The organism is Alteripontixanthobacter maritimus (genome assembly GCF_003340475.1).
Lineage (GTDB): Bacteria > Pseudomonadota > Alphaproteobacteria > Sphingomonadales > Sphingomonadaceae > Alteripontixanthobacter > Alteripontixanthobacter maritimus.
The window spans coordinates 2602017-2658196 of sequence record NZ_QBKA01000002.1 but is presented as its reverse complement, the minus strand read 5'-3'; the positions used below and the strand labels follow the sequence as shown (position 1 = coordinate 2658196).

Here is a 56180-nt window from a genome sequence, read left to right as displayed (position 1 = left end):
GGGTGGAAGAGCGGCTCGACGGATCGCCGCCATCATCGTAATCGATGAAGGCTGGAAGGCGCTGGACGACGATGTGTTCGTGCGCCGGATCAAGGATTGGGAGAAGACCATCCGTAAGCGCAACGGGATCGTGGGTTTTGCCACGCAAAGCGCGCAAGATGCGCTGGAAAGCCGCATCGCCAGCGCCATCATAGAACAGGCTGCAACGCAGATATTCATGATCAACCCAAAGGCGCGTGCCGAGGATTATATCAACGGCTTCGGCCTTTCGCGTCACGAATACGATCTGGTGCGAACGCTACCCGACAATTACATTGTTTTTCATCCGGCACGGCAATGATAGCGTGGTTGCCCGGCTCGATCTGACCGGCGAGAAAGATCTGCTCACCATCCTCTCGGGGCGCGAAAGCTCCGTTCGTCTGTTCGATGAACTTGCAAAAGAACATGGAACCGATCCAGCGAAGTGGATGGGCCCGCTGCTTGGAAAGGCGGCCTGAGGTTTGGCCTGTCCAGCGATCCTTACCGGCGACGATTTTCTTGTTCGCGTGCTGGACATATCGACTGTCAGGCTCAGTTGATCGGCAGCTATGGCTGGCAGCGCTCGGCCAACCCGGATCGCTCACATCGATTGTCATGACCGGACTTCTCACACTGTTTGTAGCACTGTTCGGTATCAGATTGCTGTTCGGACAGCTCCCGGTGCGCGCGACGTAGTGTCTGACGTTATCAAGATCGGTATGTGCTTACGCTCGCTTTTTCCTGGCCGGCGTTTCGGACAGTCATTCATGATGTGGTGCTGGACGGTCCGGCCGAGATTGCACGGGCTGCCGGGTCACCGGTGATGCCAGGCGAAGGAGTTTCGTTCGCGCGGCAACTTCAGGATGCTGACAATGCTATCGTGCGCCTGACCGAAGCCGGCACAGGACGGAATGTGGGCGCATTAGTCGATGATGCTGCAACCGGGCGGAACATTCAAAGGCAGCGCGCTGGAAGACGAAAATTCGTTCGGATGGTCGCGGCTTGTCTATCTTGCAGGAATCTTCGGATCATTAGCACTTTTGAGAATAACAGCAGGAGTGCTCCTGGCCCTTGCTCCCCTTGCGGCAGGACTCCTGCTGTTCGAAAGCCACGCGCGGCATCTTTTCCGGTTGGCTTCGGCGGGCTTGTGCTCACATTACTTGCCTCGGTCGGTGTAACCATCGCCCTTGCTGCCAACTTGCAATCATTGGGCCTTGGCTAGCGATGCATTGCGTTTGCGAACCCTTGGTTATGCAACGCCGTCCGCTCCGATCGAGCTTTTCGCTCTGAGCTGGCCTTTGCGATCGTGCAGTTCGCCATGATTTGGCTACTGGCGAAGGTCGCTTTTACGCGCGGATGGATCACCTTGCCGGCGTTTCCCAATATTCGCGAGCGGCTTAGTCCGGCACCTGTCAATATTGCGCCGGAGCAACCGCAAGCACTTGCGGTAAGCCGCGTTCAACGTATCGCAGACAGTATGGAAACGCAGATCAGACGTGAGGAGCATTTGCGGACCGAGCGTACAGCCTTTCGTACACTTGGCAGTCGCAGCGGATGGCGGTAGTGATACCGCTTCCTCCAATGGCCGGTCGCCAGTGTTCCCCAGAGCGCCTTGGCAGTTCATGGCGCCGAACATCACGTCGTAGCTCTGCGTCCGCTCAGCGGCGGGATGGTAAACCATGAACGCTCATCACAAAATTGATGGTGAGGAGGTGGTGATTGCAGATAGCTGGGCTACCAGTGTTACCGCTGATCTCGAGCGGTCATGCCGCATCGCATGGATCGTGGCAGGAATATCGGCAATCGCCGCGCTGCTGCTGGCACTTGCGATTGTGATCATGTTGCCTTTGAAAACGGTCGAGCCCTACACTTTGCTGGTCGACCGGCAGACAGGATATGTCGAGGAGCTTGCCCCGCTCGAACGTCAGGTTGTCTCCCCCGACGCAGCGCTGACCCGATCGTTTCTCGTGCAATATGTCATCGCGCGCGAGAGCTATGACACGGGCAGCATCCAGCGTGATTATCGCAAAGTCGCTCTTTGGTCCGAAGGCGATGCAAGGCAGCGCTATATCCGTCAGATGCAGCCGAACAATCCGGCGAGCCCGCTGTCCTACCTGCCGCGCAATGCGGCGCTGAATGTCGATATCAAAAGCGTGTCTTCACTGTCTGCCGACAGTTCGCTTGTCCGGTTCACAACGACCCGAACCGATCCCGGGGGGCAACCGCAAGACCCGCAACATTGGGCCGCTATCATTAACTATCGCTTTTCCGGAGCGGAGATGACCGCCGATGACCGCCTGCTCAACCCCTTGGGATTTCAGGTAACGCGCTATCGCAAGGATGCTGAAACGCTTCCCGACCCGCTCGTAATATCCGATCCGCTAGTGACACCAATATCGCGGCGTCCGCAACAAGAGCGGAGGCAGGACCAGTGAAACAATTGCTTCCCCTCTTGTTACTCGCGTCCTGCGCACCTCCGGTAGCTTCAGGCCAACTGGCACTGGCCGATACTATCAGATACCAACAGCGGCCCTCAGAGCTGAATGCACAGCAATGGGGTTATAGCGTCAAAGGTGACCGCGAAGTTCGTCCCGCAGCGATCGGCGATGACGGTTTTAAAACTCAGATCCAATATGCGCCGGGTCAAGCCTTACCCGCCGTTTTCGCTATTGGACCGGCAGGCGAAGAAGAAGTCGTCAATGGCTATATGCGCGGTGACTTTTTCGTCATCGACCGTGTCTACAACGAGCTGGTGTTTCGGATAGATCGCAAACGTGCCGTCGCTCGGCGTAGCGCTACTGCGAACGATACCCAATGACTGAGGCACTTCATACGGCCCAAACAGATGACGATGTGCGGCCCGTGATCGCTACTGGTAATGCGAACAATATCGGGCTTTGGATATTCTTGAGTACGCTACTTCTTGGAGGCGCTTTTCTATTTTCGGCCCTGGATGCCCGTCGCGGTGATGTGACCGCGCCAAGCACAATGGCAACCACCTCCGACACCAACTCCCGTATTTCTTCGCCGCCACCTTTGGCACTGCCTTATGACCAGCGCGATTACCTTGATAGTCGAGGAAACCTCCCTCGCGTCATAGGCAGGATCCCGATCGCCGTTCGGCCGGAACCGCCTGAACGCCTGCCAATCCCGTCGCCCGTTCAGCAAACCAGTGTGTCGCCTCAACAGGCGCAAGCTGACCCTCCGGTGTTTCAAGACTCATACAGACCGCTGCCTCTGGATACGGCCGAACGCGGTCAGCCTGTCGCAGGTCCGCCGCCTGTAAGTGACGAGGAAGGCGATCAAAACCGCGTTCGTGCCCGGCGGCTCGCAAACCCGTCAGTGACTGTTCCCCAGGGCACGGTAATCCCGGCCGTTCTAGAAACTGCAATCGATTCCACCCGCCCGGGCGGCGTCCGTGCGTTGGTTCAGCGCGACATTCATGCATTCGACGGCTCCAGAGTGCTTATTCAACGGGGAAGCAGACTGTATGGTGAATATGAAGCCGGCATCGATGCGGGGCAAAACCGCGCATTGATACGCTGGACACGGCTAATACGCCCTGACGGCGTAACAATCGCGCTCGACTCCCCCGCCTCAGACCCGCTTGGCCGCGCCGGCGTCAAGGGTAAGGTCGACAGCAAATTCTTCCAGCGGTTCGGCGGCGCATTGTTGCAGTCCGTGCTCGACATTGGTGTTGGAGTAGCAACACGCGAAGCGACCGACGGTGTTATCGTGGCGCTTCCCGGCAGCACACAAAACGTGACACCGCGCGTTACCACGCAAGAGATTCAGCGAACCCTGAAAATCCGGCATGGCACCAGCGTATCGGTGTTTGTCGCGCGCGATCTCGATTTCTCGACCGTTGAACTGTGATGGTGGAGGCCGGTTACTATCTCGACAGCTTCCTCGCGCCCCTAACGCCCTGGCTGGCACGGGCAGATATAACCGACATCTGGATTAACCGGCCCGGCGAAGTGTGGGTTGAAGCCATCGGTGGCGGAATCGAACGACATGACGAACCGCAGCTTACCGAGCAGCTACTGGGACGTCTTGCAAAGCAAATTGCAGCCTTTGGATCGCAAGGCCTGAGCCGTGCCAATCCCTTGCTGGCTGCATCGTTACCGGACGGGTCGCGGGTTCAGGTGGTAGGACCGCCAGCAACGCGCGCCGGGCATATCATCGCGATCCGGCGTCATGTAGCCTCCGAACTGTCGCTATCCGACTGGGAAGACGACCAGGCGTTCTCCAGCTTGGCATCAGGCGGGACAACCATCGACAATGAACGCAGCTGGCATACCGTCGGTAGTCGCAATGCCGCAGCAGTTCTGCGCGATGCCGTTCGGGAGCGGCGAAACATCATCGTTTCAGGCGGCACCTCGACCGGCAAGACCACCTTCTTAAACGCTCTTCTTGCAGAAATTCCGGCTGAAGAGCGGCTTATTACGATTGAGGATACAGAAGAACTTCGTATCAAACATGAGAATGCAGTCGGCTTGATCGCGGCACGCGGGGATTTGAGCGAAGCCGATGTAACCGCCGAAGACCTGCTGATCGCAGCGCTGCGTATGCGACCCGATCGGATTATTCTGGGCGAGTTACGGGGCCGCGAAGCATTCACATTCCTGCGCGCTGTAAACACCGGCCATCCCGGATCGATGACCACGATACACGCCGATACGCCGCAACGCGCTATCGAGCAGCTTGCGCTGCTGGTTTTGCAGACAGGCTCCAAATTATCACGTGATGATGTTCGCCACTATGTCCGAGAAAGCGTCGATTTGTTCGTTCAACTTGAGCGCCGGGACGGCAAACGCCGGGTTGCACAAATGTTGATGGCGCGATGAGAAGCGAACGATGACCTTACCGCTACGATCCCTGTTCGAACCCGCCGGTCAATCCTCGATTGGCGCGTCTGTAGATTGGCTGACCGGGACGCTGCTAGGCAGCCTCGCCATCGGTCTTTGTATCATTGCAGTCGCAGTCGTTGGTTTGACCATGCTGACCGGAAGACTGTCCTTGCGCGACGGCGCGCGGGTCGTTCTGGGCTGTTTCATTCTGCTTGGCGCGCCGATCATCGCAAACGGGTTCATGAAGGCCGGTACTGATATCGGTACCGCCCCCTCCCTACCAATGGACACTATGGTTGCTGCACCCATTAGGGATCTGCCTCCGGCCGACTACGATCCCTATGCCGGCGCGTCTCTGCGCGACGACCGTTAAAAGGTCGCCGTCGGTTTTAACCAACCCCGGACCGAATACCGGCCACGATCGAGGCAGCTCCGAACAGGATGAAACATCCCACGATGACTGTAGCACCGAACCGCCAGTTCATCCGGCCCGTCAGCATCATAAAGCCAACAGCAGCCACCGCCATTACGGCGACAACTGTGGCGACGGTCCCAAGCAACGTTCCCTGCAGCCATTCGACCGCATTCACCAATACGCCAGAGCCTTCCGGATCCATAATCGCCTTCCCCAATACCGATATTGCTGTGTATCGGCGGTTATGATGGAGAGCAATATCGTTTGAGTTACATAGATAAATGCACTCAAGCCCGACTTCGCAAAAAATCGGATTGAAACTTAGAATTAAAGCTTTGAGGTTGTGATAGGAGCTCTCAGTTGCAGAAACATTTCCGCTACGTAAGCGTAGAGCAATCACGGAGCTGCGCTGCAGATTATGAGCCTTCGCAGATTTCCTACCTTACCCTATTTGATATAGACAAGTAACATCTATTCCAGCGATGAATTAATAATAACCTATCTTGTCAACTCGAAGATAGGAGTACCCATGATAGAAGGTTCGCATTTCCATCCGATGCCCAACACGCGCCGATGTCATCAAAAACGGAAGCTCGAAAACTTGGTACGAATACTTGCCAAGAAATTCGTGCCGGTTAATAGATCGAACCGCCAACACCTGGTTGGCAGTTCGATCATAGACATCTACAGTTACAATTCGAGAATTATCAGCTGAATTATGAACGTCTACTAACATACGCCAGGTTGCCACTCGTGATCCGGTCGGTATTGAATCCGTGTAAGGTCCGTATGTGAGGTAGGACGAACTGGTATTGATGTTGGCTGCCCATCCATCGCCATCAGCATAACCAACCAGATGAGGTAGGGCCTCGGCCTCCCACGCTGCGGTAAACTGCTTTTGCACCGCAACGGCGGTGCGATTGTTCGCCTTATCGTAATTGTACCGAGAGTTTGCCCCCTGACCGTCGCTAACCGCTATCAGGCGCCCTAATGCATCATATTCATACGATATTACGCTTTGCGCCGACAGGCTGGTTGGCAGAACCAGCGAACCAGCTATCAAGATGGACCGTAGCTTCATAAGATAGCTGACCTCTTCCGCAGAGCCGATAGCATAGACAAGACATCCTACTTGGCAATCCAGTTTTAATCCTGGTCATGCGTTGTGATAAATTTCCGGACGCATTCGGGTTTCAGCGTTGATTATAAGAAATGCTCGGTAATCTTCAGGTGGTTTGTCAATCTGCAAACTTTTGGAAACGAAGCATGGAAGACGAAGAGTTTCAGCGGATGCTGAGGCTGGTAGGAGGCAGCGAAAGATGAACCCGTCGGGATGAAGCGCCGACATCAAATGTCATTTTCCAGTCGGCTTAGCATCTGTAATTGAAGCGCTTCGCATACCGTCAATTTTTGGGCCGTTAGCGGTCGGTCCGCTTTGGAAAGATGCACGCGAGAAATCTGCCCTCCCACTGACATGATCAATGACGGGTGAGCACACAAGAATACTGACTATGCGGACAACCAAAATTCCCTACGTTCTTTGAACCCCGGGAGACTGCTGCAGGTAATGGCGCGCTCAATTCCTATAAGCTGCACAACAGCGTCGCAGCGCTCTTCATCGATCCTCATCCGACCTTTTCGAAGGGCAAGATAAACGGCCTCGATGTACCCGTCACCGACAAGCTCGGACTGAGCCGCTGGATGCACCAGCAGGTCCAGCGACCAAGCGGGGGCTTGGCCGTTCATCAGGCTTTGGGCTCGGGCCCGACCCTTCCGCTCATCGATAATAGGCAGAAATCCCTGCGACACAGCCACTCCAATCGTGGCCGCTTCGCCGTCGTCTAGCGAACCCGGTGAGCTGATCATCATCTCGAAAAGACGAACCGCAGCATCATCCATCTCCACGACCTTGACGACATTCTCCGATATCAGGCGCTGGATGAACCCGTTCTCGCCGTTGGCGTAACTGGTTTCATGGTTGAGCTCTTCGACCACCGTTTCAGTCAGAATAATGTCGTTTGGGATGGCCCGAAGCACCTGTTCACCAAACGTACAAGCGTTCAGGTTGATCAGCACGCTCGTATCGGGGACTATTGGAGTTAGCTTATCAGAGAGGGAGCTTAAACAGGTCATCCGTTTCGCTCTCCTCAAGTTCCATTTGATCGAGCAGAGCGCGCAACTCAAGTCGCTTGATTTTAAGAAGCTCGGCCAATTGTCCTTCTGACATCAGATCGCGTTTCCAGGCGGTGTAAACCATGAAGCTCATGCGATGAGAAACGGGCCGGTCTGCATCACCTTTCGCGGGGTCGGACTTACTCGCGGCATCGCCCAACACTTCACGCACCTGTGCAAAAGTAATGCCACCATGGGCCTTCAGCTTGTCCCATGCACCCCGCTTAACAAGTCCGAGCTCTTCCAGCCTCCTCACACAGGCTTCGCGTGAAATGCGGAAGTGGTGCGCCTGTACGATGATTGGCCTGCGGGTAATCTCAGAGCCAGCTGTGAGCTGACGCCACGCCGCTTCAAAGCTCTTGCGCGGTGAGAGAAAGGCGCGCCCAAACGCGTGAGCATATCGCTCTTCGCGTGACTGAAACTTTTCATTTTCCTCCAGCACCTCTGGAGCCTGACGTGTGCCAACGAAATGCCCCAGCTCGTGAGCTGCGGATTGAATACGTCGCTCCAGAGGGAAATTTGCATTCAATAGAATGCACGCTCCCAAAGTCTGGTCGTAGGTGAAGAGCGCGTCCACCTTCGATCCCTTCGACAGGCGTCGCTGGTGGAGTCGGATGCCGAGATCCAACTCCATAAGGGTGAAGATATCGGCGATTGGGCCAGAGCCCAATCCGAGCCAGTCGCGCAGCTCCTGCGCGTGCTGTTCTGCCAATTCGACGACATCGCCAGTGTTGATGCCCCTTTCGGGCGGGTAATTCTTAGGCCGCTCAATGCCAAGAATGTTCTCTAGCTCAACTTCAGCTCGAACGAGATCATTCAGCAGTTGCACTGCCTCACTGGTATGCTCATCCTCGGTTTCACGAAGTCGGCGGAAGCGTGGCACAAGGTCAGTATGGACTGCCTCGCGGCGCAGCAGGGCATTCACTGATACCCCATAATGGTTCGCAAGCGCCTGAAGCTCTTGAATGCGAACCCGCCTATCCCCCTTTTCAATCGAAACGAGGGTGGGGCGAGACATGCCAATTACCTTGGCGGCTTCGTCCTGACGGATTTTTGCGCTTTCGCGGGCAAGGCGAAGGCGGCGACCAATCTCCTGTGCGGTCAGCTCGTTTAGATCAGCCATGGCAACCTCCCCTCGTCCATAGTTGCAGAAAACTCTTTTCGCCGTGGCCCTGCTCGAATGCGGCCCATTCTTTCGAATGTTGCACGAGCATGTCCCGAAGCTGCCTAGTCACGTCATCTACTGACGATCCGACGGCTTCAGCGATTTGGAATGCGTGAGGCTTCAGGGCGGTATCTGGCACACAGGCCAAATCGGCCAGTTGTTGCAGGTGCCGCGCGCCCATGTAGCCGTAATCGTAAAGGGTGTTGGTGGCCCTGAAGCTGTTTTGCTTCGGCAGGGCATCACTAAATCGTGCGGCCCGCAAATCGGCAATGGCATACTTCTCGGTCGGCTCTTCAACGCCGGCGGCGTGCAAGCTCATCCTGCGCAAGAGGCACGCCGCACAAATGCCGCATTGGCGTACTTTCCCTCCCACGCGCACATTGGCCCGTTGCTGCCAGCACGAACGGGTATCAATGACTTGTTGGGGCTTTATGCTAGGCTTCGCCAGAAATGCCGCGATGGTCTGGCCTTTGGTATGCCAGAGGCGCGGTTGTTCATAGGTCAGGTCGATGCCAAGCAACGCCCTTACGAAACGCTCCATCTTTCTGAAGAAAGTCGGGTGGTTCCTGTAGTCTGGATAGATGTTCAGCAGGGGGAGCAACACTGGCCCCAATGCGCCCTGACCACTTTCAGGCACAATGATCCGGCTGACATTTGACAGCTGCGAGGCGATTGCAGTCACCGCCGCAAATTTGAAACCGCGCGAACGGGCGCTGGTCTCTGGATTCGGCTTCACCTTCACATCAAAGGGCAGGCGATCGAACGGCCGTTCATCTTTGCGCAGGCGTTGCTTGAATTTCGACACACGCACGCTCACGGCAGTGTCATCCTCGTTGTAGAGACCCGAGACACTTAGCGAGTCCAAGCCTTCGCTGTACGCAATGGCGAACGCCTTTTGCTGGTTTGGAAATAGCGGGCCTTGTCGCGGCTTGCTTGTGGCTGCGCCCTCATGGCGCACGAAGCTGAAACGCCACTGGTCACCAGTCAGATGGCGCAGGGTATCGCAAAGACTTTTTTGAACTGTCGCATCTTGCCAGGTCGCAAGCTCAATCACGGGCACAGTCACATGAAAGTGCCGTGCCCAATGTGCATTGCCGCGTCCCCAGCGACGATCTGCAAATTCGACTGCCGCGCAGACAATCAGCAGGTCGTGGTGGATGTTGCTCCAGCCCTCATGGCAGTAGCTGTCAAAGATGTCCTTATCGCACTTAATCTCTGAGCCGATGGTCGCATAAACGCGCCCCTTCGCGCCTCGACGCGGAGCCGCTAGTCCCGCCTCAAGTATGGTTAGGTCGCGCTCAGAAATCTTAGAAAATTCAATCATCACAATGACAGTATTGGGTCATCGAGACCGGTTCTTTTTTTGGCGTCCTGCTTGAACGCGTTCTTGTCGCAGCTCTTCACGGCATCCTGGATGCGCGCACAGTCGAGGCTCTTCGAGACTTCGCCCAATCCTTCATTGAGACGGTCGAGCTGGTCTTTGTGCATCGGGCCTTCCCGGTGCGCCTCTAGCCCAGCTTCCTTAATACGGGTGAGCGTCTTGCCGATATTGGTTTCGACACACGAGTCCAAGGCCTTGTCGATTGCATCGCGAGAGTTGTCGCCATCGTGCAGCCTCATGGCGACTTCACGTTGGAGGTCATCCGAAAATTCCGACTTGTCGTACTTTTCGAAGATGCCCTTGATTGATCCCTTCGGATCAAGATCGAGCTGCCCGTCCTCGCCATAGCTTTGCAAGTCGCGGATCAGCCCGTCGTTTCCTGACAGAATGCCGTTGACGATGGCATGGCTGCCAAGAGCGCAACGAGTGTCATGATCTTCAGCCTCATTCTGCACAGCTTCCGCAAACCGCCTTGAGCGGCTGTCGAGCTTTAAGTTTTTGAATGGGCCATCGGTCATGACTTGCTCCTATGGCAGTTTATCATGTCAAAAATCTGACATTGTCAATTCTTTTACGTATTATCCTGACATTTTGTGATCGATATGGTTAGGTATAGAGCTTGGGTTGCCAGGGCGAGATGACCGTCGATGGAGTCAGGTGAGGCTGAACACTAACGTTACGCCAGTCATTGGGGCAGCTCTAGGGCTGCTTGTGTCTGATTCCCGGTCGAGAAAATGCGGACCTGGCATAGGTGATCTCCAAAAACTGTTCTACTTATGTTCAGGTCGGTGTAAGGTCAGATCGGAAAGTCGGCGCGATCTTGGAAATGCAAGCCTTGCGGCCTATTTGGACCGGGCAATATTGAGGGTGGTAAAACTGAATGGCAACGATCTGGTCTGATAGAAGAGTAGGTGAGCTGAACGAGGAACCGACAAAGCTGTCGCCTGAAGCGGTGAGGTCGCGTTTTCAACAGGATTATGACCGGTTGTTGTTCTCGACACCCGTACGTCGGCTGTCGGACAAGACCCAAGTTTGGCCGATGGATGACAATGACGGCGTGCGCACCCGGCTCACACATTCACACGAAGTTGCCAACTTGGCGCGCTCAATTGGCTCCCGCATCCACAATGCTAATGCAACGCTTTTCTTGGAAGCAGACCTATATCACGTGATCCAGCCGATGCTTACCGCGATAGGCCTGGCGCACGACCTTGGGAACCCGCCATTCGGACATCAGGGTGAGGCCGCCATCGGTCGATGGTTTGATCAGCGAAAGGAGTGGATTTTCACGAACCATGCCGAGGGTGGGCGCGGATTGCCGACCGCTATTCCCGATGATCTACACGCCGAGTTCTTAAAGTTCGATGGCAACCCGCAAACACTTAGGCTTATAACTAAGCTACAGACGAACATCGCGCATCTAGGGCTCGACCTTACCTCGGCAACGTTGAGCGCGGCAATCAAGTATCCGGTCGGCGCTGCAAATCGCGACAAAAAGAACCCGATCGCCAAGAAATATGGGTACTTTGAAGCAGAACGCACGCTCGTCGAACGTCTGCGGATGGAGACAGGACTTGCTGAGCGACAACGCCATCCGCTTACCTGGATAATGGAAGCCTGCGATGACATCGCCTATTCCGTCCTCGACGTCGATGACGCGATGAAGAAGGGCGTCATATCACCGGATGACGTGCTTGCGAGCCTCCGTGCCGATAAGAATACATGTGAGCATGCGGCGGTAACGAAGGTGCAGGCAAAGTTTGAAGAAGTCGAAAGTGCAGGCAGGCGTCCAGAACTCGCCCGTGATATCAAGATCGGATACCTACGCGCCTTTTTGATTGAAGCACTTATTGACCATGCCAGTGGCACCTTCGTCACCGCCGGGGAAGCGATTAAGGCTTTCTCGCACCAAACACCTCTGATGGACGACAGCGACTTGTGTGAGAAACTCAAGTCGCTCGCCCGGCAACATGCTTTTGGTAATCCAGGAGTTCTACGAATGGAGGCGAGCGGGGCGGAGGCGATCGACGGTCTGATGACTGCGTTCTGGGATGCAATCCACGACCGCCCGGCAGAAGACTTCGACGACATCCTGGCCCGCAGGTCCGGTGCGAAAAACAAGTATGTCTTCGCACTTATCAGCCAGAACTATCTTGAGGACGCTTCGCGCGCAGCGAACGCCAGCGGTATTGCTGCATCAATCCGCTATCGCGAACTGCGCCTTTTGACTGATATGCTCTCGGGTATGACCGACACGTTCACGATCAAGCTCTGGCAAGAGCTGAAAGGCATGCATTGAGGTGACAACGGCGGAAACACTGCCAAAGGTCAAGCGACGAGTCGACGACTATCTTTGGCGGGAGGACGGGCTTCCGATCCGTCGCCTGCGCGAAGTCTTTGCGACCCAATTCGAGCCGCTTGGTCCGGTGGCCATAATCGGCGGCTTGGTGCGAGATATTGCACGAAAGGGAAAGGTCGGCTTCCAGTCTGATATCGATCTAGTAATTGACGCTGAACCAGCAAGCGTTGCCGCGCTGGCTGCAAAGCTTGACGCGACGCCAAACCGCTTCGGGGGTTTCTCCTCGATCCATCCGCTCTGGAAGATAGATTTCTGGTCGCTGCCCAACACTTGGGCTGCGGCAGTAGGGCTGGCGCAAGTAAACACTCTGGCAGATCTAGTGAATACCACCTTCTTTGACTGCGACGCGATTTGTTACGAGCTGCAAAAGCGCAGGGTCCACGCAAAACCCGATTATCTCGAACGGTTGGCCGAGCGTATCATCGACATCAACTTGCTACCCAACCCCTCAATTGACGGCAACCTTTTGCGTGCTGCCCGGCGCATCCTACTCTGGAACTTCAGACCTGGCCCTGAGTTGTGCGAATTCATCGAACGCGAGCTGAATAATGAGTCGTTCGGTCGTATCGTCGCAACGGAGCAGGCAATCTATCAGAATGACGTTATTGGTACATTTAGCGGACCAAATGAGCTCACCGACTTTTTGCTAGGGGATGAAATGCCGGCCCAGTTTTTGGGCTTTGGCCAACAACTAGAATTGCCTGGTTTCAATGAGTAGGCTCTGCTTGACTACTGGTTGCTTTTTCAATTTCTGTTGAACTGGCCCTACGGGTCAATGTTGACTTGGCCGCCCCAGAACGTCAGCTAATGGTTGATCGCGTCGAATGATGAACGTCTCAAATTGGGGCGCATTTCAGCCATTCGCACAGCTCGGCACATTCCATTCGACTTCTCCCAATAACGAAGCATTGGTGTCGCTACTGAATCGCGGCTCAAAGGAGCCGCTGCTCCGGGCGCACTGAGCGATGCCGGACCATGGGTGGTGGGAACGGCATGGTGCTGCGCCCGCACAGGAGAACCACCCATGACAAAGACCAAAGAGAAGAAGCTGAACTCGAGCAAAGCAAACGCAAAACGCAAGACTAAAGCATCGATCGTAGAAGGCCTACTTGCGCGTGAGGACGGTGCGAGCCTAGATGCGATCGGTAAGTCGACCGGCTGGCAGACGCATAGCTCGCGGGCCTTTCTGACCGGTTTGCGAAAGAAGGGCTGCGAGTTAGTCCGGTATAAGGACGGCCAAGGCGCGTCGATCTACAAACTGACCTCGCGCAATGTCGATGAGGGAACATCCTGATGGCTGGTAAGAAGGTCGCGCTGCCAAGGGACGAGGACCTCTCACCAGCGAAGTTAAGGGAAGACTGGGCGCGTCGGTTCGGGGCGCCAAGTCCGAACATATCACCAAAATTACTGCTGCTGGGAGTAAGCTACAAGCTGCAAGAGCAACGGCTGGGCGGACTAAGCAGAGAAGCCCGATCTCTGCTGAGGCAGCACGCGAAGGCCAATTCAGCACAGACACCGTTGTCGCCGCCGCGCAAACTCACATCGGGAACTCAGCTGGTGCGTGACTGGCACGGTACTGGCCATACAGTCACTGTCTTAAACAAGGGCTTCGAGTATGATGGTAAAGAATGGCGCTCCCTAAGCGCGATTGCCAAGGCCATCACCGGCACGCACTGGAACGGTCCGCGCTTCTTCGGTCTGACGGAGCAGCGCCGATGAAACCCCTTCGCTGCGCCGTTTACACCCGCAAGTCCACCGAGGATGGGCTTGAGCAGGAGTTCAACAGCTTGCACGCCCAGCACGAGGCCTGCGAGGCGTACATCTTGAGCCAGCGCCATGAAGGATGGGCGCTGGTCGAACGAGCCTATGATGACGGAGGCTTCTCAGGTGGCAGCATGCAGCGTCCAGGGCTGCTTGCATTGATCGAAGACGTCGAAGCAGGTCTCGTCGACGTTATCGTGGTCTATAAGGTCGACAGGCTCACTCGCAGCCTCGCTGACTTTGCGAAAATCGTGGAACGGCTGGACGCTAAGGAAGCCAGCTTCGTATCGGTGACCCAAGCGTTCAACACTACCACCAGCATGGGGCGGCTGACGCTGAATGTGCTTTTGTCATTTGCCCAGTTCGAGCGGGAAGTGACCGGAGAGCGGATCAGGGATAAAATTGCAGCATCAAAGAAGAAAGGCCTGTGGATGGGCGGGCCAGTCCCACTTGGCTACAAGGTGATCGAAAGGAAGCTGGTACCGGTGCCAGAGGAAGCCGAGCGCGTAAGCATAATCATGCGTCGGTACATCGCATCGCGCTCCGCCAATGAACTGATCGCGCAGCTTAATGCCGAAGGCATTCGAACCAAGATCCAGCGCCGTACCAGTGGTCCACACAGAGGCGGTATCCCATTCAAGCGCGGCAGCCTGTTCCACCTGCTCAAAAATCCGATCTATCGGGGCAAGATCGTCCACAAGGGTACCGCCTATGAAGGCGAGCACCAACCGATTGTCGATGAGAAGCTTTGGAACACGGTGCAATCTAAACTGAACGAAAAGGCGCCGCCGCGCAAACGTCCGAAGAACGATACGCAAACTGCATTTCTACGTGGTCTACTCACCGATCCACAGGACCGACCAATGGTCCCAACTTATGCCACGAAAGGCAGCAGGCGGTATGCCTACTACGAGACCCGCAAGGATTTGGCACGGCCCGATGATTTTCCAGCAACCCGTATCAGGCAGGGCCAGCTTGAGCGTCATCTCATTGTACAGCTCACAGCGCTGCTGGAAGACGAGCATGTACTGCGCAGGCTATCCAAATTGACTGAGGCCAATCAGCTATTGGGTATGTTCGAGGCGGGGCGTGAACTGGCTGCACGGTTAGTTATCAGTGAACTGCGCCAGCCTACCATCGCCAAACTGATCATATCGATCCAGTTTGCTGACGACCATCTGGACATCTCTTTCGATCCAAGTGCTCTTGGTATCGAGGCAGCCAATTCGTGGCGCTGGAGCATCCCCGCCCCATCTTGCAAACCGTTTCGTGAAACCAGGCTGCGGATTGATCCGGCAGCCGAGCAGGCAGAGCTAGATCCTCAACTGATCCAACTGCTTGTCGATGCGAAGGGAGTCCAAGAGTTGGTACTGGGATCACCCGAGCTAAGCCTGAATCAAATTGGCAAACGAGAAGCGCGATGCCGCACCCAGCTTGCCAAGTACCTTCGCTTTTCATGGCTAAGTCCGAGGATCGTCGAAGCCATCCTCACTGGCGATCAGCCTACGGGTTTCAAGCGTACGCAACTCCTCAAGTGTGATCTGCCCACCGACTGGGGCGCGCAAGAGCAGCTTCTCGGATTCGCTACCTAATTGACTACATCCAGCCAGCAAGCATGGTGAAGCCTAGAAATCCGCTACAGAGAATATTGCGGGTTTCGCGGTTCTGGAGACCTCTCCTGCGTCAGTCTTAGGCTGCAGGGATTCAATCGCAGTCAACAAAGCCCGCCGACTTGCGCCGTCTTCGGCGAGATCTCGGAGAGACGGTAGGTATTTGGTTCACTTGAAGACTGCTTGGTGCCCTACAGAGGACAAAGATGGGCACTTAAATTATTGGAAATTTTCGGTACAAGGCCCTGAAATAACCTACGGCGCTCCAGTTATTAATACGTCTTAATTCAGCAAGTTAGCCCACCAAGCACATACCCTCGCCTAAGGGTTAAACGGTGTGGCATAAGCAGGGGTATGGTTAATCGCAGAAATTTAGCTTATGGGAAAGACCATTGTAAGGGAGTCAGCCAATTAGCACGCTCGAAAAACCTCGTAATCATGCAATACCCAAAAGGTCTGCTTTCGCGTTCGCTGAGACTGGAGATAACTACGGTGTGAAAGCAAAAGTCATGAGGTATCCGATGGATTTCGCACCTATGCATCCTCGAGTTGCTAATACCATCGCTGTTCGCCAAAAGGAAAAACGACCGCCAAATGACGCTAAATAGTTCTCTGTTTATGCTGGTATCATTATGCAATTGTCGTGAAGAAACTTTCATCACCGTAGATATACAGATCCAGAATGAAGTTTGAATTCACACTTTCATATTTAACACTAATAGTGTTTTCATTTACTGAATCAAGAACACATTATATACTTGGCCCTTCAGTTTATGCTTTTTTGTTTGCTACTTCAGCATTTTTTCTAAAGAAAACAATGCCCCGCCTTAATTTTTTTGGGGCACTTATTTTAATGACCGCCCTGTCGATTACATTATCTTTTTTACAATTGCTTATACGCGGATACGGCCTTTACATCATCTATGATTTCGCACTCTCCATTGCATCATCGTTACTCGGTGTCAGCTCCGCCTATTATTACAACTTAGAAAAACATTAATTGACTGTAAAACTTAAGTAAAAAATATAAAGTATATTGCAACTAAAAGGCTTAGCCAGAATATTGGGAGTAGCATCAAAGCCCAACGCCAAAATTTTGCGCGAAAAACTGCCTTTTCGTTCATCAAATTTTCCCAGAGACTTAGACTATATCACACTTATTATTCTAATGGTATTTTTACTTTTTAGGCGCGGCCGATACTGTGGTAATCGAACCCGCGTGCGCGCACTTCGTCGGGGTTGTAAATGTTGCGCAAATCCACCAGCACCGGCGCTTTCGCCAGTTCCTTGACCCGCGCGAGATCGAGCGCGCGGAAGGCGTCCCATTCGGTTACGATCGTCACCGCATCCGCGTTTTCGATAGCGGCATAGGGATCGTCCGCCATGTGCACTTTAGGTAGCAGCGGCCGGGCCAGTTCCATGCCTTCGGGATCGTAGGCGGAAACCTCCACCCCGGCATCGATCAGCGTCTGCGCCACGGCAATCGCCGGGCTGTCCCGCATATCGTCGGTGTCCGGCTTGAAGGTAAGGCCCAACAGCGCGACCTTCTTTCCGCGAGCATTGTCCATGCCGCCGATGGCGTCGAGCACCTTGCGGCCCATGGCGCGTTTGCGGCTGTCATTCACCTTGACCACCGCTTCCACGATGCGGACCGGGCTGTCGTAATCCTCGGCGGTCTTTAGAAGAGCGAGCGTATCCTTGGGGAAACACGACCCGCCATAGCCCGGCCCGGCGTGCAGGAACTTCGGCCCGATGCGCCCGTCGCTGCCGATGCCGCGGCTTACATCCTGCACGTCTGCCCCCACTTTTTCGCACAGATCGGCCATCTCGTTGATAAAAGTGATCTTGGTGGCGAGGAAGGCGTTGGCGGCGTATTTGATCAGTTCCGCGCTGCGGCGGCTGGTGAACATGATGGGCGATTCATTGAGGAAGAGCGGGCGATAGACCTCGTTCATGATCTCGCGACCGAAGTCGGTTTCCGCGCCGATCACGATGCGGTCGGGCCGCTTGAAATCGCCGATGGCCGCACCTTCGCGCAGGAATTCGGGGTTGGATACGACTGCGACCTGAAAGGGTGTGTTGCTGTCCGCCAGGATTCGCTCGACCTCGTCTCCTGTACCTACCGGTACCGTCGATTTGGTGACCACTACCGCATCGCTGCTCAAATGCTCGGCCACTTCGCGCGCGACAGCATGGACATAGGACAGATCGGCATGGCCATCGCCGCGGCGGCTGGGTGTGCCGACGGCGATGAAGATGGCCTTGGCCCCGTCGATCCCTTCGGCAAGATCGGTCGTGAAGGTCAGGCGGCCCGACGCGACATTGCTGGCAACCAGCGCGTCCAGGCCAGGCTCGTAAATCGGCATCACACCTTCGTGCAGGCGGTCGATCTTGGACTGGTCCTTGTCAATGCAGACCACGTCATGCCCGAAATCGGCAAAGCAGGCCCCTGAAACCAGACCTACATATCCCGAACCCACCATTGCGATTTTCATTCGTTACAGCCTTTGCCTGGTCTGCCGCACCTTAGCAGATACGACACTTAAAGTTCGAAGCGTGTTGCCTGCCAATCTAGAGATGGTCAACCGACGGCACTAGCTTTTGAACACTGGAGGCAGTACCCACATTCAAATCACGAATTCTCATACACTAAAAGCATCTGAACGATGCGCTTGAGGTCTCAATTGAAATCGTTCGACCGCATCGTTTGGAACTGGCGCGACGCGGCGATGCGCCCGCGCGCTTCCAACATTCTTTCAAGGGCCAAACGCATCATCGCTCGCCGCACTTGGCGTCATGTGCAGTCCTTTAAGGGGGTATTTATTCCCCTGTCGGTGCAAATCGAAACGGTCCCAGTCTTTCCACATGGGTTGGATGGGATATTTATCTCGGGAGATGCGCAGATCGGTAAGGATTGCGTTATTTTTCATCAAGTCACAATCGGCAAGAACACATTGCCAGATTCTCCGACCTTCGGTTCACCGATACTGGGCGATAGTGTCTATATCGGCGCTGGCGCCAAGATCATCGGGCGCATCACTATTGGTAATAATGTGCGGATTGGAGCGAATGCGGTCGTTACCATCGATGTCCCGGACAATACGACGGTCGTCGGGCTCAATGAGATCAAACCGCAAAACCGTGCACGCGACAATCGCTTCGTCGCTCGTGGCGAGGACGGCTGGTACGCCTTCGATAGTTCCGGAAAAACAAGATTGCCGGAAGTCCGCCAGGAAATGCTCGATCAAGCAAGCCGCCGCTAACTCTGCGTTTGTGTGACTGTGCTTAGCCTGGCTTGCGCAGCAGCACGCAAGCAATACTGTAATTCCGGAACAGCCATAGCCAGCGGTGATAACGTCCCAAGAAACGTGCGCGGTCTGCGAAATAGAGATAGGGCGCTTTTGCCAGCGCCTTGATCCGCCGGAGACGCTCACTCATCGACATCGCGCGTAAATCGGCGAGAAAATTTGTATCGACTACCAGTTCGCTCCAGATAATGTCGTAATCAGGCAATAGCGCCGCGAGCTCTGTAACATCGGGCCGGAAATAGTTGTCGATCGGATCCTGATGGTAAGGGTAATCCGAAGGTACCGTGAGCAATAGATGTCCGCCCGGCGGTAGCATATGATCGCACATTTCGAGAAACCCTTCGCGATCCTCCAGATGTTCGAGCATATTCGAACAAATGATCAGCATTGGAGAGAGCGCTAGAATTCTGGCTCGATACTCGAGATCGTACACGTCGCCAGCCAGATCGACACCATCATCCGCTTTGATATCGGCATGCAGAACAGTAGTCCCGCGCGCTCTTAGCGGTGCGAAGATCTCATATTCGATATGCGGCTGCATATTTGTGCGGAAATCAGCCGTGGACGAACCCAGATTCAGGATCGGCTCGATGGCGTTATCCGGTAACTCGGACAGTATCCTGCCGATGGCCTGTGCTTCTGTCGGGCGCATTCTACGGCCTTGCTACTTGGCTATGGTTGGACTGGCGACATACAGCATATTGCTGTCCCCGGATACCGAGCCGATCAGACCGCGCGCCTTGCGCCCGAACTTGCGTTTCAAGCTACCCTCGCTGGGGCGGCTGCGCATCCCACCGGGCATCGGAATCGATTTCTGCAAATCGAATCCACCACGCTTCAGCAAGGTCGCCAAAGATGAAGGGGTAAAATACTGTACATGCCCGGGCGCGCCCAGCAAGGGACCGCGCAACCGCTCCATCCGATCGGAAAGCCGCACGGATAATGCGCCGAATGTAGGAGTTTTCGAGACATAAATGCCGTCACGGCCAAGCAACAAGCGCACGCGCTGGACAAAAGCCAGCGGATCGCGAAGGTGCTCCAGCACGTCCCACATGGTAATCACGGCAAAACTGTCAGGCTGTCCGTATTGCAGGAAATCGCCTGCCTCCGCTTTGCAGCCAGCATCGCGGCAAATAGCTGCTGCATCGTCTGAAACTTCCAGTCCCTGGGCATCCATACTTGCACGTTGAGCTGCTCGTAGAAACGCGCCGGCACCGCAGCCAACATCCAAGACCCGATCGCCTGATTGTACCGTGGGCTGAATATGCTCGGCAATTAACCGGTCAAAATTATTATCAAGCACGGGATCTTCGCGATAGCCGGCATAGCTGTGGCCGTAAACCGATTGTTCGACCTCAGATTGTTCTTGCAAGGTCGTCGGCATCCAGCGGTGACCGCATTTGTTACAATGAGGGAAATCGCGATCGTCAACGGCTGAGGCGTGCATCCCACAGGCCGGGCAATCGAGTGTCTTGTCGGTCATTCCTGCAAGTTCCATTCGGCGAAAGGTCATGCGGCGGTTGCGTCAACTTTTGCCGACGATGCCCTTGAAATAAGCAATCGTTTTATCGAGCCCATCTTCCAGCGGAATCGACGGCTCCCAGCTCAGCTTCTCTCGTGCAAGCGAAATATCAGGCTTGCGCTGTAATGGGTCGTCCGGCGGCAACGGTTCAAAGATAAGCTGCGATTTCGATCCAACCTTTTCGATCACCATTTCGGCAAGTTGGCGAATAGTGAACTCGCGTGGTGTACCAATATTTACCGGACCGGTGAAGCCTCTTTCAGTATCCATCAGCGCCAGAAATCCATCGAGAAGATCATCGACGTAGCAGAAGCTGCGCGTTTGCTCGCCTTCGCCGTAAATCGTAATGCTCTCGTTTTGCAGGGCCTGCACAATGAAATTTGAAACCACACGACCATCGCCTGCGTTCATCCGCGGGCCGTAGGTGTTGAATATCCGCGCGACCTTTATGTCAAGCCCATGCTGGCGATGGTAATCGAAAAACAGCGTTTCAGCGCAGCGCTTGCCTTCGTCGTAACAGCTGCGGACGCCGATAGGATTGACGTTGCCCCAATAGCTTTCCGGCTGGGGATGCACCGCCGGATCGCCATAGACCTCGCTGGTCGAGGCCTGAAAGATGCGGCAATCGAGCCGTTTGGCAAGACCTAGCATGTTGATCGCGCCATGCACGCTGGTTTTGGTCGTCTGAACTGGGTCGTGCTGATAATGTATCGGCGATGCCGGACAAGCTAGGTTCCATATTTCGTCTACTTCCACGTAAAGAGGGAAGGACACATCGTGCCGCATAAATTCGAAGCGCGGCTCGTTTGCCAGGTGGTCAAGATTCGCTTTCGTGCCGGTGAACAGATTATCGACGCACAGTACCTCGTCACCCCGATCGAGCAGACGGTCTATCAGGTGCGAGCCTAGGAACCCAGCACCTCCAGTGACGAGAACGCGGCGGCGGCTGTAGTTTCCCCTTGGGGTAACCGGCATAGTGGTATCCTTGAATGCTGCATTCGTGCGGAATGATGTGCGCCCTATGGCCGAATGCCGGCGAAGTCCAGCAACGGTAAAGCCGCTTGGCGCAGGAGTTCTGATCGGCTAGGCGCTTCTCGCAATGCGACGGGGCGGCTGGGGTTTACTATCGCTTACCGGGAAATGCTGCTTTCAGCCGCCAGAACCACGGATCAACGAATGTTATCGAAGCTGCTTCCAAAATTCCTAGCTTCCATCATAGGCGAGATGTATGGCCGCCGCCGCTGGCAACTGGTCGGGTTGCTGGTCATTCTGATTGTGAATGCGATTGCAGAATTTGCCAATTTCGGACTGTTCTTCATATTGGTGCGTTTGCTCAGCGCCGATCTGGGTGGGGATCAGGCTACAGCAATGCCCGTCGGTAAGATCGAAGCGACGCTGATGGAGCTTACACCGCTCAACTTGAGCTTGTTGTTTATCGCCATCTTAACAGTCGCCAGCGGTATTCGCTTGTTTACATATTGGGCCAGTGCACAGTTTTCCTACCGTTTGTCATATGATTTCGGCACGCGCGCCTATTCGCGTTTTTTGCACCAAAATCTGGCATGGCATAAGAATACCCACAGCGGCGATATCATTGCTATCCTCACCAAGGCGCAAGTATTGTCACACGCGCTCGTGTTGCCGATTTTACAGGGATTGACGGCAGCAATCACCGCGATGGGAGCCATCGCCTTTTTGCTCAGCGTATCGCTCGTTCCGACCCTCGTGCTCGCGCTAATTTATCTTTTGAGCTATCTTGCCATCGCCTTATTGGTGCGCCCCGCGCTTCGGCGCAACAGCATGAAAGTCAAGCTGGCTCACGCCTCTCGGGTGCGGTCAGGGCAGGAAGCTGCTGCATCAATTCGAGACGTTATCTTGGGTGGCTTACAAGGCCATTTTACCGAAAAATACCGGGTCTACGATGCCGATTATCGCGACGGACAATCGAACTCGCTGGTTTTGACCGGCATGCCGCGTTTCCTGTTGGAATCGATCGGTATTGGATCGCTGATTGCCTTAACGCTGTACTTCTTCCAGCGTGATGACGGGTTGGCAAATGTGCTGCCTATCCTCGCCGCCCTGGGTCTCGGTGCGCAAAGGCTGCTGCCATTGGCGCAACAGATATATGCTTCTTGGGCTACGGTATCGGCCAATCGAGAGATCGCGTCGGAAGTGCTAGAAGCGGCGCGTCGCCCGGCCCAGCTTTCATCGAAGCGTAGTGTTGCCTCGCTGCCATTTGAAAAATCGATCGAGCTGGAAAATGTCAGCTTCAGTTATTCAGATACCCTTTCGCCGGTTCTGGACAACGTAAACCTCACTTTTGATCGCAGCAGCACAATCGGCGTCGTTGGCCAAACGGGCGGCGGCAAGAGCACTTTGATTGATATCGTCATGGGCCTTATGACCCCAACGCAGGGGCGGATGCTAATCGATGGTTATGCGCTACGCGACAGCGAGGACATCCGTCGTTGGCAAGCCAATATCTCGCATGTACCTCAGGAAATCGTATTGATCGATGCATCGATCGCGGAAAATATCGCTTTCGGCACCAATCGGGACCGGATTGATATGGCCAAGATGGCGGACTGCATCACCATGGCCGAGCTTGATGCCTTTGTAGCGACTTTGCCGAACGGTGCGGAAACCCGTGTGGGTGAGCGCGGCGCGCAGCTTTCGGGTGGGCAGCGTCAGCGAGTAGGCCTGGCCAGAGCCTTCTATTCCAGTGCACCCGTCATGGTATTGGACGAAGCGACCAGCGCGCTTGACACGACCACCGAAACCAAAATTATGCACCGCATCGCACATGTTTCGGAAGATATGACGGTTTTTATAATCGCGCATAGGCTCTCTACCCTGAAAAGCTGCGATATCATCTACGAAATTGGCGAGGGCAAGCTAACACGCTTTGAAACAGAAGCCTATCTGTCGCGCCCAGAAGCAAGTTTGACTTAATGGTTCATTGGGCCAGTTGTGCGTATAAGCTGGTTAATTCATCCAGATAGTGATCCGCGTTAAAACGCGTGGCCGCAAGTTCGCGGGATCGCTGCCCCATTGCAGCCAGCTGTTCTTGATTATCCGATAGTTGTATCAGTCTATCGAGCACATCTTGTTCATCAAGGCTGGTCAGCATACCGTTGCCGTCGAGAAACATTTCTCGGCTATCGCCTGTATCGGAAATCAGCAAAGCATTGCCTGCCTCCATCGCCTCCATCACCGATTGTGAGGGGTAGTTGTCTGGCTGGATCAAGCTTACGAAAATACTGCTTTGCGCCAGAGTGTGTGGCAAATCGGGGTCGAGACCCACTTTGGCTTGGCCCGCTACTGGAGCCAGTATCTTGCGAATTTCTTCCTCCTGATCTCCGAAGCCAAGTATCTTGACTTTCCAGTCGGGCCGCGTCTGCAGGAATCGCGCCGCTACCTTTGCAAACAGCACCGCATTCTTCCGCGCCATGAACCGATGCGCAAAAACGATCGTTTTTTCCTTGGGCATGGATCGATCGCCGTTTTGCCTCGGGAGGAAAAATGGCCCGGCAGCGCGAAATAGCGGGAGCGTTGGCGCAAGCTTCGTGAATTTGCGCGCAACGCTTGGGCTGACCGCATGATAGGCATCGTGCGATACCATGCGCGCCGGTGCCCAGCGCCCCAGCTTATCCACGATATCTGGGCTCGTCAGTTCGAATAGTGTAGGCGTGTTGCGGATATAGGCGATACGCATATCCAGAAACAGATGAACCAACTCGATCGAGCGTGCCTTCAATTGCCGTTCCATAGTGGGGTTGCCCCGCCACGCCATAAGCCCGGATTGGTTGAGAAACCGCCATAAGCGAGGGCTGCGTTGAGTGGCCCGCAAAGCACGATCCATCAGTCCGCCCCACTGATAGTCGACCGCATCAGACATTAATTCGGGGTAGAAGCGTGCCAGCTCCGGACGAAGCGAAGGCTGTATCCATAGCTCCGCTGGGTAATCGCGCTGGCGCAAGGAACGATATATCTTAATCGCACGGTTTTGCGCGCCCGAAAGCTTATCTGTCGAGATCAGGATTGCGATCTTAGGTTGATGCGCGCCGCTCATAGTTCTGCGCCTGCCAAATGCGCGCGATAAGCTTGTGCAATATCCTCGATCCGACCGTCGCTGCGCACGAAACGCACTTCGGGCTCCATCCTATGACCCAGACCTTCCTCGACCGACTGACGAATTTCACCGATCAACTCCAGAATCTCGGCGGCTTTCGCCCTCCCTCGATTGATGATGAAATTCGCGTGGAGCGGGGAGACTTGCGCATCGCCGCGCTCCGCACCTTTCCAGCCCATCCGCTCAATCAAGACACCGGGAGGACCGAATTTGGCGTAACTGGCCGGATTGCTTTTGAATACAGATCCGCAATTGGGAAATTTACGTGGGAATTTAAGGCGGCGTGATCGCAATATATCGATCATCTCGCGCCGCATCGCTTCCGAATCACCCGGCTCCAGCTTCAAATCGACTTCGCCAATCACCTCGTCCTGCCCGCTGAAGACGGAGCTGCGATAGGCGAAATCGCATTCTTCACGGTTTCGCGAGACGATATTGCCTAAGCGATCGACACTTTTTACCGTCACGACATGCGATCCGATGCCGCGCCGCATGCTCCCGCCATTCATCATCACCAGGCCGCCGACTGTGCCGGGAATTCCGCAAATATGCTCCAGTCCCGATAAGCCGCGCTGTTGCAGTGCGCGCGCGACCATCGGCACCCAGGCTCCGCTCTGGAAACCGATTGTCGCCGCACCTGGGCGATGATCGAAATCGGCGAAACTATTGCCCAAACGGATACACAAAGCATCGATTGAACGATCAGTGATGAGAAGATTGCTCATTCCGCCCAGAATTAGAGTGGGAATATTCTGTTGCGCGGCAAAATACCGGAGTTGCTGCACCTCTTTAATAGAGGCGGGGCAAGCCATCACTCGGACTTTACCGCCAATTTCCCACCAAGACATTGCCCCTAAATCGACATCGAGCGAAACGCGGCCAGGGCAAATGGTTTTGATTTGCGTGATCGCCGCGCGGTCCAATGTCGCGCTCACCAACCTTGCGGTTCCAGGCTTACCTCAGCCCCCAAAGAGCGCAGCTTGGCCGCGAAATCGACGTAGCCACGCCCGATCTGCCAAGCATCTTCGATCACCGTCGTACCTTCGGCAATCAACCCGCAAAGTGACAATGCCGCGCCTGCCCGCAAATCTAGCGCACATACGGTTGTGCCCTGGAGCAATCCAGCGTTGCCATGAATCGTCAGCAATTCGCGCTCGATGCGATAATTCACACCCATCTTCGCCATTTCGGCTGCGTAATCATACCGGCCGGGGAAGCGCAAGTCGACTATGCGAGATTCGCCCTGTGCCGCAGCAGCCCAAGCAGCAAGGATCGGCTGTACATCCGAATTTATTCCGGGATGCGGCCCGGTGCTGATCTCAATCGGAAAAGGCCGCCCCCCGCGCACAATCAAAGCATCTTCGCCCCGAAACAAATTGGCACCGGCCGCGGTCAGATGGGCGAGGACCACTTCCAAATCGTCATATGGGAATTCAGCGATTTCGATATCGCCGCCCGTCATCACAGCTGCAGATAACCAAGTTATCGCTTCCATATTATCGGGGATTACACGGTGGTCGCATCCGCTTAACGTTTCGATACCTTCGATCTCGATGTGTTCCTGCCCCATCACCGTGATCTTCGCGCCCATCGCACGCAACATGGCAATCAGGTCGAGAATTTCAGGTCGAATATGCGGATTCCAGATGCGAGAAACACCATGCGCCAGCGTCGCGCACAGTACGGCGTTCTCAGTCGCGCCGGTGGATCGCATCGGCAAATGGATCTCCGCACCTTTCAACCGGCCCTCGCTGCGCGCGCAAAGATCGTCGCCATCTTCCCAGACCTCTGCACCGAGATCGCGCATTAGCTGCACATGGATGTCGTACCTGCGCTCGCCCAGCTTGCAGCCACCAGGCAAAGGCACGCGGCCCTTCCCGGTGCGGGCCAGCAGACATCCGAGAATAAGCAGTGTATTGCGGATTGAACGCCCATCCCAAGCAAGTCGATGCGGCGGCATGCGGCCCTCTTCGATGGTAATAGCGTCCGGCCCCGCTTGAGTGGTTCGCTTGCCCAACGCCTCCAACATGCCGACATGGATTTGCGCGTCCAGAAGGGCAGCAGGGTAGTTCGACAATCGTATAGTACCGCTAGTAAGCAGGCTCGCCGCAAGCAACCGCAAAGCACTGTTCTTAGCGCCAGCCAGTTCGATCCGCCCGCAGGCTGGTCTTCCGTCCATGCGGACATGGAGCCGCGCGGTATTCTCCGCAATTGTGTCGGTCGGTTCAAGCACGCAAATTCTTGTCCTGCAAAAAATCGACCAATTGGTAATATTGCGGCGAATGATTGTCGTGTTCGACGAAGTTGCCACCTGCATCGAAAAAGCCCGGGCACATGCTTACCGCCTTTGCCACATACGTATAGTTCATTTCCAGAATTTGTGGTAAGCCAGCCTCGTCGAATAGAAAATCGTAAGCCATCGTCTGAAAGTTAAAACGCTTCGAGATGTCCTGCGCCATCTGAACACAATCCATCCGCATTTCCGACGGATTATATTCGATCATCCCGCTACCGCTGGCGCGAAAATCGCCCTGCCGCGTTTTACGGCGGAACGTGAAGGCGCGGCTGCCGATTGTTGTAACTCTTAGATCGTGCGAATTGCCCGGAAGGAAGTGTTGCAGCAAAAGACATTCGCCGATTATCGGTACGCCTCTTGTTTCGCGCCCTAAGATTTTACGAGCCGTCCGCCTGAACAAGCTACCCCGTTCGGGCATGCGCTTGCCATAACTCTTGCTTAAATCGCCCTCACGAATTCGATCAGCAAACAAATCGCGCGCCAGACGCCTCAATTCAGCCTCCTCGTTCAACAACGTGACATTGATCGATCCGGCACCTTTGCGCAGTTTCGCGACAATCGGAAAGACGCCCCAATCTACGATCCAGCGCTCTACATCTGCTTCGGAAAACAGCGCATCCGTTTGCGGAGATGCAATTTTCTGAGCCTCGAAAAAGGCCGCTAGCCGCAGCTTGTCACCTGTCATCCGAAAGGTATCTCGCCCCGGCAGGCAGGCGATATCCATCGCTTCCAACTGCGGAAGGATCGCTTCCATAATCATAAGATCCGGTTCAATCCCCTTGGGGCGCGCAATGAAATGGCTAGTCTGCTTCATCTCGGGCCAGAAATCGCGATTATACCGCACTCGGCGGTGCTCAATCCCATTGCGTTCCAAAATGTTTTCAAATCGTGCAGGAAACGAAACGTCGCTCGCGCCGCCGAAATATTCGGGCATCTCGCTATCGAGGTCCAGCAACGCAATATTATGGGACATGAAATGAGGCGGCTTTCGGGGGACATGACGGAATGGCAAAATTTCACGATGCCCTAGTCGCGAAACCTTGCAAAATAAACTGTATAATTGCGTTTCATGCAGTCGCCCCTAGCAATGAACGGTTCATCGGTATTGTGTGTAACATACACGAGAGTTAACGGCTGGGCTTCCGGCAACTTGCACGGCGGGGCACTCCTATCAAAATTCTTTTCGGCGCATATCAGACGGAGCATTTTTCCAATGGAGGTGTTGAAAGCGCCACGCGCATCTTCGAGGCACTGAAGGGGTGGTTCGACTGGACCTTGGTAACGACGCGCGAAATGCCGCGCACGCAGCGCTGGCGCGAAGGCGGCGCATCCGTTTCTATTGCACCCTTCGATGAAAATGCAGGACGATTTGACCGCAGGTTTGCCGGGCTTCGCTGGGCCGCCATTTTCGCCAAGTGTCTGCGAGAATCAACACCAGACATAGTGCATCTAAATGACATCCAAAGCTATCAGGCATATTCCTTCCTGCCGCGATGGATGCGGCGGCAACCACTGATCTTCACCTTACGCGATACGCGCCCACCGGGGGTTCCCTACACGCCTATCTGGAATCGTATGGCGCGGGAGGCTGATCGTATTGTAGTGCTAAGTCGCGAAATGGGTGCCGAATTGGCTGCGGCAGTGCCGGCTGCGGCCGAGAAAATCGCAGTCATCCATTCGATTGTGGATCTTGAAAAGTTCGCACCATCGTCCGGGCCCGACCGGGATAGCGCACGCAACAGACTTGGCATCAAAGCAGACGATTTTGCGATCGGCTGCATTGGCGCGATCAGGGAAAAGAAAGGGCAGGCGGCCTTTGTTCAGAACGCCCTACCCGTGATATTCGAAAACAATCCCAACGCGCATGTGCACTTTATAGGCGATAATGGTGCACCCTCGCACCCTTATTGGACCGAATTCTCTCAGGCAGCTTCTACATCTGAGCTTTCCAGCGGCATCTCGATCCATGGCCATTGCGACGACGTGCACCGATGGTATCGAGCACTAGATCTAATCCTAATCCCGGCAAATTACGAAGGTTTGGCGAGAGCCATGATCGAAGGAATGGCCTGCGGAGTGCCGATAGTTTCGACCGACGTGTGTTCCGCACGCGAAATGCTCGATGAAACCGGTGCCGGACTCGTGGTCGAAAAAGGTGATTGGTCCGCAATGATCGCTGCCGTCGATCGGATGAAAGACCCTGCTTTTCGCAAAGCATGCGAAGCTTCGGGGCGAGCGGTAGCGGATCGATTGTTTGATGAAACAGGCATAGCCAAACAAGTTCAGCAGCTTTATGAGCAAGTGCATCGAGATAGCGGAGAAGCCCGGCGGGACGGGCAGTGAAATGATCAAGGTTTTGTTCTTTCTCACCCATTTGGGTGGGGGCGGTGCGGAAATGCATTTCGTCCGACTATCACACGAACTACGCGCTAATGGCGTCGAACCGATCTTTGCAACCACGCGCGGCGGCGGTGCATACGAGCCATTGCTGCAAGAAGATGTCGAGCATATCGTCTTGCCGACCGGCGGAATTTCTTCCGGTACAATCAGGCTCGTTCGTTCGATTACTCCGTTGGCCGATCTTATCGATCGGTTGAAGCCAGACATACTCTGCCCAGTTCTCAGTTTGACCACTTTGCCTGCGATCGTCGCAGCCAAACGCGCTAGGCATCCGGTGCAGGTGATCCTGTCAATTCAGAATGCGCTGGGTTCGCAGCTGGCCAATACGAAGCAGCCGTTCCGATCGATCCAAGAATTCTTTACCGAACAACTTTGGCGCGATGCTGATGGCGTTATTGCTCTCTCGCAGGGCGTTGCGAATGAAATTGGTCAACGCTTTCCAGCACTGCGCACGAACATAAAGGTCATCTATAATATTGGCAAACCGACTACCGATGAGCTGAGGCGCGCTGCTGCGACCGAAATTTTCCCTGCCCCCCCCGGGCGCATGGTTGCCGTGGCATGCGGTCGCCTGACAAAGCAAAAAAATTATCCTGCTATGTTTGCTGCATTGGCGCAAATCGATGCGCGAAAACGTCCATTCTTGCGCATTCTCGGCACTGGGGAAGATCGCACAGAGCTGGAGCACTTGGTATCGGAACTGGGCTTGTCTGATGATGTCGAGTTCCTTGGCTTCAGAGGAGATGTGCTGAGCTTTATGGGCGCAGCAGATATGTTTTTACTATCTTCCCGTTGGGAGGGTTTCGGCAACGTAATTGTAGAGGCCATGGCGATGGAAACAGCTGTAATCTCGACCGCTTGCCCGCACGGGCCGGATGAAATTATTACAAATGGGGTCAATGGGGTGTTGGTGCCCGTAGAAGAGCCTGCACAATTGGCTAAGGCAATCGAAGCCTTGATGGCCAACGATGCGCTGCGTGAACAACTGGCCAAAGCGGGGTCGGAACGCGCTGACGATTTTAATGCTCCAAAAATCGCTCGGCAATATGCTAAGGCTTTGCACGATTTTGCTGACCAAAAGTCGATAGTCGGGGCGGGACACGCAAATTGAGTGCATTTAGCGCCCGAGCAGGTGTCGACACCGCCGACTTCAACCCTTTCGTAGAGATTGCTCCGACCTATCGGGCAATCATCGTGGCCTATTTTATCTTCTGGCAAATACTGCCGGAGACGGTGATGGCGATGAAAACGGAAAGTGCTTCGGCAACCGTTTTGGGCCTGTCGCTTCTGACGCAATATGCGTTGATCTTCCTAGCTATCTTGCCTTTCCTGTTTAAGCGCATAGGCAGCCTTCCAATCGGCTGGCTCAATCCCCTCATCCTCGGACCGCTGCTTGATATCATCAGCAGACTGATCCGGCAGCCATTGCATATTGCCGAACCTTTTCTGATCTGGTTCAGCGAACCAAGCCGGATCGAACATCGTTTGCTTACCTATCATACGCTGGAAGCAACGCAGTGGGTATTTCTGAAGACGTTGCTGATCGCGCTCGTCGCAACCATTACCTATTTTCTGGCATTCATTCTTTCCAATCCAGGAAGCGGTCCATCGGCTAACAGCAAGCCGAAAAAGAGACCGCCACCGCCACCTGACTTGTATTTTATCGCAATATTCGGTGTCTTGTTCGCCGCATTCATCACCCTGTTGACGATCAATGGCGGGCTTCAACAACATCTAAGCGGTTTGGCGCTGGGCCGTTTTCAGATGCGAGAAAGTTTCGGACCACTTCTGGTCGCTATCGGCTTCATGCCAATCCTGTTGATCTTGTGGTATCTCACCAAGCCTACCGTGCTCAGAAATCCAATTTTCTGGATTTTGTTGCTGATGGCGCTGGCGTTCCAATTCATCTCCGATGGTAGCCGATCCTCCGTGGTTTTCCCTCTGGTGATATTGTTGGCGGCATGGATGTATTACAATCATCGCGTGCCGGCGTTGACTGGTATATTACTCGTCTTTGTCACAGTTTTCACCCTTGCGACGCTGGGGCAGATTCGGCAATCGGTGAACGATCCGGAAGCGAATATAAACGCTACGGTGGTGGCCAATTTCGACATTCCCCGCCTGGTGGCAGAAGCCGACGAACACGAGGCGGCCAGATATGCGGTTTCCGGGCCAATCGCCATCGCCGCCAAAGTGCCGGAGCAACGAGACTACCTATACGGCGAAACGTATATCGGTGCGCTTACGTTCTGGCTGCCCCGCTCAATATGGGAAGGTAAACCCCGTGGTGCTGGCGCTTCGGTCAATGCGCTGCTGTTTCAAAACAAGAAAGAGGTTGCTGGGTTTACCGGGGCGAGCTTCCCGGCAGGCGCCGCAACAGAGGCTTATTGGAATTTTGGTTACCTTGGTACCGTGCTTGTCTTTACCTTGTTCGGTGTCTTCCATCGGTGGACCGCTGCGCGGGTGGTTCACAGGCCGAATGATCCATTCAATATCATTCTCCTATTGCTAGCTGTGGTTGTATTCCAGACACCAGATACGGACAGTTTCGTGCCCTTCGTTCAAATGCTGATCTTGACGATGGTAACGGTTGCGGGGATGCGGCTATTCCCTAGCAGGGTCGGACAAAGGCCTCTGCTGGCACCCACACAACGCCCTGTGATGTAGGCGGGCTCTAATGAGCAAACCGCAGAAATGGATGTTTGTCCATGACCACCGCTTTGTGCAGACGGACGATTTTGTCGGGTCGCACGCACAATTTGAGGCGGCTCTTTGGTCGCGATATCTTGCATTTTGCGATCAGCTGACTGTTGTCGGGCGTGAGGGGCCTCGGCAAGATCCGGATACTCTGTATGTTTCATCGCGCGCGGCGGTAGATTTTCTGCTGCTGCCCGATCACGGGCGTAGTGTGAAGCGCGTCCTCCGCGCTGCTGAAACGCGCAAGACCATCGCCGCAGCAGTGGCTGAGCACGATGTTATCGTCGCCCGCATCCCGAGCGTGCTCGGCTTCCAAGCAATCGAGGAAGCGAAGCGTCAAGGGAAGGTTTGCGCGATTGAAGCGGTTGGCTGCCCTTGGGACGCCTTATGGAATTATGGTTCGATACCCGGGCGGCTGTATGCGGTGGTTCAATATCGCCAGATGCGCCTCGCATTGGCTGATGCGGATCATGTGATCTATGTGACTGAACGGTTCCTGCAGAATCGCTATCCCACCAATGCCGCCAATGTCGCCAACGCTTCAAATGTGGAGCTTGTCCCCGCGGCCGATGCCAAAGAGGCGCTGGACCCAGCAGTGCTGAACACGCGTTTGGCGCGCATTGCACAATTCGCCCCCGACCATTCTTTTCGCGTTGGTCTTATCGGCACGCTGATTGGTCGTACTAAGGGCATCCAGCATGCACTGCAGGCTATAAGAGCCCTGCAGTGCGAGTTTCCAAAGCTTACCTTACATATTTTGGGTGGGGGAGATTCCCGGCCCTGGAATGCCGAAGCAGCCGATCTGGGTATTAAGCATATGGTGAGCTTCGACGGTACGCTGTCTGGTGGACAACCGGTGTTGAAATGGCTGGACGCAGCCGATATTTATATCCAACCATCGCTTCAGGAAGGTCTTCCACGCGCTCTTATCGAAGCAATGAGCCGCGCCGCGCCCGCCGTCGGGTCTGATCGTGCCGGGATCCCCGAACTGCTCCATTCGCAGGACATTGTCGCGGCGGCCGCGCCAATGGAACTGGCATCTCAAATCCGAGCAATAGCAAATGACAAGCTACGCATGGCCGAGGCCGCCAAGCGCAATTTCGCCAAAGCCCACGAATATGTTGCCCGGAAATTGCACGCCCGCCGTTCGCAGTTCTTCGAAAAAGTACTTAGTGATTCCCACCGAGCTCACAACGTCTAGACTTACTGCCGGATCAACGCGTAATCTCAAGATCCGACAAGGTTACTACTGTTGCCATTAGTCCGAAACTACGCTCGGTCGAAATTTCGATCGTTTGGTAAGGACATCCGCCATTGACGAACAGCCTCGCGTCCAATTTTTCTGCTCTCGGTCCGAGACGTGCAATCTCGATCTCTTCGCCACCGGTGGCGCATTGCGCGCTAATGACAATTTCTTGCGTCCCGGAACCGGTACGGTCGAGATCGGCTCTCAGACGCCACTTACCTTGATCCAGTTTGACCGTTTGCCGAGCAGCCCACCCACCACCGTTCAGCATGTCGATTTCGATAGAATTATCGCGGCCCAGCGAAACGGACTGATTGCCGTTTTCCTGCAACTGCCATTCGAATGGTTCATTTTCGGACATAAATTGAAAACCGCCGAGTACGGCATCCGGATGCCCGATCTTGTAAATTTGCCAAGCCGTATCGTAATCGTTCAAGCTTGCCAGCCGCTTCACTAGTTTTGCATCGACAGCAGGGTTGCTTACGAGCTTTCCATCGGCCTGAATACGAGCGCGGGCGATCATTGGAAGAAGCTTCGGTCGGTCGGCAGCCATGCCAAGGAATATCGGAGACCAGGCAGGGGCAACTTCTAAATTAGCCGCAAGCTCAAGACTGGCAGGAGCTGCCTCCATTTCTGAAAGAAGTGCAGGAGTAAATTCACGGGCAAGGTTCGGGCGCACTAAAGTCATTCGATTTAGAAGTCGAAATGCTTCGGGCAGATCGCCCCTCAAAGCCGCCTGCTCAAGCGACATGGCAATAAAGGATGGCGTCCGCGGGCGCGCGGCAGTAATGGCCGCCACAAATGGTACATATCGAGCATCGCCTTGGCTTCGCAATGCCGCTGCATACGCTTTATGAGCAGGATGATTGAGTGGCTCTGACGCAATCGCCAGCTTTAGCATTAAATCGTCAGAGGCGTCGAACACTCTCGGTTTGGCATCGGTTCCAGATGGAGCTGGTTCCGCAAGCCGGCGCATTATTTTACCAATAGCTGTCCCGTCGAAACGCGCACCAGTCTCGGCCACCATAGGCACAGTCTGCCCTCGACTAACGGTTAGTGCGGCAAAGCCGGAGATAAACGCTGCCGGCAGGCATAGGAGTGCCATTATGCGGCGCGCAATCATTCTTTCACTCCATTACTATTTTTTTGTTGCGCTCGCGACCATAGCCATACCCATAGGCCGTTCCATATCCGTAACCATAAGCCATGTCGGTTTCAGGAACCTTGGTCATTACGGTGCCGAAGATGCGTGTCCCTGCACGTTCGAGGCGAGCGACGGTTTGTTTGATAGTCCGGCGCTTACTAGCACCCGCCTCGACCACCAAAATGGTGCCCTCCACGATCCGACCAATCTCTTGTGCGTCGGCTAACCCTAAAACGGGGGGACCATCAATGATGATATGATCGTATTTTTCGCGCAACTGTTCAATCAGATTTTTAAAAGCTGGACCGGAAAGCAGTTCGGCTGCGTTTGGCGGCATTCGCCCCGCCGTCATTACGTCAAAGGCAACTTCCGACGGCCGATGAATAAAAGATTCATCCAATTGGGCACCAGCTAATAAGCCGCTAAGTCCCTTCGTATTCTCTACAGTGATGTACTTGTGCATTCCGCTATCGCGCATGTCGGAATCTATTAGTAGTGTGCGCAATTTCTGATCTGCCGTTATCTTACTAAGAGCGAACGCCGTCAGACTTTTGCCCTCAGCTGCGCGACTGCTGGTCAGCATCATGGTACTTGGCATACCGGCGCTGGTAAGCAGCGAGAGGTTCGATCTGACTGTCGTGTAAGCCTCGTAAAGATCCGAGTGTTTGATCCCGAGTTCTTCGATCGGTTTATCTTCTTTTAATAACGGGATCGCACCTAATAATGGTATGGACAATTCCTGCGCAATTGTATCTGGATCCTGAAATCCGCGATCAATATTTTCTGCGCCGACGATAGTAACACCGGCGAACACAACGCCGAGAGCGAGAAACAAAAGCATATTTGAAATTAGGTTTGGCTCAATCGAGGAACGCGGTATCTCAGCAAGATCAACGATACTCATGTTATTGCGGCCTACTCCCGCCGCGCCAAGATTCTTATATTGCTGGAGTAGCGCGTCGTATAATTCGCGGTTCGTGCGAACTTCACGGTCAAGAATAGCGTATTGTACACCCGCCCGCTGCTCACCAAGATACTGACCCTTCAGCCCTTCAATCCGTGACCGTAATGCCCGTTCATTTATTTGCGCGGTGCTGATATTCTCGCGCACTTCGCTGACTGAGCGGCGACGTTCATCAGCGATGGCTTGGGACAAAGTACTGATCTGAGAGCGCAAAGCAATGATCGTAGGATGCTCCGGCCCCAGGACCGCCGATTGCTTCGCCAGCTCGGCCTCCGCTTGTGTCAACTCACGACGAAACGATGCGAGTAGTCCGCGAGTGTCAGCGCCACCCGCCTGCGAGTTGGAACGCGCAGCCTCTGCTGCGATCCGCGCAGCTGTCGCCTCAGCCAGTTGAGAACTCAGCGCTTCCAATTCGTCGGTGACAAGCGTACGTGAAGCTGTCGTCGATCCAGCTGCATCGTTACCCCCGCCCAAGGTTATCAGCTGCTTGTCGTTGGCATACGTGATGAGCGCACGCTCGCTCTTCTCAAGATCCCTCTGAACTTCTTCAAGACGCTCCGCGATAAATTCACGTGCCTGAATGTTGGCACCAAAACGTCGGTCCAGATTGGCCTCAAGGAATTGTGCCGCCCATGTGTTTGCAATTTTAGCGGACAAATCCGCATCAGGGCTCTTGTACTGAATATCGACAAGATTGGACGCGACCACTGGCTCAATTTCCGCATCGCGCAGCAAAATGTTTACAATGTTCCGCATCGGAATATCGCCCCGATCTTGAAGTTCATACGCGGCAAGAAAAGTAGGGTTCTTGTCCAGTCGTGCTGCGCGACCGACGCGCTCTGCTAAAGATCTTGCTTCGAGCAATTCATATTGCGTCTGAAGATAAGCGGTATCGCCCGCAGAAGCACCCTCATCTAGCGCTTCGACATTCGTAACGTTGCTATCAAGCCTACTGATCTCAATTCGCGCCTCGGCACGGTATTGCGGCGTCGTCAGCAGCGTCACGATGACGCCCAATAAGGTCGCACCAAGCATGATGGCCGCGATCACTTTCCAGTTCCGCTGTGCTACATAAATATAATGTTCGAGCGGGTTTACCGACGTCTGCTCAACATGCGGACCGACGCTTTGATTTGCGTCGAATGAATTCTGTGCGATCTGCATTATTATTCTCTACTATCTTGACGCGCGGTCGATCAGCACCAGTGGCTGGGTGACCAAGGGTAGAACCTGTAAAATCTGCAGCAAGCGACGGCGACCAGGCGAATCGCCCACTACAATCAGATCGCCTGGATAGATCGAAGGATCATCATAATTACCGCGTTGAATAGCACCGATATTGTATACGCCGATATACTTGATCCCCTCTACTTCGCGATGCACCAACACGTCATCTTGCTTACCGAATTCGCCTAAGCCGCCCGCCAAGGCGACAGCGCGCGAAAGGTCGAGATCGTTCTGATACGCGAACGATCCCGGACGCCTTACTTGTCCGCCAATTACAATTTGTCTGCTGGTTGCACGATCAACTACCACAGAAACGACAGGATCGCGCAAAAATCGGCCGCGCAACCTATCTTCGATCACTCGCTCCAAGTCGGAAGGCAAAAGCCCGCCAGCCTGTACTCGTCCAAGCAAAGGCACATTTGCCAACCCATTGGGGCCGATCTCAACAGTATTAGAAAGGTCAGGTTGGCCAAACACCGAAATGGCAACTGTATCGAATGGCCGCAATGCGAATGGCGCGTCAGGAGCCGGCAGCGCATTATCTTTTACCAATTCGACGTCAGGAGATAGTGCCACGGGTGGCGTGCTGACGCAAGCTGTCAACAATAAGATAGCGCAAAGACCTAAAAGGTTTTTAGCTAGCGAGCTACAGTTCACTAGGACACTCCATTCATGTTTGATCCGCTCTTCCTGCAATGTTCTTCGCAGACTTCACTTCTCATGCTTGGCTTCGATGAAAGCAGCACGGTGAGGATACACATAATCGCAAATGCCATTAATGGCGTCCGCAGCACGTAATCGAAAACAGAACCCAACCCGATCACCGCCACGACCCCGATCGCGACAAGCCCCCTATCCACATCACCCGACCGAAACAAGGAAACTATGCGCAAGGCTAACCATATCAACAGTCCTATCGCAACCAATCCGGCTGCGATCCCGCCTTCAATCACAATCTGCAAACCATCGTTATGTGCCTGATTAACATACTTATTGATCATGATGTCATCGGTCTCATAAACTGGGTAAATCGAACCAAAACTACCAAAGCCAAAACCGGTCGCCCATTGCTCGGTTGCTAACTTAAGAAGCACAGGAATGATCCGAAATCTTATGTCTTCAGAAAGGTCAGGCGCCTCGAAGCTCCCAATCGATAGTTCACGCTGTAATGTTGCCACATAAAGAAATGTAGCAATGCAACCGATAATTGAGAAGTAAAAACCAAATAAAAGAAACCGACCAGGCCAACGTGAGTGAGCGGTCAAACCCAGAGCTCTAGAAATTAGACCAGACTGAGAATTCGTTGCATTCGAAAAATCTAAATTGCGAGCGAACACCATGGCCGCAATCATACATGCAAATGCGGATGCTGCGAAAGCTAAACGCGACCCGGACAATACGACCCCAACAAGAAATAATAGTACTAAGGCTAAAAATGCATACCAGCGTGCTTGCCTGGCCTTTGTAAGGCTATCTTCCTTTATCAAAATTACTGCCACAAGAATAGAAATCGCACTAAATATACCAAAATGATTTGAATTGCTAAATAGACCGCCCTCTCCGATACCTGCCAAGCTGTACAACGGGAAGATAGTATGGCCAAATTGCAAATTCACTATAGACAGCATAATTGAAATAATAGAAATCGCGAGTAAAGACTTGAGGGCTAAATTATTATTACTTTTTGCCAGAGCTAAGAAAGCTAAATAGCCGCCAAGTAAGCTCAATAAGGAGAACAGAGTGTTCCAAGTAGCGCGCGGCGAAACAGTGATAGGCCGCCAGATTTCGACACCAAAAATCAAACGATCAATTGCTGAAATTTCGCCACGCCCCGGTAAGGCCGTCCATATCGATGGTGGCAGTGGGATCAATTGAACAGTACAAATTACGATAAGGCCGATGATCGCGAAACAAAATGCACGGCCGTGACGAAATTGGGTCAGCGGATATGACCACAACACCCATCCTAGTAGGCCAATGCCAATCGGACGGAAAAGTACAAGCGCTAATTCATCGGCACGCGATGCTCCACCAAGGAAGGCTGCTACAACACAAAAAACAATGAATGGACCAACCCCCATCAGCCGTGGCCCATTTTTCGCATACCCGTTCATGAGCCGCGTATAGGGGTGAACCTAAGTATATGACAAGCCAAATCCGCGCGCGGTTGCAGCCTACAACCCAATGATTTTCGTGGGAACCGGTACAGTTTGAGGCTCCGGCGGCGACGTTGAACACCGTGGAAAAGCTATTGCTTCGCTAAACCTAAAACTTTAGATTAGTCAGTTCCCAGCAAGTGAGATTATGTGCTGAAAAAAATCGTCATTTTCGGAGCGGGCGGCTTTGTCGGCCGCATTATGTGCCAGCATATGGCCCGCGAAGGTCATCATGTGCTTGGCGTGATGCGCAACGCGGCGCCTACTGGTTGCGAGTTCGATGTTATTGTTGCGCGCGATCCGGGGGATATAATTTCGCAATTACAAAGTTATGACTGGGCCATAAACTGCATTGGTCGCGCTCATGTTCTGAAGTCTGAACCGCCCGAGCTCGCGCGAAAGAGATACTTCGATGTAAATCACCATCTTGCAGTGCAGCTGGCACAGGCCGCGATCGATGCCGAGCTTACCGGATTTGCGCAAATCAGTTCAGTCGCTGCCGTGCGATCTTATTCAGACAAGGGAACATTGGTCGATGATAGCTCTTTACCTGCACCTGATCGCATATACGGCGCTTCAAAACTTCACGCGGATCGCGAACTGCTAGCGCTCAATAGCCGCAAAACTTCGGTCGTGTGCCTTCGACCGCCCGCCCTGATCGGCGAGCAGCCTGCCGGCTTAGTGGGAAAACTAGCGCGAGCGGCCAAGTTGGGCCTTCCACTGCCATTTGGATCTATCAAAAATCGGCGTAGTTTTATGGCAGTCGAGAATCTCGCTGATGCCACTTTGGCGGCACTCGAAGCCCAAGCCACCGGTGCCTTCATTGTAACCGACAGCGATCCTGTAAGCGTGGCGGAAATCTATCGCAATCTCACGCGACAGGCGGGTCATAAATATCGCTGCCCATCCTTGCCTAAACCGATTGTAAAAATGCTAGCGAAGATTGTGCTGCGCGGGCGTACCGACAGCTTGCTTGGCGATGCAGCCTATGATGGCTCCGCCTTTCGTGAGCACGTCGGATGGAAGCCCCCAATGTCCTTGGAAAAAGCGATGGTTAGAATGATGGCCTCCTTATAACGCGCTTTTTTTCAGTGAAAGCGTCGGATACAATCTTCTTATGAAACGCTTAATAGACATCTTTGGAAGCTTGATCGGTCTGCTGCTGCTAGGTCCTGTAATGCTGATTGTCGCTATGCTGATTAAATTGGATAGTAGGGGCCCGGTCCTTTACGTTTCACAACGCTTTGGGAGCGGCCACGCACTGTTCGGCATGCGGAAATTCCGCACGATGCGCACTGACACGCCGGCCTTGCCGACCCATCTACTGCCCGATCCGCAAGCGCATTTAACGAAGCTAGGCAGAACGTTGCGCAAGACATCGCTCGATGAATTACCTCAATTATGGAACGTACTAAAAGGCGATATGAGTCTGGTCGGACCGCGCCCCGCCTTGTTCAACCAAGATGATTTGATGGTGATGCGCGAAGCTGCGGGCGTTGCGAACTTGCTACCCGGTATCACCGGCTGGGCTCAGATCAATGGGCGTGACGAAATTTCACTGGAGGTTAAAGTGGCTCTGGAAAAAGAGTACTTGGAACGACGATCCACAATATTGGATGTGCGGATCATCGCCCTGACCGTCCTGAAAATCTTTGGCCGTAACTCGATTTCTCACTAAATTTGCGCATTGTCTAATTTAGGGAGGGCCCACCCCGCCCATTCCTCGCCAAGGTAGGCCCGTGCATAATTTTGCCAAACTGCGCGGTTTTCGAAATGTTCGCTGACCCATGCGCGAGCGCCTGAATATTGGTCGGCCAGCGCGGCGCGATCATCCAAGGCGTCGCGAATGAAACGTTCCGAAGCCTCCAGATCGCCAAACGGCACGAGATGGCCGCTGACGCCATCGGCAACGCTATCACGTAGGCCTACCACATCGAAAGCTAGCGTCGGTAAGCCGCAGGCCGCCGCTTCGATCCCGACATTGCCAAAACCCTCCCGATAGCTTGGTAGGAACGACAGATCGGCCAGACCCAGCCAGTCTTGCAGCCGATCGGTATGATCGAGATGGGTCACGTTCAAATGGCTGCGCTTGTAGATCTGAGCCACCAGGTCGTTCGATTCCGGCCATCCCAAGAAGAACCATCGCAATTGTTGTTCATCACCAAGCCTATCGATCAGGTCGAGCGCTTCACGAACGCCCTTATCGGGCACGATTCGCCCAGCGATAACGATCACGAATTCATCCTCGTCGATCTTTCGAGCGTGCCGCAATTTCAGCCGCTCAACATCGCTTAACACGCGGTATTTGACCAGATCGACACCGTTAGAAGAGCCTTCGCCCAACACACACCCCTTCTCCAGCGCACCGATACCGTCTTTTGTGTAAGCTTCCCGCAATGAGTGGCTTAGAAAGATCACCCGGTGGGCGAACAAGAAGCTGCCGCGATCCATCAACTCATAAGCTTTGCGCATGGCCCCCGTCATTGTTTCGTACGCACGCCCACGCACGAAGCAGAATCGTTTGCGCTGAAATGCAAAAGCGGCGGCGATCGAACCGAGCAACATAGCCTTCGGTGTCGACGAAACAACAGCCTCGTATCGGTTGGTCAGCATATGCCAGAACAGCACACACAAAGCGGCCAAATCCATTATCGGATGCGGTTTGCGACGGAACGGAATGCGAATGACTCGCCCAACTTTCCGCGCGCGCAATTTCGCAAAACCTTCTTCAGTGCCGTTGCAATACAGATCGAGCGTAACGCCGCTATCGCGGAAAAACTCCAGCTGCCCACGGCTCAGCACGTTGAAAGCATATATGTCTGTGACAACAAGCGCCAGTTTCGGACGATCTTGCGCGTAAGACTTTCGGGGCATTTTTGCATCCTGAGGCAGTATTGTGGGGGAGGGCGAATTTAGGCGTCGTTCTGCAGCATTGGCATAGCCGCGCGCGATGCCGGGTCAAGCCAGACCACGCTTGATCTACACCCCCGCTGTCCGTATGCCACCGAGTGAATTCCCTGAACTCGGAAAAACTGATTTTTTATGTCGCAAACGGTCTGCGTGATTGGCCTTGGTTATGTCGGCCTGCCACTCGCGGTCGCATTGGCGAAGAGCTTCGATACTTATGGTTTCGATGTCGATGAGAACCGCGTGCGCGAGCTCGTGGGTGGGCAGGATCGCACCAATGAAATCGGTTCGGACACGCTTGCCGTCTCCAGCCTCACCTTAACCGCCAATGCAGATAAATTGCCGCCTGCGGATTTCTACATCGTGACAGTTCCGACCCCGATCGATCAGGCAAACAACCCCGATTTGACGATCGTGGAAAACGCCAGCCGGACAGTTGGCGGCTTGCTGCGCGATGCTGCCGATGTGGGCAAGCAGCCGATCGTGATTTACGAGAGCACCGTTTATCCCGGCGTAACCGAAGGAATTTGCGCGCCAATCCTAGAAGAATTTTCTGGTCTCAAATGGCGCGTAGGCTTCTTCCTTGGCTACAGCCCGGAACGCATCAACCCCGGTGATCGCGAGCATACGATCGACAAGATCACCAAAGTCGTTTCGGGCGATAGCGAGCCGACATGCGACAAGGTTGCCGCTCTATACGACCAGGTCACTTCCGGTGGCACTTTCCGCGCTGCATCGATCAAGGCTGCCGAAGCGGCCAAGGTGATCGAGAATGCACAGCGCGATATTAACATCGCCTTCATTAACGAAGTAACCCGCATTTTCGGGCGGATGGATCTATCTGTATGGGACGTGCTGGAAGCGGCCAACACCAAATGGAATTTTCTGCCTTTCCAGCCGGGCTTGGTCGGCGGACATTGCATCGGGGTAGACCCCTATTATTTGGCGCACCGTGCGCGCGAAGTCGGGCATGACCCAGCCGTCATTCTGGCAGGTCGTTCGGTGAACGACACCATGTCCGAATATATCGCAGATGCCTTATCGCGAGCTGCGGGCCAGCAGGCGTCCAGCGCGTTGGTGCTGGGTCTTACCTTCAAGGAAGATGTGCCCGATTTGCGCAACAGCAAGATCGCCGACCTGATCGACGCACTGCGCAAGCGCCGGCTGGACGTGACAGTCCACGATCCGCTGGCTGATCCAGCCGAAGCGAAAGCGATTTATGGTTTGGAGATCGACCCGGATGCTCTGTCTCGCCAATATGATTTGGTGCTGCTGGCCGTGCCCCATGCTGAATATGTTATCATGGGCGCGGACAAATTGCTGAGTATGCGCACAAATGGTGGTCTGGCCGCGGATTTGAAGAACGCTTTTCGCGATAAATCCTTTTGGACATTGTAAGGCCGATATGCGCAAAATTTTTGTAACAGGTTCCGCCGGTTTTATTGGTTTTCACCTCTCGCAATTTCTGCTGCGCGAAGGGTTCGCCGTGGTAGGGTTCGACGGGATGACGGATTATTATGACGTCCGCCTGAAGGAAAAACGCAACCAAATATTGCTGCAGAACGAGCATTTTTCTGCGCATATCGGCATGCTGGAAGATTTTGATGTATTGCACGATCTGATGATGGCGGAAAGGCCGGACATTATCGTTCACCTCGCTGCGCAGGCGGGTGTCCGTTACAGCCTAGAAAATCCGCGCGCCTATCTGAACTCAAATATCACTGGAACATTCAATGTAATGGAATGCGCGCGCGAGTTAGCGGTGGATCACCTGCTAATGGCATCGACCAGTTCGGTCTATGGCGCGAATGTGGACATGCCGTTCGACGAGCGTGAGAAGTGCGATACGCCGCTGACCTTTTACGCCGCGACCAAAAAAGCGAATGAGGCGATGGCCCATAGCTATTCCCATTTGTGGAACTTGCCGACCACCATGTTCCGATTTTTTACGGTGTATGGCCCGCTGGGCCGGCCCGACATGGCGCTGTTCAAGTTTACCAAAGGTATTTTGGAAGGCGAGCCGATTGATATCTACAATCGCGGCAAAATGTATCGCGATTTCACCTATGTCACAGATTTGGTGCGCGGGATACGGTTGCTGCTGGACGCGGTGCCCAAACGGCCCAAGCGTAAAGAAGATATCGCCGAATATGACAGCCTGTCACCAATCGCACCCTATCGCGTCGTCAATATCGGCAATTCAGACAAGGTGAAGCTTATAGACTTCGTCCGTGCAATTGAGGCCGAATGCGAGCGCGAAGCAAAGCTTAACTTACTAGAGATGCAAAAAGGCGATGTGCCTGCCACCTGGGCCAATGCGACCTTGCTGAAGGAACTGACCGGTTATCGCCCTGAAACCGATGTGCGCGAAGGCATTAAGCAATTCGTCGCATGGTATCGCGATTACTACCAGGTTTGATGCTGGCAGAGCGAGCTCGTCCCCCCGCCGCTAAAGGCTCTGACTCAAGCGCCGACGGCACGTTGCTGCTGGCTTACATCGGCGGCGGGCAGATTGTCTCGCCGATGTTCGAAATCAGGCACCAGTTCCTCCAACAACAAAATGGCTTCCTGTCGATCGCGGCATTCTCGTAACAAACCAATGATGCGGGCTAACTCGTCCCACGCCATAAAGCTTTCCTGCGCCATTAAAATGCGCTTATGCCGTGTTGCAATGGGCTCGTTCCCGATAAGCAGTTCTTCGTAAAGCTTCTCGCCAGGGCGCAGGCCGACTTCCTTGATCTCTATATCGCCATCCGGCCGCAACTCGTCGCGCACGGTCAGGCCGGACAAGCGGATCATCTTGTCTGCCAGATCAATGATTTTTACAGGACGACCCATATCAAGCACATACACCTCGCCGCCAGTAGCCATTCCCCCAGCCTGAATAACGAGATTGGCAGCCTCGGCAATGGTCATGAAATATCGCGTCACATCGCGGTGGGTCACTGTGATTGGTCCACCGTTTTGTATCTGGCGGCTGAATAGCGGGACCACCGATCCACTGGAGCCTAATACATTGCCGAACCTGACCATGGAAAATCGCGTCGTGTCGCTCATCTCGGCGAATGCTTGAAGCACCTGTTCCGCGCCGCGCTTAGTCGCACCCATCACATTTGTGGGGCGCACTGCCTTATCGGTACTGATTAAAATAAAATCCTGCACTTTTGCATCATGCGAGGCGCGGACCATTTCCGCCGTGCCAATTATATTGTTGCGAATACCCTCAAGCGGATTTGCTTCCACTAAGGGGACATGCCTGTAAGCTGCAGCATGAAATACGGTGTCGATATGCAGCTCGCCGAATAAATCCTTCAGTCGGACACGATTGCGAACGCACCCGAGAAGTGGGACGATTTCGCATTTGGCTGCCTCAAGCGAGGTGCGCAATTCACGCTCTATCTGATAGAGCGCAAATTCCGAAACTTCATACAGTATCAATTTCCGAGCACCAATGCGCAGAATTTGCCGCGCCAGTTCGCTTCCGATAGAGCCGCCCGCTCCTGTGACCATGACAACCTTACCGACAATCGTGCGGTCAAGCAACGTCATGTCGGGAGCTATAGGCTCCCGCCCCAACAAATCCTCCACCTGCAACGGTTGGATATCGCTGACTGAAACTTTGCCCTCGATAATATCCTGAGTGCTTGGCAATATGCGCACGATTACGGGATGATCGTGCAATTCGTCAACGATTGCCCGACGGCGACGGCGGGAGGCATCCGGCATCGCCAGTAAGATATCGGTAACGCCAAAGCGCTCGATTACCGTAAGTAGATCAAGGCTGTGCCAAACTTTCGCACCGTTTATACGTTGGCCTGCAATATTAGCGTCATCATCGATGTACCCTGCAAACCTCATAGCAGGATCATCACTTAGCGATTGCAATATCTGCTGCCCGGCCTGGCCGGCCCCGTAAATCAGTGTAATCCGTGCAGATTCTCGCGGCCCAATTTTGGAGACCACATCGAAAACCAAATAACGAAAAAAGATACGTGAGGCCGCCATGAAGCCAAAATAGATGATCGGCTGCAATAGGCCCATAGTGCGCGGAACACCCTCAATACCGATAATCGTATAAATGACCACGACAACTACAGTATAAAGCAAGAATGCCCGGATCAGAATCTGCAACATGCCAACTCCGGCATAACGAAACACCGTGCGATAAACGCCGGAAAAGACGAAAATCGGAATCGCTAGCAATGTTGTAGGCCAAAGCATTTTTGTGATGGAGGGAGACAAAAGACTCCACTCGCCCGTACGCAACGAATAGGCGAACCAGATGGAACAAACCAACAGGATTCCGTCAATCGCGCCTACCACGAGCTTCTTATGATGGCGCGGCAGGCTTGTCACCTGTATGATTGCGACGTTTAGCATCGCCAACGCACGCCATATAATCTGCCCGATAGGCCCCTTTTCGAGTGGTGTTATATTCATAGAATAGGTTCTACTGCGTTTAAGCGACAAAGGACATTAAATTACGCCTAGCGGATTTGACCTGCCCCATTTAGATGGTCCGCCGATTAACATAGAGTTCCGGCGGAGACGGTCGCTGTATGGGCGGTCTGACGCGTAGCTAGGGCGTTCCAATAGGGCGAAGCAAGATCGTTTGTTATGCTAACGGTTTGTAACCGAGCGATGAGGGCGGTCTTGCCATGTCATAGTGGGCGCATCATCGCTTGATTAGGATGACCGCGTCCTTGGAGTATAAAAGACCTCACCCTTGAGCATTTCGTTTCGGAACTTGCCGTCGAAGTTGTCGTTATAACCATTCTCCCACGGTGACCGGGGTTCGATATAAAGGGTCTCCACGCCTTTCCGAACGAGCTGTCCGTCGTCAGAGCATATGGCACTAATGACTGCCTAGAGTAGCGTAGGATCGGCCTTGTCCTGTTGATTGATATTAGGCGGGTAGCTTGCGGTGTTGCAAGCGCCGATGTTCGATAGTTTTTCGTTTGATCCTTCCTCGCTGTTTGATGATGCTTCCGGCCCTCCTGAAGTAGGCGTCGGCAGGCGTCACATTGCTCAGGCTCTCGTGATAGCGCTGGTGGTTATAGTGTTCGATGAACGCCTCGATCTGGGTCTCGAGATCGCCGGGCAAGAAGTAGTTCTCCAGCAGAAAGCGGTTCTTCAGGGTCTGGTGCCAGCGCTCGATCTTGTTCTGCGTCTGGGGATTGAACGGCGCGCCGCGAGTATAGCTCATGCGTTTGGCTTCGATGTATGCCGCCAACTCGCTTGCGATGTAGCTTGGGCCTTTGTCGCTAAGCAGTCTGGGTTTGTCCATCACGGCTGCCCATTCGTAGCCTGAGACTTCCAGCGTCATACCCAACGTATCATGACATCCTCGGTTCGCATGGTGAAACAAAGCTTACAGGCGATAATGTAGCGCGAGTAATCATAGAGCACCGTAGACAAATACATCGAGCCCCACCCGATAATCTTGAAGTAGGTAAAATGAGTCTGTTGCATCTCGTTCACCCACGTCGCCTAAGCATGGAAACGATCAGCCGCTTGATCATCACATATGCCGTGCTGGCAATCAGATTGTGAGCCCTCAACAGACGGTAAACCTTGGCTTTGGACACGAGGTGACTCTTCTCATCGGTGAATCGCACACCCAGTTCTCTCGGGCTCAGTCCTGACTGTTCCAGAGCCAGCACAATGATCTGATCATGGATATGGGCTGGGATCCGGCTGCACACCCTGCTGAGCGCAGATGGCCGATCTTCCAGCGCTTCGGGTCCAGCTTCCAGATACCCGTCATACCAGCGATAAAATGTCCGGCGCGGGATGCCCAACCGATCAAGGGTTATTTACCGGGCAGGTGCGCTTGCTCAACGATGCGGATGATCTCCAGCTTCTCAGATGTAGGATATCTCATTTTGGTCACCTCCATCCGCGATCATGCTTTTTTTGGAGCAAACGGTTCTCTAGCGTCAGATCCGCCACGCATTCCTTCAGATCGCGTGCTTCGCTGCGCAAATACTTGACCTCATCGCTGGTGGCGGTACGCGCAATGTCACCGGCAAGCCTTCGTTTGCCGGTCTCCATAAACTCCTTCGATTACGCGCAATACAAGCTCTGTGCAATGCCTACCTTGCGGCACAGCTCAGCATTGCTGTCATCGCCGCGCAGGCATTCCAGCACGATCCTAGTCTTGTCTTCGGCTGAGAAGTGCCGACGCTTTGCCTAGCGTATGTCTTTTACTACCCGTTCAGAACTTGCTTTGGCCTTTAAGGACTCGAGTCTTATCTTCGTTTTATTGTCAATACGACAAGACCCAAATCCTCCTTAAATTATAACCTCAATTTTGTGCCATAGGTGCTGACGGCGAACACAAGGTTCAAAATTGGAGACGCGTTACTAAGCCAGTTTTGACTATAGAATTATTTATAACTTGGGTGAACCATGAGAACTCGATTATTCTCTGTAACGTATAAGGTATTTCGAATTTAAAACCCGATCTCGATATCTCTTTCTTAACCTGAACATATTGCATACTCGTTATTTTAGAAGGAAAAAGTCTATTAATAGTTTACAACTTCAGACTTATACTAGATTTGGGCTATTCTCGGACGTAGTTACAAATGGCGCCCGACATAACTCAACGAGCTCGTTCATGACATCCATTATGAGGGCTACTTCGCGGACGTAGCCATCGTGTTCGGCGGCAACGATTTTGCGGGCGAGCAGAACGAGTCCGTGTTTGCCGTGATGTCGGTAAATGATCAGGGCGGTACCAGGCGCGTCCAGATTGGCGGGATACTGCATCACATCCGATATGGAGATACTTTGCCATCTCGCGATAAGGGCAAACACCTATACCTCTTGTGATCGCTTCAGTATTCGGGCGCGCGCGCCCGCAGCACCTCGCGCATTTTCGTCAATCCATCCTCCGTCAGGGTTAGCCAAGACCGGCGGCAATCGGTCTCGTCCGTCCTTTTGTCGAGCAGACCCTTAGCAATCAGAATTTCGATCCAGCGCAGCGCAGTCGTTTGCGCGCTGTCCGACGCTATACACGCACTGGTAATGGAAATCTTGCGCCCCTGCTCCTGCTGCACAAACAGGTCGAGCAGCATGTCCCATGCCGGCTCGCAGAACAGCTCCTTGCCCAGCACTTCGTTGCGCAGGCGCCGTTCCTTGTACCAGGTCTGCGCGAGCCCGGCGAGGTAACGGTCGGATCTGGACAGAACTTTCACGACCTCGCGCGCAATTTCGGGTACATCCTGTTCGATCGCCAGTGCGAGCGCTTCCATACGAGCTGCCATCTGCCGCAACTCCTTTGCGCGCTCCAGTTGTTCGATCACACCCGACTGCTTTAGCCGCTTCTCGCTATTCACAGCTGCTCCCCGCGGCGCATGGAATAGACGCACCGGCCCGCAAAGATAAGGTGGTCCTTCACGACAATTTCGAACCGCCCCGCCAGGGTCACGATGTCTTCGGTGGTGGCGCGGTCCTGTTCGCTGGGCCGGCAATCGCCCGATGGATGGTTATGCGCCAAGATAACGCTCGCTGCATCCAGATCGATCACTCTCCGCAGCAAATCCTTTAAACCAATATCAATTGCGGAGCGCGTGCCTTTGGCGAGCTGTTCGTCGTGCAGATATCTGCCGCCGGCGTCGAGATAGACGATGTGGAACCGTTCCCGCCCGCCGGCCAGCGCTTTGGCCAGATGGGAAATGAGCCGGGGATCATCGGGCGTTACGGCTTCGCCGACCAGTTCCTCACGGCTCGTAATTTCGCACAGGTGGCGGGCCGCAACAATCGCGGCGGCCGCTTCGATATCGTCGGGCAAGGCGCTGGCAAGGCGCTCCTCGCTTGCCGACATGACGCAAGAGATGCGCCCGAACTGTTCGATCAGCCGCGCTGCGACGGCATCGGCCCGCGCGGCGATCAGCGGACGGAGGAGGCTCGCCAAGAGCGATACGCGCCGTGGATCCGCTGATGTCTCATATGGCTCGCTAGACCTATGCCCAGCGTTGCTATCTGCATGTACACTGGTCCGAGCGACATCAATGCAAAGGCGCCCGGCTCGAACACCGGCGTGATGACCCTTGAAAAGTGACTCGCGACCGTAATCAACTGCAAGGCCGTCAGGCATAGGGGGTATATCCGATTGGCGCGTAATGTGATCGCGAGAATGATGGCCAGGGCCGCGACGTCGATCACGACATGTCCGATATCGACCTGCCAATAGGTGCCTTCGAACCCGATTGTCTTACCGCCCGTGAGAATGAAATGGTAAAATCGATCCAGAAGAAGCACGCCCAAAAGCACGCCGGCACTGATTTTTTCCGGGCTCCCGCCGCGCCGCCAGGCTACTAGAGCCAAGGTCAGCACGGCGAGAAGTTGGAACGTTCCACGCATGGCCACAAGGTCGGTCAACGTCATGCGACGTAGCTAACGATTACCTTGGCAAGCGCGCAAGGACCATCAGGCTGCTTCCTGGTGATCCACGATAGCGCTTGGCGCGACAGGGCATTTCCCGTCATGGTCGGCTTCCCCGACGATTTTCGCGGTTTTCAACAATTCGGCATGAGCGCGGTGAATTTCGCTCTGCGCGCCGACAAGCTGCTGTTGCGCTTTCGCCAGTCGCATCAAGGCGATCTGGCCCGTACCCGATGCGGAACCGGTATCGGCCCGCGCGATCATAGCCGTTGCTGTCAGCGTGGCGATCGCTGCGCCAGCTTGATCGAGCAGGTTCTCGGTGGTCGCGATCTCGTTCGAAATACGCAGGGCGGCAATTGTGGTTGTCATGGTCATCAAGCATCTCCGTCCGGCATACGGTCTCGAACCGTGTCCGGCATAAAGGGAGAGGCCGGCTTGCGCTCGCTAGCTGGACAGTGCGTCCGAAAGGGCAGCCATTGCCGTGAACGCGACCAAAGCGACCAGCAATATCCCCAGTGCAATACCGAAAATGGCACCGACCCTCATTAGCGAAGCATGCTCGCCGTCGAGCGCCTCGGGGACTCTGCTGGGTTCGTTCCGATGCCAGGGCGCGTCGGCCGGAACGACCAAAGAATCTGACAGTCGGGACGTCGCCAAAGCAGTGTCCTTGCCCTCTGCTTCGGGCCAAGCGAAGGCGCTGGGCAGGTGGAGATTTTCGCTTGGTATTTTATCGCAGCTTTGCGGCACGCCGTTTTGCAACAGGTTTGCCTGATATGCGCGGTAATGACGGCCCAGTGCGGCCCGCGGAATGTCACCGCATTTAGCCCGCATCGCATCGATGCGTTTGTTCACCGCGGACTGGGTGACACCCAGCATTGCGGCGATTTCCTTGGATGACCGACCGTCCGCCATGAGATCCAGCGTTTCGTGACGTCGGACAGAAGTGGTGTGGAATATCTCGAAAAATTGCGACTCCGTCTTGGTGCTCACACTTTGCCCCGTTTATTGCGCACAAATGCTGCAAGCCCCACGCCGGCATCCGCGCATGTAGTAAATTAACGGCTCACACCGGCTCACTGTTCCCTAGAAGCGCATCGAGTGCCTGCGATACATAAACCGCTGCAATTTTCTGATCGGCAAGATCGAGTTCTTTCAATGCCTTCTCGAGCATCGCGGCTAGGCGCTCCTGCTCCGGTTTATTTAACTGGACATGCTTTTCCAGCCCAGCGGATCGCTCGTCGTCTGTCATCATGGCTCCGCTGTGGTCGATATATGGTAAAGAATGGCTGAACGGCCATACCCGAATTTGCGCGGATGCGCGACAGGTCGCGCTATTTTGTTGTTGCCGTCTTCCGGAAGGCGCGGTCCCTGCAGTGTCTGTTTGGGCGCTGCGGTGGCACAGGTGGGCATAAACCCGAGATTGGTAATAAATCCCCTATATGGCCGGGCTCTCTTTCGGAACTGCCCGGCGGATGAACGCAACCCCAAGCGAACGCGACAAAACCGTCTTGATCATAATCTTCTGCGTCATCGCTTCGGTTGCGGCGACGGCGCCATTTTTTGCGACGAAGCGCTACTATTATGGCGAGCTCAGCTATGCGAAAACCCGTGCCGGTTTCGTGGTGCAGGAGGCGCAGCAGGTCGGTAAAGTCGATACGCTGGTCATTGGAGACAGCCTGATCGAACAGACGTATTTTCCAGATCGCTGCGGCAGTGTTTTCGCAGCGGGCATAGGCGGGGCACGTGTGCGCGACTTTCAGGCGATTATAGACGAATTGCTGAGCGCGACGCAGCCGGACACCGTCATCGTAGCTTTGGGCGCTAAGCATTTTTCTGCTGGCGATGAGCTGCAGGAGTTCGCGCAATCTACCCCGCATTGCTCGATAGTCTGGAAGGCCGCCACCTTGTGATGGTAGGCGGAGTCAACAGCAGTGCCGCAAGCAGTTTCGTAAGTCAGTCTGCGCGCAATCGCGATGCGCAAGATGTGCCGCCCGTTCTTTCCAACCTCCAACTGGACGGGGTGCATCACACCGTATCAGGTTCACGACAATATGCTGCCGCTCTTCTGCACGGCTGCCGAAATAGCACCAAGACGAAGACGGCCGCCTGATAGACCGGCCGCACAGATCTTAATCGCGCCACACACCTACAATCTTGGCGCCTTGTGCGCCGCACTCACTGCACTTCATCTTCGGCTCGATCTGCTCCAGTGGCCAGAACTGGGCTGGTCCGGGTAATCGGCGCATTAATGCCGTCGGCCGGGCGAGTGTCTTATGCGGACACCGTTTGCACGAGACCTGGATGTTGCAGCGGGCTTTCGATATGCCGTCGAGTGTTCCATGATTGTAGCGGACCATAGTCGCCGGATGGAACGAATGCGGAACATTGGTCAATGATTCGTCTTGGCACAAGGCGCCGCGTTGACAAACCGCGCTGTCGCCGCCACGCCTGCCGCATGTGCAACCTCTATCGCATGTCTAGCAGCTACACAGAGCTGGCGCGCCTGTTCGCTGTGCCCGCACCGGAAACCAGCAACGCTGGCAAACTGATCTATCCCGGCCTTCCCGGCATCGTCTTGGCTAACGGCGCTCTGCGATCGATGACATGGGGCTTCCCGCTTTCCCGTCGCGGCAAGTCCGGGCAGGCGCTCAAACCCAAACCGGTCAACAATACCCGAACTGACAAGCTGGACAGCCGGTTCTGGAACGCCAACTTTCGCGATCGTCGCGCGCTGATCCCCGTGACCGCTTTCGCCGAGGCAGAGGGACCACGCGGGACGATGACCCGCACTTGGTTCGCGGATCCTACAGATGAGATGTTGACCTGCGCCGGCATCTGGCGAGACAGCGCCGAATGGGGCCCGGTTTATTCGATGCTGATGACTGACGCGAACTCGCAGGTGAAGCCTGTCCATGACCGGATGCCCGTCATAATCGCAGCGGCTGATCGAGCCACTTACGTGAATGGTGCCGAGGATGACGCGCACAAGCTCTGCGAGCCCTATGCGACCGAGCTGGCGATCGACCGCACTAACGATCCCTGGGTCCGGCGAAGCTAGTCTGTCGTAACCATTGGCGAACACAATGCAGCGTTACCTCTATGTCACCGATCCCGCCGGCACGGAAATCCCCGGCGGCCGCCAGTCGGCCGACCAATGCGAAACGGCGGAGCAGGTGGACGCGCTCCGCGAATGGCTGCGCGCGATCATCGGGGAAGGCTGCTCAATCGAGAATAACGTGCCCGACTGGCTGAAATTCTTCGCCGACCGACAATCACGCGGATGAAAGATAAGGTTGAATTCGTTGTGCTGCTGATCCTCTGGCTCGGCGCGCTTATCGGCGTCGTCCTGCTGATCCTTAACTAACGCTGCAAGTTGCCGGAACGAATACTGTGGCAACCGGCGATTACAGGCACTGACCCTGCTGGAATGATCCGCTCGTCGATCCCGAAAGCGACCGCAGCGTATACTGGCGCGGACAGCGGATTAGGCGAGTGACCTACAGCACCATTATGCCCAGCGGCCCTCCTATTAGAAGTGGAGTTGCTATTTCAATACGCTCCTCACCAAGCAAAACTGCAGTGTGCCATAACGCGAGGACGCGCTAAAAGCGCTCCGCATGCGACACGAGCGAGAAGGGTGTCCGGGCGAAACTTTAGACTCCCGGCCTCCCCTTCCACGGACTTAGGTAGGCAAATCATGACCGCCGCTGCGTTGCCCGGTTTCCAACCGACACACGCATTTTCGATAAGGCGCATAGAATGTGGGCGTACACTTCCTTGCGAACGCTCGCGCATTTGGGCAGCATTCGTCGTTCCTAAGCGCGGTTTTCGGCTTTCCATCGCAGCGCGACATGCCGCACTTGTGCAGAAAGAGCGGGCTACAAGGACGAAGTCTACAGATGTCGATCGCTGCCGGAGACGCTGGCAGGCTACGACGCCTATCGGTTACGCGTTGGATCATTGCTGCCTTCGTTCGCCTGAGCGAGTGCGTCGCGTATTCTGCCTTTCGCAGCTCGATCGCCGTTACCCGTTCATCGACCAGGCTCGCATACTGTCGCGTACTCATATGGCCTGTTGGGTCGACACGACTCGGAAACAGGCAGTCGACCGTCGAGCCGCCTCTGCGCTCCCACCATGCTAGCAGTGTAGCTGGCACGTCAGCGGCGATTCCGAACTGCACCGGCTTTTTGGTCTTCTGCTGGATGGCGGTTGCTCGATTGCGGATTTCGGCACCTGCAACCACGTCGCCGATATTGATCTTCACCAGATTGCATCCGCGTAGCTTGCTGTCGATTGCGAGATCGAAAGGGGTCTTGTCCCTCAATCGTCCTTCGCGATCGAGGTGGAAGCGGATCGCCCACATCTGCTTCTGTGTCAGTGAACGCTTCGTTCCAACATTCTTGCCAGCGTTCCAAGCCGGACGATGCTGCGAAGCTGTCTAAAATCGTGAGTATCACATTGATTTCCTCCTCAGCCATGCTTGGTCGTGAAGGTAACGCTCAGGATGTCGCTGCTTGTGAGTCGAGAGCGGGCTGTCGGCTTCGGTTTCGCTAGATCGACAGGCGCTATCCGCATTCAAGCTGATGATCTAATGGCCCTCGTGCTGGCCACGCCCAGCAATCATCGTGTTCATCAGGGAGCGGATGCGAAGTATCTCGACCGGGATTACGGCCAGGTTCTCATCCTGTGGGACAATTTGCTGGGACGTATAAGCGCGAGGAGGAATATCCGCGCTTTGGCCTCGTCAAACCGATAGAGAGCATGCGGCTGTAGGATATCCAGACCGGCGGGTTCCAGTGGCTCTTTGCTCAGATGGGACGCGCCAACCGGTGGCAGGACAAGCTGAAGTATTTCTTGAAGCCGCCCGGCTGGGCCCATGGTGGCAAGCATGAAACCAGCGAGACCATTCGCGGCGAAGCTGAGGACGCGGCAGGAGAGGAGCGCTAGGCATGGCATCCGCAATGAACCAAGAAACGGACAGCCGCGCGCAAGCAGAGCGCGCAATTCGCGAAGATTTGTTCTGCGCTTATCGTCTTGTCGCCAGTATGGGGTGGAACGATCTCATCTTCACGCATCTGTCCGCGCGCGTGTCCGGGCCGGAACACCGCTTCCTGCTCAACCCGTATGGCCGCGGGTTCGAGGAAATCACCGCATCCAGCCTGATCAAGGTCGACATGGAGGGCAAGCCGGTCGACGATCCGCAGGCGATTGTGAATCCGGCCGGTTTCACCATCCACTTGGCGCGCGATGATGCGCGCTGCGTGATGCACCTGTACACGCTCGACGGGCAAGCGGTCAGCGCGATGGCCAATGGCCTGCTGCCGCTGAATCAAACCGCGCTCGGGGTGGTCGGCGATTTCGCCTATCACGACTACGAAGGTGTGGCTCTCGACCATGATGAACGGGAGTAACACCTTCGTAGATCTAGGTATGAAAAACGCCATGCTGCTGCGCAATCATGGTACGCTTATCGTCAGCGAGGAGGTCGGCGACGCGTTCCTGCGCGTGTATTTTCTAGAGCGCGCATGCTCCGTGCAGGTTCGCACCTTGAGCATCGGGAGCGTAGAGATCCTACAGGTACCTGAAGGAACGGCCGATATGGTGCAAGAGCAAAATCGCGGCGTGGCTGAATTCGTCAGCCGGCAGCTTATCTGGCCGATGCTGCGGCGCCGAATGGATCGTCTGGACGACGGCTACAAAGACTAAAGCGCAACATCAGAAGAAAGGTAACGGCTCATGCAATCTGTCAAACATCGCTAACCCTTTTTTTATGGCCTGGCCCGGCAAATAACTATCGCCGTGCTGACTGGCGTGATGTTGTTTACCAACCTCGCCATCGGGACCGGCTCCTTCACGGAAGGCAAGGCGCGCGGGGATATCCAGACAGTTTATTATCTGGACCAGTCGGATTTCACCCCGGCTCCCTTTACCTTCGCCGTTTGGGCACCGATCTTTCTGAGTTGTCTCGCGTTTGCTGTTTTTCAGGCGCGCCCGAAAGAGCGTAATAACGGAGTACTGGACCGCTTTGCACTGTATTACGCCGGTGCGTTAGTCGCCAA

Annotated in this window: 54 protein-coding genes and 2 pseudogenes (1 of these 56 only partly in view); 28 read left to right on the top strand and 28 right to left on the bottom strand. The window is 54.6% G+C overall.

The genetic code is table 11. The annotated features are described in order from the left end of the window. From HME9302_RS13065 to HME9302_RS13030, 6 genes and pseudogenes are all read left to right on the top strand, one after another. Window positions 1-497: pseudogene (locus HME9302_RS13065) on the top strand (TraG/VirB4 family ATPase); the annotation flags it as partial. A 1200-nt stretch (window positions 498-1697) separates the two neighbouring features. Further along, entirely contained in the window at window positions 1698-2453 is a 756-nt protein-coding gene (locus HME9302_RS13050; protein ID WP_115365361.1) for a VirB8 family type IV secretion system protein, read from the top strand. Then, entirely contained in the window at window positions 2450-2836 is a 387-nt protein-coding gene (locus HME9302_RS13045; RefSeq protein ID WP_230080014.1) for a TrbG/VirB9 family P-type conjugative transfer protein, read from the top strand. The genes HME9302_RS13050 and HME9302_RS13045 overlap by 4 nt, the downstream gene beginning before the upstream one ends. Continuing rightward, window positions 2833-3894 carry a TrbI/VirB10 family protein gene (locus HME9302_RS13040; protein ID WP_115365359.1) on the top strand — a complete coding sequence of 354 codons (1062 nt, stop codon included), beginning with the start codon at window positions 2833-2835 and terminating at the stop codon, window positions 3892-3894. The genes HME9302_RS13045 and HME9302_RS13040 overlap by 4 nt, the downstream gene beginning before the upstream one ends. Then, window positions 3894-4865, top strand: coding sequence for a P-type DNA transfer ATPase VirB11 (gene virB11, locus HME9302_RS13035; protein WP_115365358.1), 972 nt, complete (start codon window positions 3894-3896; stop codon window positions 4863-4865). The genes HME9302_RS13040 and virB11 overlap by 1 nt, the downstream gene beginning before the upstream one ends. Window positions 4866-4875: 10 nt before the next feature. Then, the gene (locus HME9302_RS13030; protein WP_115365357.1) at window positions 4876-5241 is read left to right on the top strand and encodes a TrbC/VirB2 family protein; all 366 of its coding nucleotides are present in this window, start codon (window positions 4876-4878) and stop codon (window positions 5239-5241) included. 16 nt (window positions 5242-5257) lie between these two features. Here HME9302_RS13030 and HME9302_RS13025 read toward each other — a convergent pair whose 3' ends face one another. The 5 genes from HME9302_RS13025 to HME9302_RS13000 form a co-directional block, all read right to left on the bottom strand. Further along, window positions 5258-5485 carry a TrbC/VirB2 family protein gene (locus HME9302_RS13025; RefSeq protein ID WP_115365356.1) on the bottom strand — a complete coding sequence of 76 codons (228 nt, stop codon included), beginning with the start codon at window positions 5483-5485 and terminating at the stop codon, window positions 5258-5260. Between the two features lie 1307 nt (window positions 5486-6792). Continuing rightward, window positions 6793-7359, bottom strand: coding sequence for a PIN domain-containing protein (locus HME9302_RS13015; protein ID WP_230079799.1), 567 nt, complete (start codon window positions 7357-7359; stop codon window positions 6793-6795). A 31-nt stretch (window positions 7360-7390) separates the two neighbouring features. Further along, on the bottom strand, window positions 7391-8578 hold the full coding sequence (locus tag HME9302_RS13010) for a helix-turn-helix domain-containing protein (protein ID WP_115365353.1): 1188 nt from the start codon (window positions 8576-8578) through the stop codon (window positions 7391-7393). Then, entirely contained in the window at window positions 8571-9944 is a 1374-nt protein-coding gene (locus tag HME9302_RS13005) for a 7-cyano-7-deazaguanine synthase (RefSeq protein ID WP_115365352.1), read from the bottom strand. The genes HME9302_RS13010 and HME9302_RS13005 overlap by 8 nt, the downstream gene beginning before the upstream one ends. Beyond that, window positions 9944-10519, bottom strand: a complete 576-nt coding sequence (locus HME9302_RS13000) for a hypothetical protein (protein WP_115365351.1) — start codon at window positions 10517-10519, stop codon at window positions 9944-9946. The genes HME9302_RS13005 and HME9302_RS13000 overlap by 1 nt, the downstream gene beginning before the upstream one ends. 362 nt (window positions 10520-10881) lie before the next feature. On the opposite strand from HME9302_RS13000, the gene dgt reads away from it, so the two are divergent. The 5 genes from dgt (at window position 10882) to HME9302_RS12975 (ending at window position 15713) form a co-directional block, all read left to right on the top strand. Beyond that, window positions 10882-12300: a dGTP triphosphohydrolase gene (gene dgt / locus HME9302_RS12995; RefSeq protein WP_115365350.1), complete on the top strand. Its 1419-nt coding sequence runs from the start codon at window positions 10882-10884 to the stop codon at window positions 12298-12300. A gap of 1 nt (window position 12301) precedes the next feature. Further along, on the top strand, window positions 12302-13078 hold the full coding sequence (locus tag HME9302_RS12990) for a hypothetical protein (RefSeq protein ID WP_115365349.1): 777 nt from the start codon (window positions 12302-12304) through the stop codon (window positions 13076-13078). Window positions 13079-13384: 306 nt separating this feature from the next. Next, entirely contained in the window at window positions 13385-13654 is a 270-nt protein-coding gene (locus tag HME9302_RS12985) for a DUF3489 domain-containing protein (protein WP_115365348.1), read from the top strand. Beyond that, window positions 13654-14079, top strand: coding sequence for a DUF2924 domain-containing protein (locus HME9302_RS12980; RefSeq protein WP_115365347.1), 426 nt, complete (start codon window positions 13654-13656; stop codon window positions 14077-14079). Before HME9302_RS12985 ends, HME9302_RS12980 begins: the two co-directional genes overlap by 1 nt. Further along, window positions 14076-15713, top strand: coding sequence for a recombinase family protein (locus HME9302_RS12975; RefSeq protein ID WP_181815627.1), 1638 nt, complete (start codon window positions 14076-14078; stop codon window positions 15711-15713). The genes HME9302_RS12980 and HME9302_RS12975 overlap by 4 nt, the downstream gene beginning before the upstream one ends. A gap of 1202 nt (window positions 15714-16915) precedes the next feature. On the opposite strand, the gene HME9302_RS12970 is transcribed toward HME9302_RS12975, so the two are convergent. Continuing rightward, window positions 16916-18226, bottom strand: a complete 1311-nt coding sequence (locus HME9302_RS12970) for a UDP-glucose dehydrogenase family protein (protein ID WP_115367346.1) — start codon at window positions 18224-18226, stop codon at window positions 16916-16918. Between the two features lie 189 nt (window positions 18227-18415). Here HME9302_RS12970 and HME9302_RS12965 point away from each other — a divergent pair, with 189 nt between their 5' ends. Further along, window positions 18416-18994, top strand: a complete 579-nt coding sequence (locus tag HME9302_RS12965; RefSeq protein WP_230080013.1) for a serine acetyltransferase — start codon at window positions 18416-18418, stop codon at window positions 18992-18994. 22 nt (window positions 18995-19016) lie between these two features. Here HME9302_RS12965 and HME9302_RS12960 read toward each other — a convergent pair whose 3' ends face one another. Genes HME9302_RS12960 through HME9302_RS12950 form a run of 3 tightly spaced genes read right to left on the bottom strand, consistent with a single transcriptional unit; the run spans window position 19017 to window position 21536 of the window. Continuing rightward, the gene (locus tag HME9302_RS12960; protein WP_115367345.1) at window positions 19017-19691 is read right to left on the bottom strand and encodes a class I SAM-dependent methyltransferase; all 675 of its coding nucleotides are present in this window, start codon (window positions 19689-19691) and stop codon (window positions 19017-19019) included. Window positions 19692-19703: 12 nt separating this feature from the next. After that, window positions 19704-20522: a class I SAM-dependent methyltransferase gene (locus tag HME9302_RS12955; protein WP_181815786.1), complete on the bottom strand. Its 819-nt coding sequence runs from the start codon at window positions 20520-20522 to the stop codon at window positions 19704-19706. Window positions 20523-20564: 42 nt separating this feature from the next. Next, a complete protein-coding gene (locus tag HME9302_RS12950) occupies window positions 20565-21536 on the bottom strand; it encodes a UDP-glucuronic acid decarboxylase family protein (protein ID WP_115367343.1) in 972 nt (323 codons plus the stop codon). A gap of 201 nt (window positions 21537-21737) precedes the next feature. Between HME9302_RS12950 and HME9302_RS12945 the strand changes: the two genes are divergently transcribed. Next, the gene (locus HME9302_RS12945; RefSeq protein WP_181815785.1) at window positions 21738-23513 is read left to right on the top strand and encodes an ABC transporter ATP-binding protein; all 1776 of its coding nucleotides are present in this window, start codon (window positions 21738-21740) and stop codon (window positions 23511-23513) included. Between the two features lie 4 nt (window positions 23514-23517). Here the strand turns inward: HME9302_RS12945 and HME9302_RS12940 are convergent, their stop codons facing one another. Genes HME9302_RS12940 through HME9302_RS12925 form a run of 4 tightly spaced genes read right to left on the bottom strand, consistent with a single transcriptional unit; the run spans window position 23518 to window position 27944 of the window. Continuing rightward, window positions 23518-24633 carry a glycosyltransferase family 4 protein gene (locus tag HME9302_RS12940; protein WP_115367341.1) on the bottom strand — a complete coding sequence of 372 codons (1116 nt, stop codon included), beginning with the start codon at window positions 24631-24633 and terminating at the stop codon, window positions 23518-23520. Further along, the gene (gene murB / locus HME9302_RS12935; protein ID WP_147270833.1) at window positions 24630-25616 is read right to left on the bottom strand and encodes a UDP-N-acetylmuramate dehydrogenase; all 987 of its coding nucleotides are present in this window, start codon (window positions 25614-25616) and stop codon (window positions 24630-24632) included. The genes HME9302_RS12940 and murB overlap by 4 nt, the downstream gene beginning before the upstream one ends. An 8-nt stretch (window positions 25617-25624) precedes the next feature. Then, the gene (locus HME9302_RS12930) at window positions 25625-26926 is read right to left on the bottom strand and encodes a UDP-N-acetylglucosamine 1-carboxyvinyltransferase (RefSeq protein ID WP_230080012.1); all 1302 of its coding nucleotides are present in this window, start codon (window positions 26924-26926) and stop codon (window positions 25625-25627) included. After that, entirely contained in the window at window positions 26919-27944 is a 1026-nt protein-coding gene (locus tag HME9302_RS12925) for an ATP-grasp domain-containing protein (RefSeq protein WP_147270832.1), read from the bottom strand. The genes HME9302_RS12930 and HME9302_RS12925 overlap by 8 nt, the downstream gene beginning before the upstream one ends. Window positions 27945-28123: 179 nt before the next feature. Here HME9302_RS12925 and HME9302_RS12920 point away from each other — a divergent pair, with 179 nt between their 5' ends. From HME9302_RS12920 to HME9302_RS12905, 4 genes are read left to right on the top strand one after another with little or no spacing between them, the layout of a single operon-like run. After that, window positions 28124-29332 carry a glycosyltransferase family 4 protein gene (locus HME9302_RS12920; protein WP_326833173.1) on the top strand — a complete coding sequence of 403 codons (1209 nt, stop codon included), beginning with the start codon at window positions 28124-28126 and terminating at the stop codon, window positions 29330-29332. After that, entirely contained in the window at window positions 29283-30500 is a 1218-nt protein-coding gene (locus HME9302_RS12915; RefSeq protein WP_115367337.1) for a glycosyltransferase, read from the top strand. Before HME9302_RS12920 ends, HME9302_RS12915 begins: the two co-directional genes overlap by 50 nt. Beyond that, a complete protein-coding gene (locus HME9302_RS12910; protein ID WP_115367336.1) occupies window positions 30497-32056 on the top strand; it encodes an O-antigen polymerase in 1560 nt (519 codons plus the stop codon). The genes HME9302_RS12915 and HME9302_RS12910 overlap by 4 nt, the downstream gene beginning before the upstream one ends. A 10-nt stretch (window positions 32057-32066) precedes the next feature. Then, window positions 32067-33287, top strand: a complete 1221-nt coding sequence (locus tag HME9302_RS12905) for a glycosyltransferase family 4 protein (protein ID WP_115367335.1) — start codon at window positions 32067-32069, stop codon at window positions 33285-33287. Window positions 33288-33300: 13 nt separating this feature from the next. Here the strand turns inward: HME9302_RS12905 and HME9302_RS13180 are convergent, their stop codons facing one another. The 4 genes from HME9302_RS13180 to HME9302_RS12885 form a co-directional block, all read right to left on the bottom strand. After that, window positions 33301-34455 (bottom strand): hypothetical protein, encoded by a 1155-nt coding sequence (locus HME9302_RS13180; RefSeq protein WP_147270830.1) that lies wholly within the window; start codon window positions 34453-34455, stop codon window positions 33301-33303. Window positions 34456-34459: 4 nt separating this feature from the next. Next, complete coding sequence (locus HME9302_RS12895; protein ID WP_115367333.1) at window positions 34460-36604, bottom strand: GumC family protein; 2145 nt, start codon at window positions 36602-36604, stop codon at window positions 34460-34462. A gap of 12 nt (window positions 36605-36616) precedes the next feature. Next, complete coding sequence (locus HME9302_RS12890) at window positions 36617-37243, bottom strand: polysaccharide biosynthesis/export family protein (protein ID WP_181815783.1); 627 nt, start codon at window positions 37241-37243, stop codon at window positions 36617-36619. An 80-nt stretch (window positions 37244-37323) separates the two neighbouring features. Beyond that, window positions 37324-38748: an O-antigen ligase family protein gene (locus tag HME9302_RS12885; RefSeq protein WP_181815782.1), complete on the bottom strand. Its 1425-nt coding sequence runs from the start codon at window positions 38746-38748 to the stop codon at window positions 37324-37326. A gap of 225 nt (window positions 38749-38973) precedes the next feature. Here HME9302_RS12885 and HME9302_RS12880 point away from each other — a divergent pair, with 225 nt between their 5' ends. Together HME9302_RS12880 and HME9302_RS12875 are read left to right on the top strand one after the other, a co-directional pair. Next, window positions 38974-39900 (top strand): NAD-dependent epimerase/dehydratase family protein, encoded by a 927-nt coding sequence (locus tag HME9302_RS12880; protein WP_115367330.1) that lies wholly within the window; start codon window positions 38974-38976, stop codon window positions 39898-39900. Window positions 39901-39940: 40 nt separating this feature from the next. After that, window positions 39941-40501 carry a sugar transferase gene (locus HME9302_RS12875; RefSeq protein WP_115367329.1) on the top strand — a complete coding sequence of 187 codons (561 nt, stop codon included), beginning with the start codon at window positions 39941-39943 and terminating at the stop codon, window positions 40499-40501. Here HME9302_RS12875 and HME9302_RS12870 read toward each other — a convergent pair. After that, window positions 40498-41697 (bottom strand): glycosyltransferase, encoded by a 1200-nt coding sequence (locus HME9302_RS12870; protein ID WP_115367328.1) that lies wholly within the window; start codon window positions 41695-41697, stop codon window positions 40498-40500. The two genes, HME9302_RS12875 and HME9302_RS12870, sit on opposite strands and share 4 nt — an antisense overlap. Before the next feature lie 168 nt (window positions 41698-41865). Here HME9302_RS12870 and HME9302_RS12865 point away from each other — a divergent pair, with 168 nt between their 5' ends. Both HME9302_RS12865 and HME9302_RS12860 read left to right on the top strand, forming a co-directional pair. Beyond that, window positions 41866-43128, top strand: a complete 1263-nt coding sequence (locus HME9302_RS12865; RefSeq protein ID WP_115367327.1) for a nucleotide sugar dehydrogenase — start codon at window positions 41866-41868, stop codon at window positions 43126-43128. A gap of 7 nt (window positions 43129-43135) precedes the next feature. Continuing rightward, window positions 43136-44149 carry a GDP-mannose 4,6-dehydratase gene (locus tag HME9302_RS12860; RefSeq protein WP_115367326.1) on the top strand — a complete coding sequence of 338 codons (1014 nt, stop codon included), beginning with the start codon at window positions 43136-43138 and terminating at the stop codon, window positions 44147-44149. Window positions 44150-44193: 44 nt separating this feature from the next. Here the strand turns inward: HME9302_RS12860 and HME9302_RS12855 are convergent, their stop codons facing one another. The 9 genes and pseudogenes from HME9302_RS12855 to HME9302_RS12815 all read right to left on the bottom strand — a co-directional run bounded on the left by HME9302_RS12855 (window position 44194) and on the right by HME9302_RS12815 (window position 51370). After that, window positions 44194-46170 (bottom strand): polysaccharide biosynthesis protein, encoded by a 1977-nt coding sequence (locus HME9302_RS12855; RefSeq protein WP_230080010.1) that lies wholly within the window; start codon window positions 46168-46170, stop codon window positions 44194-44196. Between the two features lie 246 nt (window positions 46171-46416). Next, window positions 46417-46545, bottom strand: a complete 129-nt coding sequence (locus HME9302_RS13700; RefSeq protein WP_181815781.1) for an integrase core domain-containing protein — start codon at window positions 46543-46545, stop codon at window positions 46417-46419. 91 nt (window positions 46546-46636) lie between these two features. Continuing rightward, a pseudogene (locus tag HME9302_RS12845) lies at window positions 46637-47985 on the bottom strand (integrase core domain-containing protein). A 587-nt stretch (window positions 47986-48572) separates the two neighbouring features. Continuing rightward, the gene (locus tag HME9302_RS12835) at window positions 48573-49040 is read right to left on the bottom strand and encodes a hypothetical protein (protein WP_181815780.1); all 468 of its coding nucleotides are present in this window, start codon (window positions 49038-49040) and stop codon (window positions 48573-48575) included. Window positions 49041-49069: 29 nt separating this feature from the next. Continuing rightward, window positions 49070-49651 (bottom strand): JAB domain-containing protein, encoded by a 582-nt coding sequence (locus tag HME9302_RS12830; RefSeq protein ID WP_181815779.1) that lies wholly within the window; start codon window positions 49649-49651, stop codon window positions 49070-49072. Further along, on the bottom strand, window positions 49627-50124 hold the full coding sequence (locus HME9302_RS13355; RefSeq protein ID WP_181815778.1) for a hypothetical protein: 498 nt from the start codon (window positions 50122-50124) through the stop codon (window positions 49627-49629). Before HME9302_RS13355 ends, HME9302_RS12830 begins: the two co-directional genes overlap by 25 nt. 42 nt (window positions 50125-50166) lie before the next feature. Next, a complete protein-coding gene (locus HME9302_RS12825; RefSeq protein WP_115367321.1) occupies window positions 50167-50496 on the bottom strand; it encodes a hypothetical protein in 330 nt (109 codons plus the stop codon). Window positions 50497-50565: 69 nt separating this feature from the next. Beyond that, complete coding sequence (locus HME9302_RS12820) at window positions 50566-51111, bottom strand: helix-turn-helix domain-containing protein (RefSeq protein ID WP_115367320.1); 546 nt, start codon at window positions 51109-51111, stop codon at window positions 50566-50568. A gap of 73 nt (window positions 51112-51184) precedes the next feature. Further along, window positions 51185-51370, bottom strand: a complete 186-nt coding sequence (locus tag HME9302_RS12815; RefSeq protein WP_115367319.1) for a hypothetical protein — start codon at window positions 51368-51370, stop codon at window positions 51185-51187. A 223-nt stretch (window positions 51371-51593) separates the two neighbouring features. On the opposite strand from HME9302_RS12815, the gene HME9302_RS12810 reads away from it, so the two are divergent. The 3 genes from HME9302_RS12810 to HME9302_RS12800 all read left to right on the top strand — a co-directional run bounded on the left by HME9302_RS12810 (window position 51594) and on the right by HME9302_RS12800 (window position 53405). Further along, a complete protein-coding gene (locus HME9302_RS12810) occupies window positions 51594-52031 on the top strand; it encodes an SGNH/GDSL hydrolase family protein (RefSeq protein ID WP_115367318.1) in 438 nt (145 codons plus the stop codon). Window positions 52032-52576: 545 nt separating this feature from the next. Continuing rightward, on the top strand, window positions 52577-53179 hold the full coding sequence (locus HME9302_RS12805) for an SOS response-associated peptidase family protein (protein ID WP_115367317.1): 603 nt from the start codon (window positions 52577-52579) through the stop codon (window positions 53177-53179). Window positions 53180-53204: 25 nt separating this feature from the next. Further along, window positions 53205-53405, top strand: coding sequence for a hypothetical protein (locus HME9302_RS12800; protein ID WP_115367316.1), 201 nt, complete (start codon window positions 53205-53207; stop codon window positions 53403-53405). A 398-nt stretch (window positions 53406-53803) separates the two neighbouring features. Here HME9302_RS12800 and HME9302_RS13590 read toward each other — a convergent pair whose 3' ends face one another. Continuing rightward, window positions 53804-54484, bottom strand: coding sequence for a site-specific integrase (locus HME9302_RS13590; protein WP_115367315.1), 681 nt, complete (start codon window positions 54482-54484; stop codon window positions 53804-53806). Window positions 54485-54933: 449 nt separating this feature from the next. Here HME9302_RS13590 and HME9302_RS13525 point away from each other — a divergent pair, with 449 nt between their 5' ends. The 4 genes from HME9302_RS13525 to HME9302_RS12780 form a co-directional block, all read left to right on the top strand. Further along, a complete protein-coding gene (locus HME9302_RS13525) occupies window positions 54934-55068 on the top strand; it encodes a hypothetical protein (protein ID WP_268243485.1) in 135 nt (44 codons plus the stop codon). A gap of 14 nt (window positions 55069-55082) precedes the next feature. After that, entirely contained in the window at window positions 55083-55532 is a 450-nt protein-coding gene (locus HME9302_RS13520) for a class II aldolase/adducin family protein (protein WP_268243484.1), read from the top strand. 19 nt (window positions 55533-55551) lie between these two features. Continuing rightward, window positions 55552-55827, top strand: a complete 276-nt coding sequence (locus HME9302_RS13515; protein ID WP_268243483.1) for a class II aldolase/adducin family protein — start codon at window positions 55552-55554, stop codon at window positions 55825-55827. A 108-nt stretch (window positions 55828-55935) separates the two neighbouring features. Further along, a protein-coding gene (locus tag HME9302_RS12780) for a hypothetical protein (RefSeq protein ID WP_181815777.1) crosses the window boundary here: on the top strand, window positions 55936-56180 show its 5' portion. It continues 55 nt past the right edge of the window; the window shows 245 of its 300 coding nt (coding positions 1-245); the start codon lies at window positions 55936-55938; its stop codon lies beyond the right edge, outside the window.

Excerpts from the sequence above, each read along its gene's own strand:
- HME9302_RS13590 (WP_115367315.1), bottom strand. The coding sequence starts at position 54,484 with ATGTGGGCGATCCGCTTCCACCTCGATCGCGAAGGACGATTGAGGGAC.
- HME9302_RS12940 (WP_115367341.1), bottom strand. The coding sequence starts at position 24,633 with ATGAGCGGCGCGCATCAACCTAAGATCGCAATCCTGATCTCGACAGAT.
- HME9302_RS13040 (WP_115365359.1), top strand. The coding sequence starts at position 2,833 with ATGACTGAGGCACTTCATACGGCCCAAACAGATGACGATGTGCGGCCC.
- HME9302_RS12860 (WP_115367326.1), top strand. The coding sequence starts at position 43,136 with ATGCGCAAAATTTTTGTAACAGGTTCCGCCGGTTTTATTGGTTTTCAC.
- virB11 (WP_115365358.1), top strand. The coding sequence starts at position 3,894 with ATGGTGGAGGCCGGTTACTATCTCGACAGCTTCCTCGCGCCCCTAACG.
- HME9302_RS12885 (WP_181815782.1), bottom strand. The coding sequence starts at position 38,748 with ATGGGGGTTGGTCCATTCATTGTTTTTTGTGTTGTAGCAGCCTTCCTT.
- HME9302_RS13525 (WP_268243485.1), top strand. The coding sequence starts at position 54,934 with ATGGGACGCGCCAACCGGTGGCAGGACAAGCTGAAGTATTTCTTGAAG.
- HME9302_RS12875 (WP_115367329.1), top strand. The coding sequence starts at position 39,941 with ATGAAACGCTTAATAGACATCTTTGGAAGCTTGATCGGTCTGCTGCTG.
- HME9302_RS13005 (WP_115365352.1), bottom strand. The coding sequence starts at position 9,944 with ATGATTGAATTTTCTAAGATTTCTGAGCGCGACCTAACCATACTTGAG.
- HME9302_RS12960 (WP_115367345.1), bottom strand. The coding sequence starts at position 19,691 with ATGCGCCCGACAGAAGCACAGGCCATCGGCAGGATACTGTCCGAGTTA.
- HME9302_RS12955 (WP_181815786.1), bottom strand. The coding sequence starts at position 20,522 with ATGACCGACAAGACACTCGATTGCCCGGCCTGTGGGATGCACGCCTCA.
- HME9302_RS13000 (WP_115365351.1), bottom strand. The coding sequence starts at position 10,519 with ATGACCGATGGCCCATTCAAAAACTTAAAGCTCGACAGCCGCTCAAGG.
- HME9302_RS12855 (WP_230080010.1), bottom strand. The coding sequence starts at position 46,170 with ATGAATATAACACCACTCGAAAAGGGGCCTATCGGGCAGATTATATGG.
- HME9302_RS12905 (WP_115367335.1), top strand. The coding sequence starts at position 32,067 with ATGAGCAAACCGCAGAAATGGATGTTTGTCCATGACCACCGCTTTGTG.
- HME9302_RS13050 (WP_115365361.1), top strand. The coding sequence starts at position 1,698 with ATGAACGCTCATCACAAAATTGATGGTGAGGAGGTGGTGATTGCAGAT.
- HME9302_RS12865 (WP_115367327.1), top strand. The coding sequence starts at position 41,866 with ATGTCGCAAACGGTCTGCGTGATTGGCCTTGGTTATGTCGGCCTGCCA.
- HME9302_RS13520 (WP_268243484.1), top strand. The coding sequence starts at position 55,083 with ATGAACCAAGAAACGGACAGCCGCGCGCAAGCAGAGCGCGCAATTCGC.
- HME9302_RS13025 (WP_115365356.1), bottom strand. The coding sequence starts at position 5,485 with ATGGATCCGGAAGGCTCTGGCGTATTGGTGAATGCGGTCGAATGGCTG.
- HME9302_RS13030 (WP_115365357.1), top strand. The coding sequence starts at position 4,876 with ATGACCTTACCGCTACGATCCCTGTTCGAACCCGCCGGTCAATCCTCG.
- HME9302_RS12915 (WP_115367337.1), top strand. The coding sequence starts at position 29,283 with ATGAGCAAGTGCATCGAGATAGCGGAGAAGCCCGGCGGGACGGGCAGT.
- HME9302_RS12810 (WP_115367318.1), top strand. The coding sequence starts at position 51,594 with ATGAACGCAACCCCAAGCGAACGCGACAAAACCGTCTTGATCATAATC.
- HME9302_RS12815 (WP_115367319.1), bottom strand. The coding sequence starts at position 51,370 with ATGACAGACGACGAGCGATCCGCTGGGCTGGAAAAGCATGTCCAGTTA.
- HME9302_RS12945 (WP_181815785.1), top strand. The coding sequence starts at position 21,738 with ATGTTATCGAAGCTGCTTCCAAAATTCCTAGCTTCCATCATAGGCGAG.
- HME9302_RS12970 (WP_115367346.1), bottom strand. The coding sequence starts at position 18,226 with ATGAAAATCGCAATGGTGGGTTCGGGATATGTAGGTCTGGTTTCAGGG.
- HME9302_RS12825 (WP_115367321.1), bottom strand. The coding sequence starts at position 50,496 with ATGACCATGACAACCACAATTGCCGCCCTGCGTATTTCGAACGAGATC.
- HME9302_RS13180 (WP_147270830.1), bottom strand. The coding sequence starts at position 34,455 with ATGATTGCGCGCCGCATAATGGCACTCCTATGCCTGCCGGCAGCGTTT.
- HME9302_RS12980 (WP_115365347.1), top strand. The coding sequence starts at position 13,654 with ATGGCTGGTAAGAAGGTCGCGCTGCCAAGGGACGAGGACCTCTCACCA.
- HME9302_RS12950 (WP_115367343.1), bottom strand. The coding sequence starts at position 21,536 with ATGCCGGTTACCCCAAGGGGAAACTACAGCCGCCGCCGCGTTCTCGTC.
- HME9302_RS12805 (WP_115367317.1), top strand. The coding sequence starts at position 52,577 with ATGTGCAACCTCTATCGCATGTCTAGCAGCTACACAGAGCTGGCGCGC.
- HME9302_RS13355 (WP_181815778.1), bottom strand. The coding sequence starts at position 50,124 with ATGACGTTGACCGACCTTGTGGCCATGCGTGGAACGTTCCAACTTCTC.
- HME9302_RS12800 (WP_115367316.1), top strand. The coding sequence starts at position 53,205 with ATGCAGCGTTACCTCTATGTCACCGATCCCGCCGGCACGGAAATCCCC.
- HME9302_RS13515 (WP_268243483.1), top strand. The coding sequence starts at position 55,552 with ATGAAAAACGCCATGCTGCTGCGCAATCATGGTACGCTTATCGTCAGC.
- HME9302_RS12895 (WP_115367333.1), bottom strand. The coding sequence starts at position 36,604 with ATGCAGATCGCACAGAATTCATTCGACGCAAATCAAAGCGTCGGTCCG.
- HME9302_RS13010 (WP_115365353.1), bottom strand. The coding sequence starts at position 8,578 with ATGGCTGATCTAAACGAGCTGACCGCACAGGAGATTGGTCGCCGCCTT.
- dgt (WP_115365350.1), top strand. The coding sequence starts at position 10,882 with ATGGCAACGATCTGGTCTGATAGAAGAGTAGGTGAGCTGAACGAGGAA.
- HME9302_RS12870 (WP_115367328.1), bottom strand. The coding sequence starts at position 41,697 with ATGCCCCGAAAGTCTTACGCGCAAGATCGTCCGAAACTGGCGCTTGTT.
- HME9302_RS12975 (WP_181815627.1), top strand. The coding sequence starts at position 14,076 with ATGAAACCCCTTCGCTGCGCCGTTTACACCCGCAAGTCCACCGAGGAT.
- HME9302_RS12985 (WP_115365348.1), top strand. The coding sequence starts at position 13,385 with ATGACAAAGACCAAAGAGAAGAAGCTGAACTCGAGCAAAGCAAACGCA.